54 protein-coding genes, 3 rRNA genes and 1 riboswitch (1 of these 58 only partly in view) are annotated in these 57671 nt (G+C 46.8%); of the genes, 9 read left to right on the forward strand and 48 right to left on the reverse strand.

What is annotated here, in order from left to right; genetic code table 11:
* Positions 1-292: 292 nt before the first annotated feature.
* The 13 genes from C0638_RS07490 to pth all read right to left on the reverse strand — a co-directional run bounded on the left by C0638_RS07490 (position 293) and on the right by pth (position 13011).
* Positions 293-808, reverse strand: a complete 516-nt coding sequence (locus tag C0638_RS07490; RefSeq protein ID WP_013368688.1) for a S1 domain-containing RNA-binding protein — start codon at positions 806-808, stop codon at positions 293-295.
* A 123-nt stretch (positions 809-931) separates the two neighbouring features.
* A complete protein-coding gene (locus C0638_RS07495; protein ID WP_013368687.1) occupies positions 932-1261 on the reverse strand; it encodes an FtsB family cell division protein in 330 nt (109 codons plus the stop codon).
* 4 nt (positions 1262-1265) lie between these two features.
* Complete coding sequence (gene yabQ, locus C0638_RS07500; protein WP_040102444.1) at positions 1266-1844, reverse strand: spore cortex biosynthesis protein YabQ; 579 nt, start codon at positions 1842-1844, stop codon at positions 1266-1268.
* A complete protein-coding gene (gene yabP, locus C0638_RS07505; RefSeq protein ID WP_013368685.1) occupies positions 1841-2125 on the reverse strand; it encodes a sporulation protein YabP in 285 nt (94 codons plus the stop codon). Before yabP ends, yabQ begins: the two co-directional genes overlap by 4 nt.
* A 186-nt stretch (positions 2126-2311) precedes the next feature.
* Entirely contained in the window at positions 2312-2590 is a 279-nt protein-coding gene (locus C0638_RS07510; RefSeq protein WP_014599342.1) for an RNA-binding S4 domain-containing protein, read from the reverse strand.
* Complete coding sequence (locus C0638_RS07515) at positions 2590-2862, reverse strand: HU family DNA-binding protein (protein WP_007428028.1); 273 nt, start codon at positions 2860-2862, stop codon at positions 2590-2592. Before C0638_RS07515 ends, C0638_RS07510 begins: the two co-directional genes overlap by 1 nt.
* Before the next feature lie 335 nt (positions 2863-3197).
* Positions 3198-4697: a bifunctional methyltransferase/pyrophosphohydrolase YabN gene (gene mazG / locus C0638_RS07520; protein WP_102163412.1), complete on the reverse strand. Its 1500-nt coding sequence runs from the start codon at positions 4695-4697 to the stop codon at positions 3198-3200.
* A 163-nt stretch (positions 4698-4860) separates the two neighbouring features.
* Complete coding sequence (locus tag C0638_RS07525; RefSeq protein WP_058710673.1) at positions 4861-6519, reverse strand: putative polysaccharide biosynthesis protein; 1659 nt, start codon at positions 6517-6519, stop codon at positions 4861-4863.
* A 140-nt stretch (positions 6520-6659) separates the two neighbouring features.
* Positions 6660-7202 carry a stage V sporulation protein T gene (gene spoVT, locus C0638_RS07530; protein WP_013368681.1) on the reverse strand — a complete coding sequence of 181 codons (543 nt, stop codon included), beginning with the start codon at positions 7200-7202 and terminating at the stop codon, positions 6660-6662.
* Between the two features lie 167 nt (positions 7203-7369).
* Positions 7370-8488 (reverse strand): peptidylprolyl isomerase, encoded by a 1119-nt coding sequence (locus C0638_RS07535; RefSeq protein ID WP_017427061.1) that lies wholly within the window; start codon positions 8486-8488, stop codon positions 7370-7372.
* The gene (gene mfd / locus C0638_RS07540; RefSeq protein ID WP_013368679.1) at positions 8472-11999 is read right to left on the reverse strand and encodes a transcription-repair coupling factor; all 3528 of its coding nucleotides are present in this window, start codon (positions 11997-11999) and stop codon (positions 8472-8474) included. Before mfd ends, C0638_RS07535 begins: the two co-directional genes overlap by 17 nt.
* 134 nt (positions 12000-12133) lie before the next feature.
* Positions 12134-12364, reverse strand: coding sequence for an anti-sigma-F factor Fin (locus C0638_RS07545; RefSeq protein ID WP_014599341.1), 231 nt, complete (start codon positions 12362-12364; stop codon positions 12134-12136).
* Between the two features lie 86 nt (positions 12365-12450).
* Positions 12451-13011 carry an aminoacyl-tRNA hydrolase gene (pth, locus tag C0638_RS07550; protein ID WP_016818918.1) on the reverse strand — a complete coding sequence of 187 codons (561 nt, stop codon included), beginning with the start codon at positions 13009-13011 and terminating at the stop codon, positions 12451-12453.
* A 75-nt stretch (positions 13012-13086) separates the two neighbouring features.
* Between pth and C0638_RS26030 the strand changes: the two genes are divergently transcribed.
* Positions 13087-13287 carry a hypothetical protein gene (locus C0638_RS26030; protein WP_013368676.1) on the forward strand — a complete coding sequence of 67 codons (201 nt, stop codon included), beginning with the start codon at positions 13087-13089 and terminating at the stop codon, positions 13285-13287.
* A gap of 68 nt (positions 13288-13355) precedes the next feature.
* Here C0638_RS26030 and C0638_RS07560 read toward each other — a convergent pair whose 3' ends face one another.
* The 13 genes from C0638_RS07560 to C0638_RS07620 all read right to left on the reverse strand — a co-directional run bounded on the left by C0638_RS07560 (position 13356) and on the right by C0638_RS07620 (position 25941).
* A complete protein-coding gene (locus tag C0638_RS07560; RefSeq protein ID WP_013308125.1) occupies positions 13356-14309 on the reverse strand; it encodes a ribose-phosphate diphosphokinase in 954 nt (317 codons plus the stop codon).
* 59 nt (positions 14310-14368) lie between these two features.
* On the reverse strand, positions 14369-15766 hold the full coding sequence (gene glmU, locus C0638_RS07565; RefSeq protein WP_081317932.1) for a bifunctional UDP-N-acetylglucosamine diphosphorylase/glucosamine-1-phosphate N-acetyltransferase GlmU: 1398 nt from the start codon (positions 15764-15766) through the stop codon (positions 14369-14371).
* A gap of 345 nt (positions 15767-16111) precedes the next feature.
* Complete coding sequence (gene spoVG / locus C0638_RS07570) at positions 16112-16399, reverse strand: septation regulator SpoVG (protein ID WP_102163856.1); 288 nt, start codon at positions 16397-16399, stop codon at positions 16112-16114.
* Between the two features lie 163 nt (positions 16400-16562).
* Entirely contained in the window at positions 16563-17402 is an 840-nt protein-coding gene (gene purR / locus C0638_RS07575; RefSeq protein ID WP_013368673.1) for a pur operon repressor, read from the reverse strand.
* 181 nt (positions 17403-17583) lie between these two features.
* Positions 17584-18438 (reverse strand): 4-(cytidine 5'-diphospho)-2-C-methyl-D-erythritol kinase, encoded by an 855-nt coding sequence (gene ispE, locus C0638_RS07580; protein WP_025676573.1) that lies wholly within the window; start codon positions 18436-18438, stop codon positions 17584-17586.
* Between the two features lie 144 nt (positions 18439-18582).
* Positions 18583-18762: a small, acid-soluble spore protein, alpha/beta type gene (locus tag C0638_RS07585; RefSeq protein WP_007428013.1), complete on the reverse strand. Its 180-nt coding sequence runs from the start codon at positions 18760-18762 to the stop codon at positions 18583-18585.
* Positions 18763-18927: 165 nt separating this feature from the next.
* Positions 18928-19209 (reverse strand): biofilm formation stimulator Veg, encoded by a 282-nt coding sequence (gene veg / locus C0638_RS07590; RefSeq protein ID WP_013308120.1) that lies wholly within the window; start codon positions 19207-19209, stop codon positions 18928-18930.
* A 199-nt stretch (positions 19210-19408) separates the two neighbouring features.
* Positions 19409-20305 (reverse strand): sporulation peptidase YabG, encoded by an 897-nt coding sequence (yabG, locus tag C0638_RS07595; protein WP_014599339.1) that lies wholly within the window; start codon positions 20303-20305, stop codon positions 19409-19411.
* 55 nt (positions 20306-20360) lie between these two features.
* Positions 20361-21245, reverse strand: a complete 885-nt coding sequence (gene rsmA / locus C0638_RS07600; protein WP_013368670.1) for a 16S rRNA (adenine(1518)-N(6)/adenine(1519)-N(6))-dimethyltransferase RsmA — start codon at positions 21243-21245, stop codon at positions 20361-20363.
* A gap of 7 nt (positions 21246-21252) precedes the next feature.
* Positions 21253-21798 carry a ribonuclease M5 gene (gene rnmV, locus C0638_RS07605; protein WP_013368669.1) on the reverse strand — a complete coding sequence of 182 codons (546 nt, stop codon included), beginning with the start codon at positions 21796-21798 and terminating at the stop codon, positions 21253-21255.
* 145 nt (positions 21799-21943) lie between these two features.
* Positions 21944-23092, reverse strand: a complete 1149-nt coding sequence (locus C0638_RS07610; protein WP_058710674.1) for a resuscitation-promoting factor — start codon at positions 23090-23092, stop codon at positions 21944-21946.
* Between the two features lie 271 nt (positions 23093-23363).
* Positions 23364-23644, reverse strand: a riboswitch (cyclic di-AMP (ydaO/yuaA leader).
* A gap of 200 nt (positions 23645-23844) precedes the next feature.
* Positions 23845-24615 (reverse strand): TatD family hydrolase, encoded by a 771-nt coding sequence (locus tag C0638_RS07615; RefSeq protein ID WP_082689622.1) that lies wholly within the window; start codon positions 24613-24615, stop codon positions 23845-23847.
* A 42-nt stretch (positions 24616-24657) separates the two neighbouring features.
* Positions 24658-25941 (reverse strand): HD domain-containing protein, encoded by a 1284-nt coding sequence (locus tag C0638_RS07620; RefSeq protein ID WP_025676582.1) that lies wholly within the window; start codon positions 25939-25941, stop codon positions 24658-24660.
* A gap of 331 nt (positions 25942-26272) precedes the next feature.
* Between C0638_RS07620 and C0638_RS07625 the strand changes: the two genes are divergently transcribed.
* A complete protein-coding gene (locus C0638_RS07625; RefSeq protein ID WP_007428005.1) occupies positions 26273-26527 on the forward strand; it encodes an AbrB/MazE/SpoVT family DNA-binding domain-containing protein in 255 nt (84 codons plus the stop codon).
* A gap of 122 nt (positions 26528-26649) precedes the next feature.
* Here C0638_RS07625 and rsmI read toward each other — a convergent pair whose 3' ends face one another.
* The 10 genes from rsmI to C0638_RS07675 all read right to left on the reverse strand — a co-directional run bounded on the left by rsmI (position 26650) and on the right by C0638_RS07675 (position 34665).
* Positions 26650-27531 (reverse strand): 16S rRNA (cytidine(1402)-2'-O)-methyltransferase, encoded by an 882-nt coding sequence (gene rsmI, locus C0638_RS07630; RefSeq protein WP_025676583.1) that lies wholly within the window; start codon positions 27529-27531, stop codon positions 26650-26652.
* Positions 27528-28286 carry a tRNA1(Val) (adenine(37)-N6)-methyltransferase gene (locus tag C0638_RS07635; protein ID WP_058710676.1) on the reverse strand — a complete coding sequence of 253 codons (759 nt, stop codon included), beginning with the start codon at positions 28284-28286 and terminating at the stop codon, positions 27528-27530. Before C0638_RS07635 ends, rsmI begins: the two co-directional genes overlap by 4 nt.
* A gap of 88 nt (positions 28287-28374) precedes the next feature.
* Positions 28375-28749: a DNA replication initiation control protein YabA gene (yabA, locus tag C0638_RS07640; protein ID WP_013368663.1), complete on the reverse strand. Its 375-nt coding sequence runs from the start codon at positions 28747-28749 to the stop codon at positions 28375-28377.
* A 27-nt stretch (positions 28750-28776) separates the two neighbouring features.
* On the reverse strand, positions 28777-29577 hold the full coding sequence (locus tag C0638_RS07645) for a PSP1 domain-containing protein (RefSeq protein WP_013368662.1): 801 nt from the start codon (positions 29575-29577) through the stop codon (positions 28777-28779).
* Between the two features lie 138 nt (positions 29578-29715).
* Positions 29716-30711: a DNA polymerase III subunit delta' gene (gene holB / locus C0638_RS07650; RefSeq protein ID WP_025676587.1), complete on the reverse strand. Its 996-nt coding sequence runs from the start codon at positions 30709-30711 to the stop codon at positions 29716-29718.
* A gap of 249 nt (positions 30712-30960) precedes the next feature.
* Positions 30961-31404 carry a YaaR family protein gene (locus tag C0638_RS07655; RefSeq protein ID WP_013368659.1) on the reverse strand — a complete coding sequence of 148 codons (444 nt, stop codon included), beginning with the start codon at positions 31402-31404 and terminating at the stop codon, positions 30961-30963.
* A 194-nt stretch (positions 31405-31598) separates the two neighbouring features.
* Entirely contained in the window at positions 31599-31928 is a 330-nt protein-coding gene (locus C0638_RS07660) for a cyclic-di-AMP receptor (protein ID WP_007427998.1), read from the reverse strand.
* Positions 31929-32001: 73 nt separating this feature from the next.
* Positions 32002-32649 (reverse strand): dTMP kinase, encoded by a 648-nt coding sequence (gene tmk / locus C0638_RS07665; protein WP_013368658.1) that lies wholly within the window; start codon positions 32647-32649, stop codon positions 32002-32004.
* 102 nt (positions 32650-32751) lie between these two features.
* On the reverse strand, positions 32752-34335 hold the full coding sequence (locus C0638_RS07670; protein ID WP_058710677.1) for an aminotransferase class I/II-fold pyridoxal phosphate-dependent enzyme: 1584 nt from the start codon (positions 34333-34335) through the stop codon (positions 32752-32754).
* A 144-nt stretch (positions 34336-34479) separates the two neighbouring features.
* Entirely contained in the window at positions 34480-34665 is a 186-nt protein-coding gene (locus tag C0638_RS07675) for a sigma factor G inhibitor Gin (RefSeq protein ID WP_013368656.1), read from the reverse strand.
* 402 nt (positions 34666-35067) lie between these two features.
* On the opposite strand from C0638_RS07675, the gene C0638_RS07680 reads away from it, so the two are divergent.
* Entirely contained in the window at positions 35068-35595 is a 528-nt protein-coding gene (locus tag C0638_RS07680) for a hypothetical protein (protein ID WP_013368654.1), read from the forward strand.
* A gap of 357 nt (positions 35596-35952) precedes the next feature.
* Here C0638_RS07680 and C0638_RS07685 read toward each other — a convergent pair whose 3' ends face one another.
* The 6 genes from C0638_RS07685 to gyrA all read right to left on the reverse strand — a co-directional run bounded on the left by C0638_RS07685 (position 35953) and on the right by gyrA (position 45748).
* On the reverse strand, positions 35953-36372 hold the full coding sequence (locus tag C0638_RS07685; protein ID WP_013368653.1) for a hypothetical protein: 420 nt from the start codon (positions 36370-36372) through the stop codon (positions 35953-35955).
* A gap of 232 nt (positions 36373-36604) precedes the next feature.
* A 5S ribosomal RNA gene (gene rrf, locus C0638_RS07690) occupies positions 36605-36721 on the reverse strand.
* 146 nt (positions 36722-36867) lie between these two features.
* Positions 36868-39793, reverse strand: a 23S ribosomal RNA gene (locus C0638_RS07695).
* A 218-nt stretch (positions 39794-40011) separates the two neighbouring features.
* Positions 40012-41565: ribosomal RNA gene (locus C0638_RS07700) — 16S ribosomal RNA — on the reverse strand.
* Together the 16S, 23S and 5S rRNA genes form the textbook arrangement of a ribosomal RNA operon.
* A 322-nt stretch (positions 41566-41887) precedes the next feature.
* Complete coding sequence (locus tag C0638_RS07705) at positions 41888-42976, reverse strand: HD-GYP domain-containing protein (RefSeq protein WP_058712144.1); 1089 nt, start codon at positions 42974-42976, stop codon at positions 41888-41890.
* A 207-nt stretch (positions 42977-43183) separates the two neighbouring features.
* Complete coding sequence (gene gyrA, locus C0638_RS07710; RefSeq protein ID WP_040102452.1) at positions 43184-45748, reverse strand: DNA gyrase subunit A; 2565 nt, start codon at positions 45746-45748, stop codon at positions 43184-43186.
* A gap of 466 nt (positions 45749-46214) precedes the next feature.
* Here gyrA and C0638_RS07715 point away from each other — a divergent pair, with 466 nt between their 5' ends.
* Positions 46215-47042: a YheC/YheD family protein gene (locus C0638_RS07715; protein WP_013368649.1), complete on the forward strand. Its 828-nt coding sequence runs from the start codon at positions 46215-46217 to the stop codon at positions 47040-47042.
* A 142-nt stretch (positions 47043-47184) separates the two neighbouring features.
* On the opposite strand, the gene gyrB is transcribed toward C0638_RS07715, so the two are convergent.
* The 6 genes from gyrB to dnaA form a co-directional block, all read right to left on the reverse strand.
* A complete protein-coding gene (gene gyrB, locus C0638_RS07720) occupies positions 47185-49095 on the reverse strand; it encodes a DNA topoisomerase (ATP-hydrolyzing) subunit B (RefSeq protein WP_013368648.1) in 1911 nt (636 codons plus the stop codon).
* Positions 49096-49126: 31 nt separating this feature from the next.
* Positions 49127-49378 carry an extracellular matrix regulator RemB gene (gene remB / locus C0638_RS07725; protein ID WP_007433255.1) on the reverse strand — a complete coding sequence of 84 codons (252 nt, stop codon included), beginning with the start codon at positions 49376-49378 and terminating at the stop codon, positions 49127-49129.
* Positions 49379-49394: 16 nt separating this feature from the next.
* Complete coding sequence (gene recF, locus C0638_RS07730) at positions 49395-50510, reverse strand: DNA replication/repair protein RecF (protein WP_058712145.1); 1116 nt, start codon at positions 50508-50510, stop codon at positions 49395-49397.
* Positions 50511-50564: 54 nt separating this feature from the next.
* On the reverse strand, positions 50565-50783 hold the full coding sequence (gene yaaA, locus C0638_RS07735; protein ID WP_016822440.1) for a S4 domain-containing protein YaaA: 219 nt from the start codon (positions 50781-50783) through the stop codon (positions 50565-50567).
* 37 nt (positions 50784-50820) lie between these two features.
* Positions 50821-51963 (reverse strand): DNA polymerase III subunit beta, encoded by a 1143-nt coding sequence (gene dnaN / locus C0638_RS07740; RefSeq protein ID WP_058712146.1) that lies wholly within the window; start codon positions 51961-51963, stop codon positions 50821-50823.
* Between the two features lie 186 nt (positions 51964-52149).
* Positions 52150-53496, reverse strand: coding sequence for a chromosomal replication initiator protein DnaA (gene dnaA, locus C0638_RS07745; RefSeq protein WP_013368644.1), 1347 nt, complete (start codon positions 53494-53496; stop codon positions 52150-52152).
* Between the two features lie 1089 nt (positions 53497-54585).
* On the opposite strand from dnaA, the gene rpmH reads away from it, so the two are divergent.
* The 5 genes from rpmH to mnmE form a co-directional block, all read left to right on the forward strand.
* Positions 54586-54720 carry a 50S ribosomal protein L34 gene (gene rpmH, locus C0638_RS07750; protein WP_007433250.1) on the forward strand — a complete coding sequence of 45 codons (135 nt, stop codon included), beginning with the start codon at positions 54586-54588 and terminating at the stop codon, positions 54718-54720.
* 260 nt (positions 54721-54980) lie between these two features.
* Positions 54981-55331, forward strand: coding sequence for a ribonuclease P protein component (gene rnpA, locus C0638_RS07755; RefSeq protein WP_013373922.1), 351 nt, complete (start codon positions 54981-54983; stop codon positions 55329-55331).
* A gap of 71 nt (positions 55332-55402) precedes the next feature.
* Entirely contained in the window at positions 55403-56269 is an 867-nt protein-coding gene (locus C0638_RS07760; protein WP_058712147.1) for a YidC/Oxa1 family membrane protein insertase, read from the forward strand.
* Positions 56266-57024, forward strand: coding sequence for an RNA-binding cell elongation regulator Jag/EloR (gene jag / locus C0638_RS07765; protein WP_013373920.1), 759 nt, complete (start codon positions 56266-56268; stop codon positions 57022-57024). The genes C0638_RS07760 and jag overlap by 4 nt, the downstream gene beginning before the upstream one ends.
* A 127-nt stretch (positions 57025-57151) precedes the next feature.
* A protein-coding gene (gene mnmE / locus C0638_RS07770) for a tRNA uridine-5-carboxymethylaminomethyl(34) synthesis GTPase MnmE (protein ID WP_013373919.1) crosses the window boundary here: on the forward strand, positions 57152-57671 show its beginning. 857 nt of this gene lie beyond the right edge of the window; 520 of the gene's 1377 nt are visible here — the first part of the coding sequence; it begins with the start codon at positions 57152-57154; the stop codon falls past the right edge of the window.

Raw genomic sequence — 57671 nt, forward strand, 5'->3', positions numbered from 1 at the left:
CAGTCATCCTGATACCAAATCTAGCGATTTGCACAGAAGATAGACGGAAAACCGTTGGAGTTTGTCGGACGATTATGTCCACACGACAAAAAAAACATCCAACATTTCAGTAGATGCTTCTTCTCTTCTTCATAAAACTACTAATCTTAAAAATGTGCCCGTACAACTCCACCAAACATATTGCCCGTAGCCACGACTTGTCGCATCTCTTGTCGGTAGAACGCAAAAAAACCGTAGCAGTCTTTCGACTGTACGGTTTTCCGTGTATGGTTGATACGGTTGTCAAAGTGAATTAAACACGCTTCGCGCCGCGTCCTCCGCGTTTACCTTCGGTGTTCTTTTTCAGCGACGAAATGCGTTCCTCACTATCTTTCAGGAAGCGTGACATTTTATCCTCAAATGAAGGTTTACCCGGTGCAGGCTTGAAAGAACGGCCTCCACGATCGCGGTTGAAACCACCACCGCGTCCCTGACTTGGACCTGAACCTCCGCCGCCAAAACGGTCTCCTCCGCCTGGTCCTCCTGTACGCTCCGGTCTTGGAGCTCTTGGGGGACGGGCTTCACTTGCCGGCTTATCAATCGTTTGCTTAATGGAAAGTCCGATTTTGCCATCTTTGTCAACATTAATGACTTTCACCGTCACAACATCATTAATCTTCAGGTGGTCGTTAACATCCTTAACATAATTATCGGCGATTTCCGAGATGTGAACGAGACCCGTGACACCTCCAGACAAATCCACAAATGCTCCAAAATGCGTGATGCCTGTCACTTTGCCCTCTAACTTGGTGCCCACTTCAATTGCCATAGAATAAAATGATCCTCCCTTAAAATATACAACCGATTTTTTTGCAAAAAAATCCCGCTGTGGTGATTTGATTATACAAAATGGCGGAACCAAGGTCAACTAAGCATTGGCCCGATAATGATTCTATTTTTGATCTCCGATAATTGGCGTCTCTTCCGGTTTGTAAAGACCGTACTTGCTTCTAGCAATTTCTCCAATGTACTCAGGGTCCTTGAGACGATTCACTTCGGTTTGAAGCTGTTGTTCCGTTTGTGTAGCAGCTTGCTTCTGTTTTTCCTTCTGGGTGAGCTGTTCACTTCGATCGGCCATGATCATGCCTTGAGAAAAAAAGGTGAATATGGCCCAACTACCAAAGGCGGCAAGCGATAGCAACCAAATCATGATTCGCCTGCGCCCGCCCGCATTGGACTTGGACGTAGGAGATGAATGGCGATCTACAGACGAATTACGCATGATACTACCCCCTTCCAAACCATCTTTTTGCTGTATTTTTCAGTCTGATACCCAGCTTTACGAGCGGATCTGGCGTCTTCCAACGCGCTATAAGCGGACGGATCAACCAAAGAATCGGCTTCCAAACCGGCATCAGGATGTATATCAGCATCCTTCCTAGGAACACAATAAGTGCCCATGTCCATCCGACCAGCTTGCGTAACAGCCGATACAGCGCTAACACCGGAAGAACAATCAGGATGCGCAGTATGCTGTTCACGATCAACGTCAGTCTGCGAACGATCTCTATTAACATTACCACAAAACGTTGGGTTGTAACACTAAAGGCCCAAAAATAGAGCCAAACCCCCAAAAGTAGTCCTAAAAAGACATAAAACCGCAGCTCACCGCGATTACTCGCGTACAGCACACGGAAAATAAACAAAGCCGAGGCCACCCAATACAGCACGTCCAACAAATGAACACTCCAACGGGCAAAATGAAAGCGGATTGACAGCACCCGGTAGCTGTCAAATACCACTCCCATGGTTATGCCCGACAATAGCATCCACGTCAATGTCAGCCATTGTGTGTAAGGGTTCATTTGAAGAGCTTGCCGAATAGGCTTTTTCCGTTTTTGGCCGGGGCCCCAGGCTCCAGGTAGACGAGGGAAGTAATCAGACCTTCAATGGACAGTAGCCCCTCTTCCAGACTGAGGTTTTTGATATGTAAATGTTGTCCGCGAATGGTGAGATGGCCCAGCTCGGTCTGAAGCAAAAACTCTTCACTGTCAAAGCTCTCCACATTGCTGACGCCTGAAATGTCGAGCTGCTTGCGGCTTTGCATGCGCAGATCATGGTGCTTGGACTTCCCTTGTTCAATCATGGCATGTACCCCTCCTTCTGTTCTTAGCTTATGAAGGGGTGGGCATGATTTAGAACCGCTTTGGCTATTCACGAGCATATATTAGACAATTAGACAAAAGCTCCTCATATAAAAAAAAAAGCATTCCTTCATACAATATGAAGGAATGCTTCTATGTACAACGTTATGAGAAAATCAGATGTCTGCTTACCAGTTCAAACCGTTGTCCCTGGCAATAGGCTCTTCCTTTACCAAAGTGTACATACTTGCAGCCTCGTCCTTGCGTGTAGTGTCGGCGAGCCGTTCCACTCGCACGGTCACCAGCTTCTGGCCAAATTGGACGGTAATTTCATCGCCTACTTTGACCGCACTGCTCGGCTTGGCTTCGCGTCCATTCACCACGACTCTCCCTTGTTCAGAGACGTCCTTAGCTACTGTACGACGCTTAATCAGCCGCGAGACTTTCAAGAATTTATCAAGACGCATTAGTTAACGGCTTCTTTAAGCTTATTACCAGCCTTAAAAGCAGGAACGGTCGATTCTGGAATTTCAATCGTGTTGCCGGTTTGTGGATTGCGACCTGTACGGCTGGAACGTTTGCGCGTTTCGAAAGTACCAAAGCCGATTAGTTGTACTTTGTCACCACTAGCAAGTGCATCTGTAATTTCACCAAGAACGCCATTCAATACAGCTTCAACGTCACGTTTGCTCAAACCGCTTTTGCTGGAAATATTGTTGATCAGATCTGTCTTGTTCATAAGATAAAAGCCTCCTAAATGTCAAAAAATAATCATCACGCTACATGTCCTTAAATGGAGCATACGTGAGGTCCAACTGTGGCCGAAGCCCTTCCTGAATACCACTGTAACATGTTCAACTATTAGCTACAGTTATTTTCAGAATTACTACAAGTTATTCTGGCTTGTCCTTAAAAATCCTGCAATGACAGGCGTTTTTTTATTCGACCCCAGTTAAGCCAACATCCTACTACAAAACTCTGCCCATTGGCAAGTCTGCTCAAGCCGGGCGTATTTTCAACCCTGCATATGACTCATTTTACTGTCCAATACAGCCAAAGATCAAATCTATGGAATCAATCTCTGTCAAGAAGCTTTTTCGCTTCCTGCCAGTAGGTCTCCATTTCATCTACACTGCTGTCCTCAGGGCGACGCCCCTGCTCGCGTAGTTTCTGCTCAATATACTGGAAGCGGCTTACAAATTTGCGATTAGTGGCTGACAGCGCCTCCTCCGGATCTACATCCATGAACCGGGCCGCATTCACGGCAACAAATAGAACATCCCCCAACTCCAGCAACTGAGCTTCCATGGAATGCCCTTCACGAACCGCTTCCTTCAACTCAGCCACTTCTTCGTCCAATTTATCAAATACGCCTTCAATGCTATCCCAGTTAAAGCCTACTTTAGCTGCCTTCTTCTGGAGCTTATACGATTTCATAAGAGCAGGCAGATCACGGGGAACCCCATCCAGTACGGAAGGATTGGCTGCCGCCGTACCTTTTAGCCGTTTTTCCTCTGCCTTCATCTGTTCCCAATTTTGCAGCGCCTCTTCCGCATCATTGGCTTGATTGTCACCGAATACATGCGGATGACGGAAAATAAGCTTATCGTTCAGTCCCTGGATCACATCATACACATTGAAGGTTCCGACTTCCTCCTCCATTTGGGCATGCAGCAAAATTTGCAACAACAGATCGCCAAGCTCTTCCTTCATATGCTCAGGATCATCCTCATCTATGGTTTCAATGACCTCATACGTTTCCTCGATCAGATTTTTGCGGATCGATTGATGTGTCTGTTCACGATCCCATGGACAGCCTTCCGGACTGCGCAAAATATCGACAATCTCATGTAGACGGTCAAAAGAACGCCGTTTCAGGGCCTCATCTTCACTACGAGGTATGTATACCAAGGATAGGTTCCCATAGCCCTCTACTCGATCCAGCTCGTACAGCGGCACCTTGTGGACTGCTTCCTCACCTTCTACCCCAAGCGCGTGGCCGACATACACCTCATAATCGTCAGGATACCGCTCCATCAAACATAGCTTCACATCGGAAGCCGTAAAGGTGTCATATACCTGTCCGATCAGCGTATGCAACTGAGGCTGGAGCCAGCTGGCATCCAGTGTACCTGCATCTAGCAGCTGAAAACCCTCAATCGGATCAAAACCAAGACGCACAAAAGCCTCATCCAGAAAACTTTCTCCACCCAAGATGTTTAGTTCAATCCCTTGCGCAGGACAACGCTCCTTGAGCAACTGCACCGCTGCTTCCGCCACCATCGGGTGACCGGGAACTGCATAGACGATTTCGCTCCCGTCTGCCGCCTTAGCAGCCTTTTCCATCAGTTGACTGGTAATTTCCTCATATACCTCTGGAAAAGAATCCTTTGTCTCATATACCGCATCAAACGACTCAAAAGCCACCTCAAACTCATCCAGCACTCGAACCGCCGGATGTTCCTTGGTTCGCAGATAGAGCGCTGAAGCGCCCCGCATTTTGTTCAATATCCCTATCGTAAGCTGATCGGGATCTCCCGAGCCCAGACCTACGATCGTTAATGTTACGCTCATATTCAATCCTCCGTTCCGCAAAAGCAGGATGCATGCTCCAAAAAAACACCCGGCATAGCCCAGCTTCCGCTTCCTTTGCTTTGGCATTTACTATACCACAAAGTGGTATAGGCTCATAAAATGGCTTGTGCAGCTTTCACGCGGCAAGCCGTATAACCCCGGGCTAAGCCAGTACACGCAGTCTGCGCAGCACAGCTGCCAGCGGGCGTCCGAGCTTGGGCACTGCCACAAGCTCGGCTTCCGTGATCAACCTCAGGCGTGCAAGGCCGATCACGAACACCACGGAGCCTGCCGCTACACCCAGCAGGCTCTCCGCCGCTGCCGTGGCACGACCTCCGGCCGCCCAGCCCAGGGCACCCAGCACAGCACTGGTGCCCCACATCGCCGCCCCGGCTGCACCAGCCAAGGCGACAAGCAATGCCGCCGGTTTGAGCACACTGGCGGACCAGCTCCCGCGCAGCCCCACCAAGCGGGCCAGCAGCGCGATGTTGATCACAGCCGCCAGCAGATAGGCGACAGCCCCCGCAATGGCGGCGCCTGCCGTGCCGAGCTGCGGCACGAGCAGCCAGTTTAGCAGCGCCTTGGCCGCAGCGGCCGCGAGCATAGCCAGGGCTGGCGCACGAACCGCGCCAAGCCCTTGCAACAGCGCAGCCGAGATGATGCTGAGCGTGCCGCCTACGGCGGTCAGCGCCATCCAGCGCATAACCGTGCTGCCAGTGTCGTCTGCATACAGCATCACATTGACGGGCACGGCCAGCACGATCAGACCTGTCGCAGCGGCTAGTCCCAGCAGCCAAAACCAGCGCAGCGATTGCTCGCACTGACGACGTGCCAGCTCCGTACCTCCGGTCACCCGTGCCTCAGCCAGCGAGGGTATGAACAATGCCGACAATGTGGTGGCAAACATCATGACCAGCTGTACTAGCGGAAGCCCCCGGTTATACACGCCGAAGGCCACCATAACCGCCGTATCATCCAAGCCCTCCTGCTTTAACAGGCGAGGGACGGTAAATGTATCTACCAGGTTTATTAACGGAACGGCTAGCGCTCCAAGGCAAACAGGCAGAGCATAACGTAGCAGGGCCTTTAGCAAAGCACCACTGCTTTCCGCTGGGTGAAGCTCACCAGTCTGTGCCTGCACTGTTGTCACGACCGTCTCTTGCCGCCTAAGTCTCTTTCTGTGACCTCGCCAATACAGCAGCATGATCACCAGGCCCGCTGCTCCGCCTGCTGCTGAACCAAACACTGCTCCGGCGGCAATCATATCCGCCCCTGCTCCTTGTGACAGCATGAACAGCAACAATATGATCATCACGCTTACCCTTATCGCCTGCTCCGTCACTTGGGAGACAGCCGTCGGAATCATATTTTGCAAGCCTTGAAAATAGCCCCTCAATCCCGCCATAATCGGCACGAACAAGAAGGCAATCGCCGCCGCCCTCACCGATGGAATGACGTGAGCATTGTCGATCCACTGGCCGATTAGTGGCGCACACGTATACATCAGCAGCCCCAGAGTCAATCCGAATATGCCTAGTACAAGCGAAGATATTCGGGCAACACGTTGCCCCGCTGCCTGGTTTCCCACAGCCTCATACTCAGCTACAAATTTGGATACAGCCGCCGGGAATCCAGCAGCTGCAATGGTAATGAACAGCGTATAAAAAGGATAAACCGTATTATAAATGCCAAACACGCCGTCGCCGCCAATATTTTGCAGCGGGATTTTTTGCAATGTGCCGATCAGCTTGCTTGCTACAGCTGCCAGTGTTAAGATGACAGCGCCTCGTAGCAGCCGCGAAGCGGCGCGATTTTCCTGCATTCTCCGTCTCCACTCCCACCTGGAATTAGCATTTTTACGAGTCCTATTATACCGTCTCTTCTTCCGGAAAGAAAAAAATCCCTGTACAACGTTGAACGGCTTTAGCCATTCTGTACGTCACACAGGGGTGAAACGGGGTGTTACTGTTCCATTTGTTTGCCCAGGAAGCCAGCGGCTGTTTCAGCCATCTTGACCTCCATTTCGGACATTTTTACATTTTCATCCTTGTTCAACAATATAACAGAACCAATGGGATCACCACCCGAAACAATGGGAGCCGTCACAAAGGACGAGAGTGTTTCTTCGTGGTCTCGCGTCAGCTCGTAAGAGCCGCTGGCTGTCTCCAGCACAGTCTTGCGATTATCCATGCTACCTTCAATAATGCTACCGATTTGCTTGTCCAGAAACTCTTTTTTCGAGCCTCCAGCCACCGTAATAATGGTGTCACGATCGGTAATCATCGTAATATGGCCAGTACTTTCAAACAGGGACTCAGCATACTCTTTGGCGAAATCACCAAGTTCACCAATAGGTGAATACTTTTTCAAAATGACTTCTCCGTCACGATCCACAAAAATCTCAAGCGGATCTCCTTCACGAATTCTCAAGGTGCGGCGAATCTCCTTTGGAATAACTACCCGCCCAAGATCATCAATACGGCGAACTATACCAGTAGCTTTCATTTCACATGTTGCCCCACTTTCTCAAGAAGAATTTAGTAAACTACTGACGGTATCGAAAGACGCTTCCACTCCCCCAGAAGCGGTCACGAAGAACGTCGCGTTCATGGTGTTTATGGTGATATCTGACCATAGTATTCATCTGTTCCCAATTCCTTATGCATGTTCAGTTATTTACCTTCGTTTGCAGCTCCATCTTTAGCTGTTCCAGCTTTGCTATCGCCCGTACCGCTTGTTGTTCCGCTCGGCGTAGTTGTGCTGCCCGCACCGGACGTTGCACCACTTTTCTCTTGCGTAGCAGGTGCCTTAGGCAGATTGATTTTCAAATCAAGCTTCGTCAAATCATTTTCGGTAAAGTTTTGGATACTTTCCCCAGCTAGTTTATTTTTCAGGGCAGCCTTTTCGTTGTCCTTCAATTTATCAAATGTCGGCTCATTGCGGGACTCCACTTTGATCACGTGATATCCGTATTCTGTTTCCACGGGTTCACCAATTTTGTTAATTGGTTGAGTCTCGGCAGCCTCTTTAAAAGCAGGTACCCATTGCGCTACAGATGCATTCTCATACAGCCCGCCATTAGATGCGGAACCTGGGTCTTCCGAATACTTCTTAGCAATCGTTGCAAAATCCGCTCCACCATCCAATTTTGCCTTTACCTCTTTGGCCAGCTTGAGAGTAGCCTCTTTTGTACGCTGTTTCTTTGTTTTTGGATCTTCAAAATTAATCAATACATGACGTACAGTTGCTGTCGTGAACTGATCTTTATTTTTTTCAAATTCCTGTTTCAGCTGATCATCCGTTACTTTATTGGTTTCGCTGTTGATTACCGTCATTACACGCGTGAAGTAATCTTTCACACCTTGTTCGGTCAGCTTCTGATCACTTAGAAATGTCTTAAACTTATCTTCTCCGACCGACTTTTTATACTGCTCCAACTGCTCGTTTCCTTGTTTGGCGCCCTCTTCCTTGGCTTTGTCGTCCGCTTTGGCTGCCAAAAGCTTGTACACTACTTCCTGCTTTACAATTTGCTCACGTACCTGATCAGAAGCTAAAGCAGCCTCATACTCTGGGTACAGAAATTTCATCATGCTGATTTCTTGGTTGAACTCATTTTCGGTAATCGTTCCACCCTTATAGGTCACGACAACCTTGCTGTTGTCTTTCGGCTCATCCTTGACCTTATTCTCATCCGCTTGCTTCGTACATGCTGCGAGCACCGATATAGCTAGCAACGCTGCCATGCCCAAGGAGAGCATTCTCCAAGGTTTTCTTTTATTTAGTTGTGACATTTTGCAGTTCCTCCTTCAATGTGAATGCTTCTTTCAATGCACTCAAAAATTGCTCCAGCAGTTCTAGCAGTTGTGCATCATTTAGACCTTTACCCTTTATGCGTACGCTCATAGAAGTACCCTGTTCAAATTGTACACGTCTTTCAAAGCGATTGCCAATCTCGGCAAGTTTGGCAGTCTGCAGCGCCTGCTGGCGCCCCTCGTGAAATTTCAACACCATATTGTCATCCCGTTGAACAATGGACTCGATGCCATACATCCGTCCATACACCTTGAGACGGGCCACGGCCAGCAAATGACGCACTGCCTCTGGCAGATCGCCAAACCGGTCGACCAGTTCGTCCTCCAGCTCGGAAGCCTCGTCAAAGGTACTGACTGCCGCAACCTTTTTATAAATCTCAATCTTCTGAATGCTGTCATAAATATAGTCTCCCGGCAGGTAAGCATCGACGCTCAAATCAATCGATGTACTCCAATTCCGGTTGGATTGATCCTCTTCTCCAAGCACACTGACTTTACGTTTATTGATTTCCTCAGCCAGCATTTGTGAGTAAAGATCAAAACCGACGGATGCGATGAATCCGTGCTGCTCGGCGCCAAGTAAGTTACCCGCTCCGCGGATGGACAAATCACGCATTGCAATCTTGAACCCGGAGCCCAACTCCGTAAATTCTTTGATAGACTGAAGTCGCTTCTCCGCTACCTCTGTAAGCACCTTATCTCGCTGGTACGTGAAATAAGCATAGGCAATCCGGTTGGAACGACCTACACGCCCACGCAGCTGATAAAGCTGGGAGAGCCCCATTTTATCGGCATCATGCACAATGAGTGTATTCACATTGGGAATATCCACACCGGTTTCGATAATGCTCGTGCTAACCAGTACATCATATTCACCATCCAGGAAATCCAAAATGGTTTTCTCCAGTTCCGTTTCAGACATCTGTCCGTGGCCTACGCCCACCTTGGCGTCTGGGACAAGTGCATTGATCTCGGCAGCCATCTCCTGAATACCCTGCACGCGATTATACAGGTAATAAACCTGCCCTCCGCGTGCCATCTCGCGTTCAATGGCCTCACGAACTAGAGTCTGGCTATGCTCAACGACATAAGTTTGCACTGGAAAACGATTTTCCGGTGGCGTCTCAATGACTGACAAATCACGTACACCCAGCATGGACATATGCAGCGTACGCGGAATAGGTGTAGCCGTTAGCGTCAACACATCTACATTCGTTTTCAGTTTTTTCAGCTTTTCTTTGTGCGTGACACCAAAACGTTGCTCCTCATCGACAATAAGCAGCCCCAGATCTTTAAACACCAGATCCTGTGAAAGTAGACGGTGAGTACCAATGACAATATCAACCGTACCTTGTCGAACTCCCTTGGTCGTCTCATTCTGCTCTTTGCGCGAGCGGAAACGGCTCAATACCTGAATATTGAACGGATACCCAGAAAAGCGCTCACGGAATGTCTCATAGTGCTGTTGCGCCAAAATCGTCGTCGGTACCAGCACAGCCACTTGTTTGCCCTCAATAGCAGACTTAAAAGCAGCACGAATAGCCACCTCAGTCTTGCCGTAGCCTACGTCACCGCACAGCAAACGATCCATTGGACGACTCTGCTCCATGTCCTTCTTAATTTCTTCAATAGCCCGAACCTGGTCACGTGTCTCATCATACGGGAACATATCCTCAAATTCCTGTTGCTCCGGCGAATCCTTTTCAAAAGCAAAGCCTGGTGCTGACTGTCTTTCCGCATATAGCTTGATCAGGTCATCTGCGATGTCCTGAACCGAGCTGCGCACCTTACTTTTAACACGTGTCCACTCATTGCCGCCCAGTTTGTAAATTTTGGGCTCCTTGTCCTCTGAGCCCACATACTTCTGAATCAGATCAATTTGTTCAATCGGTACAGACAGCTTATCTCCGCCTGCATAGAGGATATGCATGTAATCCTTATGGATACCGCCAACCTCCAGCGTACCGATTCCCATATACTTCCCGATTCCGTGATTTTGGTGTACGACATAGTCGCCCACCTTCAGCTCGCTATAGCTCTTAATCCGCTCTGCATTGTCTACATGTCGGCCCTGCTTACGTGCTTTCCGCTGCTTCTGGGAGAACATCTCACCCTCGGTAATCACCGCCAGATGAATAGACGGCATCTCAAAACCGCTTTGCAGATTACCAATCGCCATAGTCGGCTCATCAATACCGTAGTCTTGAAGCACTCGCCGCATCCGATCCAGACGTTCATCTCCACTCGCCAGCATCATAACCTGTGTGCCTGCCTTGCGCCAACGATCCATCTCTGCCTTGAGTACATTCATTTGACCGTGGAAATCCTGCATGCCCCGGCAAATGAAGTTCAAAATATTTTGCGGCTGCGTATGCGGAACCTGGCGAAGGAAGATCGACAGGAACAGGGTTTGAAATCTCCGATTATACAGCAGATTATCCGAGTTATCCGATAGCTCCAGTTGTGGTAGAGTTTTACCGTTTTGAAGCAAATGCAGATTCCACTCAGACTCATCCCGCTCTAGCTGCCTGGCTGTTTCTAGCATCCGTGCTGGTTCATCAATGATCAGAATCGTATCTGCCGGCATATAATCAGCCAAGGTTTTACGTTCAGGATATAGCAGGGAGATATATTTATAGATTTCGTCAAAATACACATGCTCCCGCAACAGCTCAATTTCACGATGAATTTCCTCTTTCAGATGCTGCTTAGCCTGACGATCTGTCATTTTGTCCAGCTGTTCCTCCAACAACATAGCAGCGGCATCGGCAGCTTGGTCCATACGCTGGTGGCTTGCAATAACTTCCTTACATGGCGTTACAGTAACTTCCTGTACCTTTTCCACCGAACGCTGATCTTGCGGATCAAACATACGGATGGAGTCAATTTCATCGTCAAACAACTCCACACGATAGCCCCAACGGGTTGTCATTGGGTAAAAGTCGATAATTCCCCCGCGTACACTCATCTCCCCGCGGGATTCAACACGTTCTACACGCTGGTATCCCATCTCAACCATATGCAGCAAAAATGCTTCCAGCTGAATCGTTTCTCCCTCTTTCAGCTCAACACGAGCCTCACGCCATGTTTCCGGGATTGGTAGTAGACGCCGGACCCCAGAAAACGGCACGACAACAACCCCACGAAAACCCTGGGCGCATCGTATCAATACATCAATTCGTTGGGATAATGTCTCTGGACTGGATATGGCAGCTTCAGCAGCTACCAACTCGTTGGCTGGATACAATAAAACCTGATCAGGAGAAAGCGCTTCCTGCAAATCATCTGCTATTTTTTGAGCGGCAAACATATTGTGCGTCATGACCATCAACGGTCGTCCAGTATCTTCAGCAAGTGCGGCCATCAGTACCTGTCTTGAAGAGCCTGACAAGCCTGATATCAGCTGTTCCTTCATGCCTGAGGATATACCTGCCGCAATGGATGCATAATCAGCATCCTTCGTAAAAGCCTGAATAAGTGCTTGTAACAAAAAAGGCACCCCTTTATGCTTATAAATAGTTACATGTAAACCGAAAAAGAAGCCTCAGCAATGCTGCCAAGGCTCCATAAGCGGAACTACCGCTTCACCTCTCAAGCTGGTACATCAGACCAGTTGAATACCTGTTATTGGAGCGGGTTTACGAGCAGACTCAGCTCCGGATTATTCTCCAGTGCCTGACTGCAATGCTCGCAAATGACTTTAACAGTCACTTCACCACCCGAATTATACGCTATTATATCTCTACGTTCAGCAGGGGTCAAGGAATGGAAGCCTAACCTTTCTTCGGTTATTACAGCGGAGTCAATTCGCCCTAAGAAAGTTCGACAATGTCTGCATACATAATTAACAACCATGTAATGTATATGCCTCCTGAAAGTTTTCTATACCTTTCAGTATGTCCAACAATCTTCCATTTAAGCCCGTCTACCTGCGTCAGAGCTTACTTGTTGAATTCAGCCATCGTCCGCTCAAACGGATGATTCAAGCTGTATTCTAAAGCGTTGCACGTATCTTCTATCATTCCGGTCAATAGTTCCTTTTCCTTCTTTGGAAAGGTGCCCAGAACATAATCGACAATAGCATGTCCAGGCTCTGGACGGGAAATGCCCATACGAATCCGGTTGAAGGACTGCGTCCCTGTATGCTGAATGATCGATTTAATGCCATTATGACCGCCTGCGCTACCTTGATAACGCAGTCTTATTTTACCGACCTCTGTATCCAGATCATCGTACACGACAATCAGATCTTCCATATCTGCCTTATAGTAGTCCATATATGCACGTAGAGACTCGCCTGAGAGATTCATATATGTCATAGGCTTAATCAGTACCGTTTTCACGCCACCAATGTGCCCCTCACCAATCAACGCCTTACATTTGCTTTGGGTAATCTGGATATTATGGCGTGAGGCAAGTGCATCTAAGGCCATAAATCCGACATTATGTCTCGTTTTCTCGTATTGGGGACCGGGGTTGCCCAATCCTACAATCCACTTCATTAACCTTGACACCCTCTTTCGAAGTCTTGATTTTTTGGTAAAATAGTTGTAGTGAACAGGAAGGTGCGTGCCGATATGCTCAATCAAGGTGATATCCTCTTATATGACAGCCATTTTCTATATCATTTAAAACATTCCGTTCCTGTCCAAATTTATGACGGGAATGTACATGTTCAAATTGGCATCGTTGCGCGTTTTAATGAGCATTTCGTCGAAATCGAGGACACACTATACAATCGTCAACGCTTCACATTCATATCTCGGCCAGGCTTTTAGCCTGACATGCTGATAGGGGTTACCTTTTCCATATGGAAAAAGCAACCCCTTTTTTAATGAGCCAGTGCTTATTCGATTTCAAACAGTTTGCTGATCGACAATTCTTCATGCACACGGATGATGGCTTCTCCCATTAATGGAGCCACAGACAGTACCTTCAGCTTGCTTGTCGGATTTGGGTGAACGATCGGGATTGTATCCGTCACAACCACCTCTTTTAATGGCGAATTCTCCAGTCTTTCCATCGCAGGACCAGACAGCACGGCATGTGTGCAACATGCATACACATCTTTTACGCCGCCTTCTTTAAGCGCATTTGCACCCAATACAATCGTTCCGGCTGTATCAATGATATCATCAATTAAAATAGCCGTCTTACCCTCAATGTTCCCGATGATATTCATCACTTCACTGACATTTGGCTCTGGACGACGCTTATCAATAATAGCGAGCGGCGCACTCAGGAAGTCCGCCAGCTTGCGCGCGCGAACAACCCCACCATGGTCGGGTGAAACAACAATCGGGTTCTCAATTTGTTTGGAACGGAAATATTGGGCCAGAATTGGCGCTCCCAGCATATGATCCACTGGAATATCAAAGAATCCCTGAATCTGCATCGCATGCAAATCCATACTGATTACGCGGTGAGCTCCCGCTTTTTCAATCAAGTTAGCGACAAGTTTCGCTGTAATCGGATCACGTGAACGAGCCTTACGATCCTGACGAGCATAACCGTAATATGGCATAACAACATTGATACTTTTGGCAGAAGCACGTTTAAGTGCATCAATCATAACCAATAACTCCATCAAGTTGTCGTTAACTGGCAGACAAGTGGACTGTACAATATACACATGGCAGCCGCGAACACTTTCCGACAGCTTAACCTGAATTTCACCGTCACTAAACGATGTGGTATGGGATTCCCCCATTGGGATTCCGATGTAGTCCGCAATCTGGTGGGCTAACTTCGGATTGGAGTTACAAGTAAATATTTTGAGTTTGGAATCGCAATAAGTCATTAATAGAAACCCTCCGTGCTGGTTCATTCATTACAGATTCAACAGCTTGCTGATTAAGGTCATTCCGATCTTTTTTTCTTTGCTTTGGCACGCGCGCGGATTTTGTCCGCATATCCGGCTTTGTTCTCTTGACGTGGTCTGGCAATGGCCAGATCGTTATCAGGGACAGCATGTGTTACAGTGGAGCCTGCGACAACATAGGCACCTTTTCCAATCTTAATTGGGGCAATCAGATTCACATTGCTGCCAACAAAGGCATCATCTTCAATTTCTGTAATGGATTTATTATATCCATCATAATTGACCGTTATTGCCCCGCAGCCAATATTTACGTTTGTACCCACCTTGGCATCACCGACATAGCTCAAATGAGACACCTTGGAATGATCTCCAATAGTCGCATTTTTCACCTCTACAAAATCACCAATCTTCACATGTTCGCCAAGCTTCGCGCCTGGACGCAGATAAGCAAACGGCCCTACAGATGTACTGCTTCCCACTTCCGCTTCGTTCAACACCGAATGTTTCACTGTTGCCCCTGAGTGGATAACCGTATTCTGGATCTCTGCCTGCGGACCAATCACACAATCTTCTCCGATTTGTGTTTGACCATGCAGCCATGTATTTGGGTACAATACTGTATCGGAACCAATGACAACATCGCTCCCGATGTAGGTAGAAGACGGATCAATGACGGTGACACCATTCAGCATATGTTTGCGAACAATACGCTCGCGCATATAACCTTCAGCAACCGACAAAGCAACTCTGTCGTTTACACCGATAGATTCCGACACGTCATTGGTCAAATACGCCTCAACCTGCTCACCTTCGCCATGCAAAATACCAATGACATCGGTCAGGTAGTATTCCTGCTGTGCATTGGTGTTCGTTACCTTGTCCAGCGCTGCAAATAACTTGGCATTGTCAAAGCAATACGTGCCTGTGTTAATCTCACAGACAGCATCTTCCTCAGGTGAACAATCCTTCTGTTCCACGATCTTAAGCACGGCCCCGGAAGTATCACGGATAACTCGTCCATATCCTTTCGGGTTGTCCAACTCAGCGGTCAGAATTGTTGCTGCCGCTCCGCGGCTTTCGTGCAGTTGCACCAAACCTTCCAGCGTTTCCGCTGTGATCAACGGAGTATCTCCACAAATGACAATTGTGGTGCCCTGTTCCTGGCCGAGCAGGTCCTTGGCTTGCTTGACAGCATGACCCGTTCCCAGCTGCTCTGCCTGAAGCGCATATTCTGCCGACGGTCCCAAATAAGACTGTACCGCCTCTGCTCCGTGACCCACGACGACTACACTTCGGGACACACCGATTTCACGAACCGTGTCGAGCACATGTCCGACCATCGGTTTTCCGCACACCGGATGCAGAACTTTATATAATTTGGATTTCATACGTTTTCCCTGCCCTGCGGCAAGAATGACTGCCAACCTTTCCAACAAGTCCAACCTCCTATCCTGAAAATAACAGTTACCCCTTGGCTAAAACGTTAATTCCCAGATCAGATTTTGCTTAACTTTTCACAATCCTCCTGAAAAATAACGGCGAACCTTTGGTTAATGGCTATTTTTTCAGGCCAGCTTGTGCTGGACGTTCATCCCCGGGACGCATCGCTGCCTAGTCCCTGTCTTATGAAAAAGCCGCTTCGGCAGCCCGGATGGCTCCAAGTTGCCTTAAAACTGACTGTTAACTCACTAAAGAATATATCTCATTCCAGACAAAAAGAAAAGAGAGCCACAGTTAGTGGCTCTCTTTTTCTTTTATACCCCAATCCTGCTTTAGGCGAATTAAGCGCCTTCTTCAATAGCAACTTCTTCATCAACAGCTGCACGTTCGTACTCAGTCAATACAGCAGCTTGAATCTTTTCACGGGTTCCTGAAGATATCGGGTGAGCGATATCGCGAAACTCTCCGTCAGGGGTTCGTTTGCTTGGCATAGCTACGAACATCCCGTTATTACCGTCGATAACTCGGATGTCATGGACAACAAACTCGTTATCAATTGTAATGGATGCAATCGCCTTCATTCTTCCTTCTGAGTTCACTCGGCGGAGTCTAGCATCCGTAATCTGCATGTGTGTTTCACCACCTTTTTCCAAATAGGACTTGGTGTATACATTCCACACAGCATTTCGAATTCCTTCTTTTTTTGGACAATTCGTATCCTAAATTCAGGTAATTTTTTTGAAAAGATTTCTTTTCGACATATTTAGGTATTTTATGATGAATTGTGACAATTTACTGCCCCGTTAACTCATCAAAATAATTCCCTAGCTTGACTGTTATTTGCTTGCTTCGAGAATCGACTGCAGTCAGATTTGCCAGTGAAATATAATCGTGCAACAGGCGCTCTTCATTCTCCACCTCGCCCGACTCTACCAGCACACCGACACCAGCTACCTCAGCATCAAACTCTGCTAACAAGTCGACCATTCCTTGTATCGTGCCGCCAGCCTTCATAAAGTCATCTACAATGAGCACACGCGATTTCTCACGCATTGCACGTCTGGATAAAGACATCGTATGAAGGCTCTTTTGTGATCCAGAAACATAATTTATACTTACAGCTGAGCCTTCTGTCACCTGATGGTCCCGCCGTACAAGCACGACTGGCAAATTAAGCTGTGCTCCGGTTGCATATGCGAGCGGAATGCCCTTCGTCTCCACGGTCATAACCACATCAATCTGACGATCGGCAAAAGCGGTCGCAAATATTTTACCCGCTTCGTTCATCATCGCTGGTTGGCCCAGCAAATCGGACAGATACAGGTACCCTCCCGGTAATATGCGATCAGGCTGCTCCAGCTGCGCGCACAAGTCGTTCGCAAACGCAAGCGCATGTTGCTTGGAGAGCCTAGGGATCAGCTTGACGCCCCCTGCCGCTCCCGCCAGTGTCAGAAGCTCGCCAGTACCCTCGTCCTCAAATACTTCTTTGATAATAGCCAGATCCTCGCTTATCGACGACTTAGCTGCCCCGTATCGATCTGCAAAATGAGTAAGAGGCACCAATGTATGCGGCCGTGACAATAAAAATTGCGTCATTTCCACCAATCGTGAGCTTCTTTTAAGTTTTTTCACAACAATTCCTCGCGATCTATTCTCCTGCCGCCCGCTTCGTACAATAAAGCACCGGCGGACTGGCCGGTTGCTGGCGGAATGTAAGTGATGTAGTAAAATCCGAATATTTAATAGTAAATATATCATCTTCGTACGTATTTGTACAACAATTGCCACTATAATATGAAAAAAATATCTAAAATCAGGTCAAAAGTCGTACTGCGTAAACATCTTTGCAAAAGCCTCTTAGTCCGTTATAGATCCGTGGCACTTTGGCTTCCTTCGATACCAGTCCGAACACTGTAGGTCCGCTACCTGACATCAGCACCCCATCAGCTCCTAAACGGATCATGGAGTTTTTAAGATGCTCCACTTCTGGATACAGCTTTAATGTAACATCCTCCAGTACATTCCCCAGGGCATTGCATACATCGGTAAAAGAAGCATTACGAATCGCCTGCTCCATCTGCCGGGCAGACGGGTGGTGCGTAATCTGATCCGCTTTGACACGACCATACACTTCAGCTGTCGATACATTAATCGGCGGCTTGGCGAGGATCACCCAGCATTGTGGCGGATTCGGCAGTGGTTTAAGCAGTTCTCCACGTCCGCTCGCTAAAGCTGTGCCCCCTGTAATACAGAAAGGTACGTCTGAACCCAATTCAGCACCCAGTACCCTTAATTCCGCATCCGAGATACCAAGTTTCCACAGCTTGTTCAGCCCACGCAATGCTGCGGCAGCATCGCTGCTTCCGCCTGCTAATCCTGCAGCCACCGGGATATGCTTATCCAGATGGATATGGACGCCTGTAGACACGTTATAACGTTCTTTGATCAGACGCGCAGCCTGAAAAGCCAAGTTCTTTTCATCTAACGGTATGTACCCGGCTTGGCTTGAAATAATAATGGTATCACGCGGTAACTCGGACATCGTCAATCGGTCGGATAGATCGACCATAGTCATAATCATTTCGACCTCGTGATAACCATCGTCCCGCTTACGTAGAACATCAAGCATTAAATTAATTTTCGCCGGTGCTTTTTCATATATTTTCAAGGCGTTCACCCACCTTCAACTTTTCCCTCAAGACAGCTTAACATATTATATCAGACTCAGCCTGTCAAGTCATGAGGTTCAAAAAAGCGGAGATGCCCCGGTATGACCCCGGATATCCCCGCTTTTTATCAGCACCACCGATGGCTACGATTTGCGAGAAGCCGCCTGCTCTGCAAGCTGAATGGCCCGCTTGACCATATTGCCCGCATCCTTGGCTTTAATGCCTCCCCAGCCTTCTTCCTTAACCGTGTCGTAAAACCCAAGATCTTTGGCCAGTTCATACTTCAGCTCTTCCGACATAACACTCCGTCTTCTTCGGCTCATGCATACGCCCCCTTCGGCAATGGAATAAGGAAGATCATTCCCGACTTAGTATGTGCAGAGATATCATGCTTCATCCTGCTCTGTAAATACAAAACGACCCCGTCACTAAAAATGACGAGGTCGCCGTTAAACCTGCAAAGCTGGTATAAATCACGTAAAAAAGAATTAAGGTGTTTCGAAATATTCGACTACACTTGTGTGGGAGTCGGGATCATATACACTGACCTCCACCGACTCGGTAAGAATGTCAGCATAGCTGTAGGAGACACGTTTAAACGTCTGTTGCTCCTGATCCAGCTTGACAATAAAAACAGAAGGGTACGTTTCTTCCAAGACACCAGTTCGTTCGACGGTCTTACGGCGTCCGCCGTTAGCCCGCAGCAAAATTTTTTGCCCTACATGTGCGTCGAGACTGCGTTTGATTTCCAACAGCGTATTTTTAGCCATTGCCTAACGACCACCTCTTTCCTTGTCCATTATAACGAATTTTAGAGGGATTGTCAAATCAAGCTAAATATTATAACAACACGAAAAATAAGTTGTCAATTTAATTTTTTGCGAACAGGAATAATATGCATAAAAAATGACAAAAAGCCTCTAAAAAGAGGCTTTTGTTCAGATATATCCTATCGGGCACATTTGAATTTCAGATCGCTGAAGGCGTTACTTTAAGCGTTGACAAATTTTCAAGCTTCGGCAAACCGATGCGGTAGCTTCCCCTTGTTTCAATTCCACCCACTCCGCGGCTGCCACTGATGGTCTGATGAAATAAGTCTCCCATATTGACTGTATCACGGATTGAAGTAAATGCGGCCTTGGCAGCCACGTAAACGGGGTCCAGAGCGTGAATCAGGATACGCCCTGGGGAGCTGGCAAAATTGGCTCCCGCACGTAGCAGCGCCTCAAAATGGGACTGGCATGCCCCCGCTACAATTGTCAGTGAATCCAGATGACGCTCATATTGTCTGGCTACCTGAATCGCTGCCACAAAATTTTGTGAATTCTTGTAGCTTTTCAAGCTGTACAAATCGTAAGGTTGCGGCTGCTTCAGCACACCATCATGTCCGGTGATGACTACAATATCAGGACGAATGCGGGGAAGCAGTCGATATAACGTATCCGCCATTGCCGATTCGTGAACGTGATGTCCCTCAGCGGGAACACGGAGCTGTTCATATAAACTGAGACATTTTCTTAAATAGCCGGGATCTCCATCCAGATGAAGAACCTTTCCTGGCATTTCAAAATACGTCGACTCTACCGGATCACTCCACTCTCCAATCAGAGCCGCCTGGCTACGGGCAGCTTGCTGCTGGCGTGCCCGTTGCAAAAGATTAAGAGACTCCCCGGCCTTAATGTGGGCCTGTTGAGTCTTACCGCTAATCTGGTCTGCAGGCACTCTGACCAGATCGTTCACCGGGGAATCGGCCAGTAGCCGAAATTCCGTCCCCTTAATGATCGCTTTATCCCGCTGGATGTCTTCAACGCGAAACGTGACATCACCGCCGTACGATTTCCGAACGACCAAGTCTCCTAAACTCATCACACTGTATCACCCCTCCTATATCGTATGGGTGAATGCACAGTTTGGTTCCAACTTAGGATATACCAGCCTCCAATAGCACGGCGCTCAGACGCGCAAATTCCTCGATACTCAGCGTTTCCCCTCGACGGGAGGGCTCAATATCAGCTTGTTGCAACAGCGGCTCCAGCGTGTCCCTGTTCTCTTTGGTGAAGAAGCGGCTTTTCAGGTTATTTGAAATGGTTTTACGACGTTGGGCAAAAGCGGCATGAACCACTTCAAAAAAGTGTTTCTCGTCCACCACTTCCACCGGAGGGACTTCTCGTACACGCAGCCGAATAACTGCCGAATCAACATTCGGCTGAGGAATAAATACTGTATTCGGCACCGTACAGACTAACTCAGGCTCGCTGTAATATTGCACGGCTATGCTTAAGCTGCCGTAATCCTTCGTACCAGGAGACGCAGCCATGCGCTCAGCTACCTCCTTTTGAATCATAACGACGATATTCTCCAAAGGAAGCTTGTCCTCCAGTAGACGCATCAGAATCGGTGTAGTGACGTAATACGGCAGATTAGCGACGACACTCACTTTGCTCACGTCTGCAAAGTCAGCTGCAAACACTTCACGCAAATCCAGCTTTAACACGTCTCCATGGCGAACCTTTACATGCTCGTAAGGGGCCAGCACTTCTTCAAGAATGGGCAACAGCCGCTGGTCAATCTCAACAGCGGTAACTGCCTTAGCGGATTGCGCCAACTTCTCGGTCAAAGCTCCAATGCCCGGACCGATCTCAAGTGCGCCCTTTGTATCATCCAATCCGGCAGCATTTACGATCTTGCTCAGAATATTTTGATCAATCAGAAAGTTTTGTCCCAGACTCTTTTTGAACGAAAAACCGTGCCTTTGAATAATTTCCTTCGTACGCCGCGGTGTTGCTATATCTTGAATCCCTGTCATACGGATATCACAATCCTTCACTTTCGATTTGTGCCAGCGCACTGGCAAATTCCTCACGACTGATCTGAAATACAGAGAGCCGCTTATGTAGCTGCTTTCCGTTACAATAGCCAATACCCAGTACATTCCCCAAGGCCATACGGCGTGCAGCAGCATTGGGGTGAGTAATAAGTCCAGCGTCAATCAGGTCCGCCATTTCAATCAGCGGTTCGGCGCCTTCCACTGTCGTATGTACCCGCGCGAGAGCGTGTCTGATGGCTTCCGGGGAGGCATTCTCCACGCCAATATCCCCTTTGCGTGTCGCCTCTGCCTCAGGTATAAAAGCCTGCTTGCAGCCGGGGACCTTGGAGGCGATAATTTTACGGATACGCTCCCCTGCATGATCGGGATCAGTTAAAATAATGACCCCCCGCCGTTCCTGCGCCAATGCAATTTTCCGCAGCGTCATTTTATTAATGGCTGAACCGCCAGTTTCTATCGTATCTGCTTCGACAGCACGGCGAATGGCTACCGTATCATCCCGGCCTTCCACCACGATCACTTCCTTGATCATCTTCGTTTCCCTCCACTGCTACACAGCAACATATATTATCTTTCCCTGCTTTTGAAAACAAAATAAGAAGAGGATATCCTCTTCTTAGCATGGCATAACTATGTTGTTAATACTATCGCATTGTCCTCAACATACACAACCTGTTTTAGTTGATTTCCGGCTTTACAGGTCCGATAACATATACGGTTTTACCGTGCTTACGACCAAATTGGTTAGCCCGGCTTAAACTCTCATAATACACATCGATTTTGTGGCCTTTAATCGCGCCACCGGTATCCTCCGCACGGCGGAAGCCTACCCCTTCAATATACACCCACCAGCCGATGGGAATTACATTCGGATCGACAGCGATGGTGCGTCCTTCCGTGACACGCGTGCCGGAGGCGGTACGTGTACCGATACCTGGCTCCTGGGCAGAGTACGCCGTCATGGAGACATTTTGTAAAACTTTTTTATAATTAAAATTAATACCTGCTTTACGGACAGCACTGCCCGAACTAACCTTTGTAGCCTTAACCGCATCTTTAGGGCCGATGGAAGCAGCTAGAACGACCGGTTTTTTCTTAGTCCCTACCGCAATTACCTTATCCACACGATTTTGTGCGACTTCCTTGTTGACCAGCTGTTTGGACACCAATTTTCCATCATGGTATACCTTTTGAACATGCTGGACTACCACACCCGATTTGCCACTTTGAATGACTCGATTATCGCCTTTATAGAGACTTGGATCTGCCGTTTTGATGACCTGATAAGGCACTTGTTTTTTCTGTTCGACCTGCTGTTTCTTTACACGGACGATTTTTATGTCCATGTTAGATGAAACAGAGGCATCCAACGCAGGGTAAACTTTATCCGTTGATGATAATTTATAGCCCGAAGTGCGAATGGCACCCTCTACTGTATTTTCTGTTGTGTACAGCTTTTTCGTCTCATTGCCTGAGGATACTTTAACCTGATTGGCACGTTTAATGACTACGCGATCCCCATCCTGTACTGCCCCGTTTAGCGGCATGGAAATTGTATCATGCGGCTGAAGTGAAATAGAATGCTCATTGAGCAAATCTTGGAGCTTGGATTCCCGGGTTTCTACCGCAGATGCCTTACCATCGATGACAAAAAAGACTTGTTTTTTAGATTGCGTGTACATCAGAATTGAAATCATAATCGTTAGTGCGATTAGAAAAATAGCAACCAAAGCAGCCTGGCGCACATTCTCTTGCTTCCAACGTAATACGTAAGACATGCTGGATGAGCGTGACTCATGGGTCTCCTCTTTTCGGAAAATGCCCATTTCCTCCGTCCTCCTTACATAGCCCGCCGTCTGGAGTAAGACATAGTTGATCGTTGACGTGACTATAACAGATTTTCTACAAGACAAGCCCGTACTGCGACTGTCCTGCACCATGTACCCGTCTTCGCGGCATGCTGTCCTCCCCTGTTTAACCACAGTATGATGACAGATTTTCTTTTATTCACAACAAAAAAAGCCAAAGAAAGAGACTAGAGAGCTCTTTCGTGGCTTCCGACATGTGTGAATATGCGGGAAAACTCATGCACGAGATGGCTTCTCTCTTGTTACGCTTACGGGGTTAGCTGTCGGGTTCGGACGTAGAGAGTCGCCCTAGCTTAGGTCAACCGCTCATGGCGGTCGCCTTCACATTCACCCCGAAGACCCAGAAAGAAATCGAAATACGGCTTCTCTACCTGTTCAATCCCATCCAGGAAATGAATTTCGGTCGAGCCGGCTACTGAAGAGATAATATCTCTTGCACATACGCCGGACGTACTGTAAGCCATATCGGTTCCCCCGTTCCCTGTAAAAGGGACTCAGCGAGACTGGTTCATGAAATGATTTGTTGATGTTTACACTCAACAACAATTCACTGAAAAGATGATATCCTGTTTCCATGCATGTTGTAAAGCAGGTTTCAAGTACATTTTTCAAAATATTCGGTTAAAAAATTGTAATATTCTCGAGTTTCCTGCAACAAAATCATAATTAGCTCCGTCTATCTCTTTATTTTGATTGATTTTTTCGCTTTTTCACTGAATGTCAAATCGTTCCAAGGCATTTTGGGTCGTAATGGATACCAATTCCTCCACCGTAATTCCCATAATTTGGGCGGCTGCCTCTGCTACCAATCTCACATGTGCCGACTCATTTCGCTTCCCACGAAACGGATGAGGCGTCAAGTAAGGCGCGTCCGTTTCAATAAGCAGACGGTCCAACGGTACCTGGGCCAGCACCTCTTTTGGCTGCTTGGCATTTTTGAACGTTATGGGCCCGCCGAAGGAAAGGTGGAAACCCATATCCAGCACCATTTTAGCTGTCTCCCAACTCCCAGAAAAGGAGTGCATGACTCCGCCAATCTCGCCCGCCTTTTCCTCACGTAAAATCCTCACAATATCTTCATGTGCATCCCGGTTATGGATAACAATTGGCATGTTGAGCTCACGTGCCAGGCCAATTTGATTTCGAAGTACCCGCTGCTGCACATCCTTTGGTGATGTATCCCAATAATAATCCAGACCGATCTCTCCGATCGCTACAACCTTTTTATGACTGCATAACGATGCAATCCATTCTAAATCACCCTCCTGCATTGTAATGGCATCCTGCGGATGCCATCCAACGGCTGCATAAATAAAATCATACGTCTCAGCCAGCTTCATGGTGGATGGAATGGTCTCACGATTAAATCCGATATTGATCATCCGTGTTACTCCTGATTCGACAGCACGTGCTATAACTTCTTCACGGTCTTCATCAAATTGTGGCGCATCTAGGTGAGTATGAGTGTCGAATAAATCCAAGGTTTTCATCTCCTTTTCTTACTTACATTTCTATATATTTGTCTATTGTTTGACAAAATAATTCCTTATTTCGGCAGGAAGCCTTTCTTTTACCCCGTTCAATTTATTCTGGGGAAAATACATGTGATATTTTCCTCGGTGAATGCCACTTATTGAGCGTACAATTTCTGAAACTTCGGATATTTCCCGCACCTCGCCCTGACGTCCAAGCAGTAAAATCTGGTTGTCCGTTGAACCGCCCTGCCGAAACACATCATAAGGAAGATCTGTCGGAAAATCAATTTCAAGATCATATTCAGGATGCAAGCCAGCCTTTTCCAAAGCCTCTCGAATATGGTCAACGGTATCTGTATCCATATTTTCAATCTCTACATATTTATACAATCTACGATCCATAAAACGGCTGCTCAAATCACTTAAAATTTCGTCCTTTTCTCGTTTCCATTGGCTAAATACCGTCTGAATCAAAGACTCATCCAGCATCAAATACTGCTCCACTGTTAGCTCTCCCTTTAATAGATCGGGCAGCGGATCCAACAGAAAACCAAACTCATATCCGTTTTTGAACAATTCCTTAGCTCTCTTGAAAATTTTACGTAACAGGATTTCTGAGCTGCGTGTTACAGGATGGAAATAAATTTGCCAGTACATCTGATAGCGTGACATTAGATAATCCTCTACTGCATGCATACCCGACTCTTTTACGACAATTCTCCCATTGTGGGGACGCAGCAAACGTAAAATACGATCCAAATCAATTGTTCCGTAGTTAACACCTGTTGAATGAGCATCCCGCAACAAATAATCCATACGGTCAGCATCCAGCGGGCTTGTTACCAAGTTGACAACAATCGGCTTATCATACGTTTTGGCTATAACCGCCGCGACCTTGTGGGGCAACATCTCATCAACTTGCCGTAGCACAGCGTTGATCTTCGTGTCCCCCAGTACAATGCGGCATGTCCAATCCTCATGGTTCATATGAAAGGCTTCTTCAATTGAATGAGAAAATGGACCGTGCCCCACATCGTGCAACAAAGCGGCACACAGAGCAATCAGTCTTTCTTCCTTGGGCCAGTCGGGAAAATCTCCACGTTCAAATTGAGAAATAATACGTCTCGTAATCTCATATACGCCCAGTGAATGTGAAAACCGGCTGTGCTCCGCTCCATGAAACGTAAGATAAGATGTGCCTAACTGCCGAATGCGTCGTAACCGTTGGAACTCCGGCGTATTGATCAATCGCCATATCACAGTATCCTGAACATGGATGTAATTATGTACCGGGTCCTTAAAAACTTTTTCTTCACTGAGTGGCTGGTGCAAGATATCAGCTCCTTTAATATTCGGAATAATGGATTAAAATACAATAAAATCCTAAACGCCCTCCCTTATTCGACATCGTTTGTCGTATTTTGTCGAATTATCACTTTTCGACATTTCCAAATCGACACACAAGACAAATCATTCGTAAAATAAGGTAATTCACATGAATAAAGCTCTTTGTTCTAAATACTTTTGCATAATTAGGCTGTTACTACTTTTTTAAGGTTGACTGTTTTGGGAATCGTTGGTATAGTAAATATCAGAAAAGAGAAAATTTTGTCGAATCATGACACTTATATTATTTTAAACGGCGAGAGGAGCCTGATTTATTATGATGAAATCCACTGGTATTGTAAGAAAAGTTGACGAGCTCGGACGTGTTGTTATTCCAATCGAATTGCGCCGTACCCTGGGAATCGGAGAGAAAGACGCTTTGGAAATTTACGTTGATGGCGAGCGCATCATGCTTAAAAAATACGAGCCTGCTTGTATCTTCTGCGGCAATGCTGAGAACGTAATTTACTTCAAAGGGAAAATTGTTTGCCAAGATTGCATTTCTGAAATCCCAACACCTGTGACAAACTGAGAATTTTAGTATATAATAGACTTATCAGAGAGTTAATTCTAACCTTTTTCATATATACTCCTTGTTGCCTTCCACGGTTTGAACCCAACCGTTGGAAGGCCCTTTTTTGTTTAGACACGTATTCATAAGAGTGCGTTGTACACGTCCCTCTTGGAAATTGAACGGTCTGTGGCTGTACGTTTCATGGCATCCTTGCGAGTAAGCCCCTCTGACTCGTAATGCGCGACATGAGACTCCAAAGATAAGTCCTGCCACCATGCCTGCCGCTCCTGTTCTTCTTCCTCTTCGTTTTTCCCCTCAACGATTAGACAGTATTCACCAAGCGGCGGATTTTCCTCTAATTTTGCAAGACACTGCTCCACCGTTCCACGCACCCATTCCTCATGCAGCTTGGTCAGCTCACGGGCAAGCACCACTTTGCGTGATCCTAATGTTTCCTTTAATACTGTCAATGTCCTTACAATACGGTGAGGCGATTCATAAAAAAGAATTGTGCCATGGGATACCCGAAATGATAGCAATAACTTCTCTAGATCCTTTTTCTCCCTTGGTGGGAAACCGGCGAAGGTAAACCTCTCTGTATCCAGTCCTGAGGCAATTAAAGCCGATAGTGCCGCATTTGCCCCTGGGATAGGAATAACACTGATTTCTGCTTCAAGTGCCAGCTTGACCAGATCCGAACCAGGATCAGAAATGGCCGGTAGACCTGCATCGCTAACCAGTGCCAAATTTTTTCCTTCTATTATATAACGTATCAGTTCAGGCCCACTGGCAGCCTTATTATGTTCATGATAACTGAAGAGCATTTCCGGCGTGATGTCGAAATGTGTGAGCAGTTTGCGTGTCTGTCGCGTATCCTCGGCAGCGATAATATTACATGACTTTAGGGTGTTAATTGCCCTAAAGGTCATATCATCCAGATTGCCAATCGGTGTGGCAACGAGATATAACTTTCCCCGTTCCTCTTCACGGTTACTAAAGCTTTTTTGTACAGCTGCTGTCACACTGAATCCTCCTTACTTACTTCTCCATAGATTTCTCTTATTTCCTGAGTATAGTTCCCATCTTCCTGATATACAATGAGTGGGGGTAATAGGCGAACCTCCGGTTTGCCGTCACGCATCGCTTCAATAAGTACCATATTCGCTTCCATATGAATCCGTGGGTGAACAAAACGTATCCGCTTGGGTTCCAGGCTATAACTGCGCATCAAGGATATAATCTCAGCCAGCCGCTGTGGGCGGTGAACCATTGATACTTTCCCCCCATTTCGGACAAGCCGAGAACATGCCTGAATGACTTCTTCCAGTGTACAGTTCACTTCATGACGCGCAATGGCCTGGTGAGGGTTCAGCTTGATATCGCTACCATTTAGCGGCATATAGGGAGGATTCACAGTAATTGCATCATACGCGCCATGTCCCGTGATTTGAACCAGTTCACGCAAGTCTCCTTCCCGAATCTCAATCGCATCTTCTAATCCATTCAAACTCACGCTCCGTCTAGCCATATCTGCCAGGCGTGGTTGAATCTCAATTCCTTCAATAGATGCTTTGGTGCGTGTCGTCAACAGTATGGGAACAACCCCATTGCCCGTACACAAATCGAGAATCTTCCCACGCTGAAGCGGAATACCTGCAAACCGTGCCAGCAAGACCGCATCCATCGAAAAGCTGAACACTTCATCACTTTGGATAATACGCAGATTATGTGAAAGCAGATCATCAATTCGTTCAGACTTCTTTTCATTTTCGTACATAATGCTCTCCCATCCTATAACCTAAATCGCTTTTTACTCATACTTCCTTACAAAAAAGCCGTAGGCATCTTGCTCCTACGGCTTGTTTTTATTTATTCAAAAATGACAGACAGAAGAGGCAATCGCCTTCTGTTCGCAAATGTCCGTAATACACGTTGCATATATGAAATCCTTCATGATACAGCCTTGCCAGATTGTCGTAGCCTTCGCCCACGACCTCACCCGTTTCCTCTTCATCCTTAACGACGATCGGAGGAGGAAGTTTCGGCTTGCTTGCCGTCTTTTCTTCTCCAGAGGTTTCACGTTTGAGCATCTTGCGCACCTGTTCGTTTTCAATCGTTAGTCGTTGATTTTCCTCCAGCAGCTCTTTTACTGCCAGTTTCAATTCACCCAGATCGCTATGCAACTGTCCCATTTGGGTTTCCATTTCGTGAATACGCGCAAAAACATTTAATTTATCCAAGTTTCCACCCCGAAGCAACCTAATGGTTTACTTGACGACTACATCGTCCATTGGAAGTTCCTTGACCTTACTGATCTCAAACAGTTGAACATGTACCGTACGATGGCCTGCATTGACACCTACCACTTTTCCTTCTCCCAGAGAAGTGATAACCATCTTACCTACCTGAGGTAGCTCTTCTCGCATGCTCTCGTAGTTATCATGTTCAAATTTGAGACAGCACATCAATCTTCCGCACAACCCGGAAATTTTCGTCGGATTCAGCGACAAGCTCTGATCCTTCGCCATCTTAATAGATACCGGGTCAAAATCCCCCAGCCATGAGGAACAACACAGAATACGTCCGCAAGGTCCGATTCCACCAAGCATTTTAGCCTCATCCCGTACTCCGATCTGCCGCAGCTCAATTCGTGTACGAAAAATGCTGGCCAAATCCTTTACAAGCTCTCGAAAATCAACTCGACCCTCAGCCGTAAAATAAAAAATGATCTTATTGCGGTCAAATGTAAATTCCACATCTACCAGCTTCATTTTAAGGTTATGGTCTTTAATTTTATTTAAACACGTACCGAATGCATCCTTGGCCGCCAATTTATTCTCTTCTACAACAAGAGCGTCATCATCTCCGGCAATACGAATGACTTTTTTTAAGGGTAGGACAACATCCGAATCATTTACTTCTTTTTTGCCCACCACAACCTTGCCATATTCAATCCCGCGTGCGGTCTCTACTATGACGCAGTTTTCTTTCTCCACTGGAAGGTCCAGCGGATCAAAATAATAAGTCTTGCCCGCCTTCTTGAAACGGACACCCACTACACTATACAAAAATTAACCCCCTTGTATGCCACTAAACCTCATTTGTAGCCGACATTGTACGAATGGCCGCAATTGAAGTCTCACTGTCGCACAAACCGGGAACCTGGCGTCGCGGATTGTGCAGAGTGGAACAAGCGCGCCTTCCTGTTAGCCGGTGATAGAACCGCTTGTATCGGACAACCCAATCAGAAGCTGCTCCACGCATAATTGTCCGTTGACGTGAAAACGGAGCTTCTTCCTGCAATTCGCGGCCAAATCCATATAAGAGACCCATTGTTCCGTGCTGCGGGTGATTGCCAATTTGGAGACGGACTCCAAATGATCTATGAAAACAATGCTTTCGTGCCTTCCGTAACGGAAATGAAGCATATCTTTGAACCACAAATGAAACAGATGAAACAGAATATCCAGGTGTTCAGAAAGTCCAGTTTTAAAAATCTTCTGTTGAGCCAGAATAATCGACGAACTCCCCCGGCTCATGGACTCCTTCACTAATTGTAACACTACGTTTCTAATTTCTGCAAACCAATTCTGCTGGAGAATTTCTCTACATGATTCCAGTCCGGAAGCCATATGAACCACTGACCGGACAAGTCCTGCCGTATAGCCTTCCCCAATTAACGCCTGCATCATCATTTCCGGCTGTAAAGCGTGGAAAGGTACCTGCTGTGTCCGCGATTGAATCGTAGGCAGCAACGCCTGTCCATTTTCAGAAATGAGTATACCGACCACAGGAATCTGAGGCTCCTCCAAAAATTTAAGCAGGCTGTTAGCAGCTTGCACTGTCATGGTATCCGCCTGCCGAATGATATATACCTTAGGGTTGGAGCTTTCAGATTTGTATGAAAATATTCGTTGAAGCCCACGAATCTGATCAATTTTAATCGTTGCCCCATCAGGCTCTACAATGTGCAAGTCCGGGTGATTCCCGTGCTCTACCTTGCGGCATGACAAGCACTCCCCACATGCATCATCCGTCTGTTTCTCACAGAATAAAGCCTTGGCAAAGGTCTGTGCCATGTTCATCTGTCCGCTTCCCTGCGGTCCGCTAAAAACATAAGCATGGCTGACTGTGTGATTCCGCAATGCACTCTGCAGCATTTTTTTGGCTACATCCTGCCCCAATATATGTTGGAAAGACATATTTCCTCACTTTCTCCACTGAAAACAACGATGAACCGTCAGCTAATCGTTGTTTCCCCGGGCGAGTTTGTTGCTGGTCCGATGATCTCACCCTCAAATCATGGTTCTTCAGTATAACTGTACTGCTGTTTGCATACTACGTTTGCCCACATGTACATAGTCAAAAATAATCTGCCAGCATGATCAGCAAGCAGATTATTTCATCGTGGCAACAGCCCGTCTGTATTCATTTATAACATAAGACTGCATTTAAAATGAAAGATTAATCAACAAGCCCCTAATCTCACCGACTCCTTGCAAAAGCTCTATCTTCCCTTGCTCGGTATCAAGCAGCTCATCTGCCATTTTGAGCAATAGCTCATCCACTTCATCAATCAGCTTATAACGCTTGCTGCGTCCCCGACGATCCCATCCCTTTGTGTCCTTCATAGACACGCCTCGCCGAACTGTATCTTCCAAAAACCGTTTGACCAGCATCTTATAGGCCTTCAACTCACGAATCGTCATTGAGCGAGCAAGACGATCTCCCTGCATTTGAATTTCCTTAAAGCGCCGGTTCAATTCCTCCTTCGAAGCCTGCTCCCCATTTTGCTGCATAACATCGGAGAAGCTTTTCGGTTGAATTGGCTTGGCACTCGTTTCGTTTGTAGACAATGTACTGTGTAAAGGGCGGTAGCCCGGATTTATTTTCATATAAACCTGCTTTCTCCCCGGATGCTTCCCTTTTCCCTCAAGGCAGTTCAACAGAGAACTCAGGAGTCTCTTCGGCTTTCCGGGGGCTGCGCTGTAGCGCTGCCGTTTTAGTGGATCTGCTCCTCATTCCCATCATGAGCGAGAAACAGGCATTTCCACTATCATATCGGCAAAATAGGTTCTATTGTGTAGATTCAGAAATGCTCGAAACGGTCTACAGGCATCACGAAAACTGTCGCTCCACCCACCTGCACTTCAACAGGCAACGGCAGATAAGAGTCCGTCGTCCCACTCATAGGGGTAACGGGTGTGACCAGCTGTTCACGTACCTTGCAACTGCTGCGAATGACATTCATCAACGAGTCTACCTGATTGTCATCAACACCAATCATAAATGTCGTATTGCCTGCACGCAGAAATCCTCCTGTACTGGCCAATTTGGTAGCACGGAAGTTAGCCTTCACCAGTCCGCTGGATAATCTATTACTGTCCTTATCCTGTACAATCGCAATAATCAGCTTCATCCTGTATTCCTCCTTCAAGTCATACTAGGGACACCTTGTCCCTAGCTCAATTTTACCGTATATCCTTCGACAATTATACGCTAAAATTCTGAATAAACCGCTTTTTCAGCAAATCCTTCAATACTTGCTCTACCTGCTCTGGTGCGGGAGATGCGTCCACAATCGTAATTCGTTCCGGAAATTTGCGAGCCAGCTCCAGATAAGCCTCTCGTACCTTATGATGAAACGATATGCTCTCCATATCGAGGCGATCCATTTCCTCTCCCCGTGACGCATTAATTCTTGCCAACCCCAATTCGGGCTCAATATCCAGATAGAACGTGGCATCTGGCTCCCAATCATCTACCGCAAAGCGATTAATCGAAGCTACCTCTTCAATTCCGATTCCTCTTGCAAACCCTTGATAGACCAGGCTACTGTCCACAAAACGGTCACACAATACGATAGCTCCTTGTTCAATAGCCGGCTTTACCTTCTCCACCAAATGTTGGCGCCGCGCCGCCGCATATAAAAGTGCCTCTGTTCGGGCATCCATACTGGTATGAGCAGGATCCAGAATGATAGAACGAATCTTTTCAGAAATTTCGATGCCGCCCGGTTCCCTCGTCGTGACGACTGGATGGCCTTCTTCCTCCATATACTTTGCCAGTCGTTGGATCATGGTTGTTTTACCGGAGCCGTCTCCCCCCTCCAGCGTAATAAAAATGCCTTTGCGATTCATGTTATTCCCTGCTTTCCTGCCTGAAAAATAAAAGTCACCCACAGGCTGCGTATGCTTCTTTTATCCAGTCTTCTGTATTTGTTAATTCTCTAGTATTAATCTTTATTGTAAACGGAATACCCGAATCGTAAGCATACTTTCATCTGCTACCCCTTGCCATTTAGCTCCCAGCTCACGTAGACGAACCATCCGCAGAGCAATCGCTTCTGTGATCATTTCCCCTGCATATAGCAGTGGAATGCCTGGAGGATACGGAATAATCATTTCAGCAGCTGTCCTACCAGCTGATTCCTCTACAGGCACGCTCTCCATCTGATCCGGATCAATCGGTTGAAGCCCAAACTGCACCGGACTAGAGTAAGCCTTCATTCCATCATTGTTCCACGTGGAAAAATCTAATTCTAGCCTCTGCTGCTCTTTCCCCGCTAACTCCGGCTCCTCCGCCGTCCCCTTAAATCTTATATCATTATTTATATGCACAAGAGCCTGCAACAGGTGACTCACATCCCTAGCTATAGAGCCTAACGTAAACAATAAAACCACATGTTTCTCGTCACTCATCTCTGGAATACATCCGTAAGTCTCCAACTCACGTTTTAATCCAAACCCATCTAGTACACCCCATGTATCATACAGCACCATTTTAAAAGGGTCCTGAGTTGAGTAACCATTTGTCCTCTCCTCAGCCCTTTCCAGGGCCTCAGAGATCCCCTTCTGAGCGTCACACTCTTCACTTGCCTGCTGTGTAGGCTCTACCAAGCGAAAGCGTGGGAGCTGCGCCAGGCCCTTTCTAAAAGCGTCTGCTGCCGCTAAGCCCTCTGTAAAGGCATCCGTGCCATAAGCATCAATATACCATCTTGCCAAATCCAGCGAGGCCATTAATGGATACGAAGGGCTGGAACTTTGCACCATAGCCAGCCGCTGACGGAGCAGTTCCCGGTGAATTCTCCGTCCTTGCACATGTAGCATGGCGCCCATAGTCATAGCTGGAAGCATTTTATGTGTCGATTGGACGACTACATCAGCCCCACAGGAAAGAGCAGAGACTGGCAAACGAGGATGCAGCCCATTATGAGCACCATGTGCTTCATCTACCATCAACGGCACATCGGCTGCATGACAAGCTTTAGCTGTAGCAGTCAGATCATGCCCCATCCCATAATAGTTAGGCAGCGTAAGTAACACTCCTTTAGCCGAAGGATAGTCCTTGAGTGCAGCCTTTATCGTGTCTGTCGATGGAGCAACCGCCAGCCCGCTTAGTGTATCTATTTCTGGATCTAGGAATACGGCCTTGGCCCCTGATAGCATGAGACCATTCAGTACAGATTTGTGTACATTTCGCTGTACCAATAGTACATCTCCTGGCTTCGTGCATACGGTCAAAATCATAGCCAAATTACCGACTGTGCTGCCTCCAATAAGCCAAAAGCTCTCTTCTGCACCAAAGCACTTCGCAGCCAGCTCCTGACCTTCACGGATTACGTCTTCTGGGTGATGCAAATCGTCCAGTCCGGTAATTTCCGTCGCATCAATAGACATCACCTCTTGCAACAGAGACGCCATTTCTTCATGCCTATAGACTTGTCCATTTTTATGACCGGGTACATGGAAAGAAGCATTTCCCTGAGAACTGTAACGTATTAGAGCTTCCACTAATGGTGCATGAACCGCCTTTTTCCCCATCATTCTGCAATCCTTCCAAACAAAGCTTTATATCTACCCTATTTTATCGTAAAATCAAGCGGAATCCTACTTTTACTCACAGAAAAAAAGGCCCGTATCGACAGACCTTGGAATGCCCATCCTTCAAACACTAGCTAGCGAAGGATATTATGCATTTTTCTGTACCCAAATTTGCTTTAGTTGATCAATAAAAAAATGATATTTGGCGTCAGTTGCATCCGTGTGCACCATTTCCGCTTCACACGTATCACAGATAAACTCGGAAACGATAAAAATGCCTTCATGTTTGTGTTGTCCGCATATGATGCAGCGGTGGTCACCTTGATCATGCATATCCATCCCACCTTGTTTCTTTTACTATTAGTATGGGTCACTTTCTACTATTTTAAACCTTTTCATAGCCCAGTTCGACGATATACTCTATATATATTCCCCTTGGGCTATTATGGTGTTTGTACCCCGTATGTTTAAAAAAACAGCCGCATATGCCGATATAATAAGAAAAGCTTCTATGCATGGATGCCCTTTCATCGAAGCCTTTGTACACTTCATCAGTGAGAGCTTTTCCTGTAATTATAGAATAGGTTAGCTAACGCTAGATGTCGTCGTTCTATACTCTTACAAAAAAAATAATTGATGCTTATTAAAGCGGCATGAGCGAAGTACCGTCCCTTTTTTCCGGCTGTGGACGGGAAGCCACTTGTGATGCAGTAGATTAATGAAAGGACTGTTCGCATGACAGAGGAAACCGGAACCAAAGCTACCTACTATCACTACAAGCTCATCAAAAAAATCAATATACCGCGTCAGCTGATATGGAGTCACCTCACACTGCCTGTTATTATGCTTCTCTTTCTGCTTCTTGCCTTTTCCTGGACCAGTGTATTTTTGTTTGCTCTTGCCTTTTTCCTAACCTTATGGGTACACTTCGTAATCTCGCGATCTGTCCTATACATAGGTGGTGGGACAGCATTCCGCAAACGCTGGGCATTCCAGCGCAGGTTGCCTTGGCTAGGCTATATGACAGACCAGTACATAGGCTATAGGATTTTTCGTCGTGTGCACATACATACACTCTGGATTGGTATCTGCTTGTCTGCCGTATTCATTCTCTGGTCTCCACCAGCCTTTACCGTATCCTTACTCTTCTGGCACCTATGGCTCATTGCACCGCGTTTATACGTCTTGAGTCGGCTTACAGGGGAGAGAAAAGACGGCATGTTGAAGTTCACCGATGAAGAAGCCTCCTACTATCAACAGTAAATCAATTCACTTCCTATCTGTACAGATCAAAACTTCAACTAATGTATCTCCAACGCTTCAGCCTAAGAATAATAAAAAGGAGCAACCCGCCCCGGGTTGCTCCTTTTTTGTAATTTAACAATTATAATCCCTTTATTCTCTCACTAAATAGACTTTATCCACATTATATATGTCGTCAAAATAGTAAATCAATCTATACACAAATATATAAAAGGAAGCCACTCTCTACACAACGGCAGTTTCAAGTGCTTCCCCATCTTATCATTCATCATTATACGCACAGCAACCAATACGCTATGAGTTAACTATGACCCCACAATACATCTTGTGTTGCATACTTGATTGAAAATCGCACTCTTAATTAAGGTCTACACTTTTACTCTTCACGGTAGCTTTTCTGTCTTTTGGAACCAATACGGTAAAAGAACCATCATGCACAGACAAATGCACCATGTGTTTATTTTTCTGGAACACCTTCTGATTCGAGGTAGATAAATTCGGTTCCTCAGTCCAGCCCCAAGCTGCAATCTCCTCCAGATAAGGAGCAGGTAGACTATCGCTTTCCTTCAACGCTGGCAGTGCATAGCGTACATAGTCCATATCCGAATTGCTGCTGGCCCGATCAGTTTTACTAGCTTCTTTGGGAACCGGAAACGTCTTCTCGTTAGCAGCGCCCTCAAACGATGTCCAAGAAGGCTCCTCTTCCACGCACCCGGTAAGAATCGCGACAGCGACACTGAATAGCACCAATAGAGCAAGCCATTTATTTCGCCGCATGATCTTCCCTCCTTACCAGCCTGATTGACTATACAAAATCCTATAATGGAGTTTGCATAATTCTGCAATATAGCAGCGTATGTGTATGGGATTCAATACCTATATTATACAGGGTTTGCTCTTACATTCCGTAACAAAAATGTTACCTTCCTTTTGTAAGGATATTTCCAAATTACATCTATATGCAAAAAAAGAACCATAATCTTAATAAGATCATGGTTCTCTACTTGTTGCTTGGCAACGTCCTATTCTCCCAGGACCCTGCGGTCCAAGTACCATCGGCGCTGGAGGGCTTAACGGTCGTGTTCGGGATGGGTACGTGTGGAACCCCTCCGCTATCGCCACCAAACATGAATTTACACCGTAAATTCTTTTTCAGGAATCAGCATCGCCAAATGCTGTGTGTTTGTTCGTGTAACTTCAGCTACTTGAGCTGATGATATACTGAACTTACACCCTGAAAACTGGATCCGAAACTTCATTGCGCTTTATCTTTAGGATAAGCCCTCGACCGATTAGTATTGGTCAGCTCCATGCATTACTGCACTTCCACCCCCAACCTATCTACCTCGTCGTCTTCAAGGGGTCTTACTAATTGGGAAATCTCATCTTGAGGGGGGCTTCACGCTTAGATGCTTTCAGCGCTTATCCCTTCCGTACATAGCTACCCAGCGGTGCTCCTGGCGGAACAACTGGTACACCAGCGGTACGTCCATCCCGGTCCTCTCGTACTAAGGACAGCTCCTCTCAAATTTCCTACGCCCACGACAGATAGGGACCGAACTGTCTCACGACGTTCTGAACCCAGCTCGCGTACCGCTTTAATGGGCGAACAGCCCAACCCTTGGGACCTACTTCAGCCCCAGGATGCGATGAGCCGACATCGAGGTGCCAAACCTCCCCGTCGATGTGGACTCTTGGGGGAGATAAGCCTGTTATCCCCAGGGTAGCTTTTATCCGTTGAGCGATGGCCCTTCCATGCGGTACCACCGGATCACTAAGCCCGACTTTCGTCCCTGCTCGACTTGTAGGTCTCGCAGTCAAGCTCCCTTCTGCCTTTGCACTCTTCGAATGATTTCCAACCATTCTGAGGGAACCTTGGGGCGCCTCCGTTACTCTTTAGGAGGCGACCGCCCCAGTCAAACTGCCCACCTGACACTGTCCTCGCACCGGATTACGGTACCAAGTTAGAACCTAGATACGATCAGGGTGGTATCCCAAGGATGCCTCCCTTCAAGCTGGCGCTCAAAGTTCTACGGCTCCCACCTATCCTGTACAGATCGTACCCAAATTCAATATCAAGCTGCAGTAAAGCTCCATGGGGTCTTTCCGTCTTGTCGCGGGTAACCTGCATCTTCACAGGTATTAAAATTTCACCGGATCTCTCGTTGAGACAGCGCCCAAGTCGTTACGCCATTCGTGCGGGTCAGAATTTACCTGACAAGGAATTTCGCTACCTTAGGACCGTTATAGTTACGGCCGCCGTTTACTGGGGCTTCGGTTCATAGCTTCGCCCGAAGGCTTACCACTCCCCTTAACCTTCCAGCACCGGGCAGGCGTCAGCCCGTATACTTCGCCTTGCGGCTTCGCACAGACCTGTGTTTTTGCTAAACAGTCGCTTGGGCCTTTTCACTGCGGCCCCCTCGGGCTATTCACCCTACCGAGGCACCCCTTCTCCCGAAGTTACGGGGTCATTTTGCCGAGTTCCTTAACGAGAGTTCTTCCGCGCGCCTTAGAATTCTCTTCTCGCCTACCTGTGTCGGTTTGCGGTACGGGCACCTTCTCCTGGCTAGAGGCTTTTCTTGGCAGTCTGAGATCATGACCTTCGCTACTATAATTTTCGCTCCCCATCACAGCCCAGCCTTAACGATGTGCGGATTTGCCTACACATCAGCCTCACTGCTTAGACGGACATCCATCAGTCCGCGTCACTACCCTACTGCGTCACCCCATCGCTCATCACGGATTACGGTGGTACAGGAATTTCGACCTGTTGTCCTTCGACTACGCCTATCGGCCTCGCCTTAGGTCCCGACTTACCCTGAGCGGACGAACCTTCCTCAGGAACCCTTAGGCTTTCGGCGGATCTGATTCTCACAGATCTTTTCGTTACTCATACCGGCATTCTCACTTGAATGCAGTCCAGCGCTCCTTCCGGTACACCTTCAACCCGCATTCAACGCTCCCCTACCCCTGATGCAAGCATCAAGCCATAGCTTCGGTGGTGTGTTTAGCCCCGTTACATTTTCGGCGCAGAGTCACTCGACCAGTGAGCTATTACGCACTCTTTCAATGGTGGCTGCTTCTAAGCCAACATCCTGGTTGTCTGTGCAACTCCACATCCTTTCCCACTTAACACACACTTGGGGACCTTAGCTGATGGTCTGGGCTGTTTCCCTTTCGACAATGGATCTTAGCACTCACTGTCTGACTCCCGGAACTAAATCTATGGCATTCGGAGTTTGACTGAGCTTGGTAACCCTTGCGGGCCCCGCACCCAATCAGTGCTCTACCTCCACGATTCTTTTTTCCGAGGCTAGCCCTAAAGCTATTTCGGGGAGAACCAGCTATCTCCGGGTTCGATTGGAATTTCTCCGCTACCCCCACCTCATCCCCGCATTTTTCAACATGCGTGGGTTCGGGCCTCCAGTGCGTGTTACCGCACCTTCACCCTGGACAGGGGTAGATCACCCGGTTTCGGGTCTACGTCCACGTACTCAGTCGCCCTATTCAGACTCGCTTTCGCTGCGGCTTCAGCTCTTCACCTTAACCTTGCACGGGAACGTAACTCGCCGGTTCATTCTACAAAAGGCACGCCATCACCCCTAAATTGGGCTCTGACTTCTTGTAAGCACACGGTTTCAGGATCTATTTCACTCCCCTTCCGGGGTGCTTTTCACCTTTCCCTCACGGTACTGCTTCACTATCGGTCGCCAGGGAGTATTTAGCCTTGGCAGATGGTCCTGCCGGATTCATACGGGGTTTCACGTGCCCCGCACTACTCGGGATCCGTCTCGGAGGGAACAAGTTTTGAACTACAGGGCTTTTACCTTCTCTGGCGGGCCTTTCCAGACCTCTTCATCTAACCGGTTCCTTTGTAACTCCATGTGAGACGTCCCACAACCCCAAGGAGCAAGCTCCTTGGTTTGGGCTAATCCGCGTTCGCTCGCCGCTACTGACGGAATCACTATTGTTTTCTCTTCCTCAGGGTACTTAGATGTTTCAGTTCCCCTGGTCTGCCTCTCACTCACCTATGAATTCAGTGAGTAGTGACTGTCGATGAAGACAGCCGGGTTTCCCCATTCGGACATCCCCGGATCAAAGCTTGCTTACAGCTCCCCGAGGCTTTATCGTTGTTCGCCACGTCCTTCATCGGCTCCTGGCGCCTAGGCATCCTCCGTGTGCTCTTTGTAGCTTAACCTAGTATCTACATTGTAAATACGATATGCTACCTTTATTTCACTTGTTTACACAAGATCAGCTTAAAGGAATATTCTAAAACGCAATTTCGTTTCGGTATCCAGTTTTCAAGGTACAATTCGAGAGTTTGAACTCTCAAAACTGAGCAACGAGTGAGTAGTTTTTGAAGCTTACGCTTCATATTTGAATGTTTCCATTGCAGGAAACGATTCTCCATAGAAAGGAGGTGATCCAGCCGCACCTTCCGATACGGCTACCTTGTTACGACTTCACCCCAATCATCTACCCCACCTTCGGCAGCTGGCTCCTTGCGGTTACCTCACCGACTTCGGGTGTTGTAAACTCTCGTGGTGTGACGGGCGGTGTGTACAAGACCCGGGAACGTATTCACCGCGGCATGCTGATCCGCGATTACTAGCAATTCCGACTTCATGTAGGCGAGTTGCAGCCTACAATCCGAACTGAGACCGGCTTTTCTAGGATTGGCTCCACCTCGCGGCTTCGCTTCCCGTTGTACCGGCCATTGTAGTACGTGTGTAGCCCAGGTCATAAGGGGCATGATGATTTGACGTCATCCCCACCTTCCTCCGGTTTGTCACCGGCAGTCTGCTTAGAGTGCCCAGCTTGACCTGCTGGCAACTAAGCATAAGGGTTGCGCTCGTTGCGGGACTTAACCCAACATCTCACGACACGAGCTGACGACAACCATGCACCACCTGTCTCCTCTGTCCCGAAGGAAAGGCCTATCTCTAGACCGGTCAGAGGGATGTCAAGACCTGGTAAGGTTCTTCGCGTTGCTTCGAATTAAACCACATACTCCACTGCTTGTGCGGGTCCCCGTCAATTCCTTTGAGTTTCAGTCTTGCGACCGTACTCCCCAGGCGGAATGCTTAATGTGTTAACTTCGGCACCAAGGGTATCGAAACCCCTAACACCTAGCATTCATCGTTTACGGCGTGGACTACCAGGGTATCTAATCCTGTTTGCTCCCCACGCTTTCGCGCCTCAGCGTCAGTTACAGCCCAGAGAGTCGCCTTCGCCACTGGTGTTCCTCCACATCTCTACGCATTTCACCGCTACACGTGGAATTCCACTCTCCTCTTCTGCACTCAAGCTCTCCAGTTTCCAGTGCGACCCGAAGTTGAGCCTCGGGATTAAACACCAGACTTAAAGAGCCGCCTGCGCGCGCTTTACGCCCAATAATTCCGGACAACGCTTGCCCCCTACGTATTACCGCGGCTGCTGGCACGTAGTTAGCCGGGGCTTTCTTCTCAGGTACCGTCACTCTTGTAGCAGTTACTCTACAAGACGTTCTTCCCTGGCAACAGAGCTTTACGATCCGAAAACCTTCATCACTCACGCGGCGTTGCTCCGTCAGGCTTTCGCCCATTGCGGAAGATTCCCTACTGCTGCCTCCCGTAGGAGTCTGGGCCGTGTCTCAGTCCCAGTGTGGCCGATCACCCTCTCAGGTCGGCTACGCATCGTCGCCTTGGTAGGCCTTTACCCCACCAACTAGCTAATGCGCCGCAGGCCCATCCACAAGTGACAGATTGCTCCGTCTTTCCTCCTTCTCCCATGCAGGAAAAGGATGTATCGGGTATTAGCTACCGTTTCCGGTAGTTATCCCTGTCTTGTGGGCAGGTTGCCTACGTGTTACTCACCCGTCCGCCGCTAGGTTATTTAGAAGCAAGCTTCTAAATAACCCCGCTCGACTTGCATGTATTAGGCACGCCGCCAGCGTTCGTCCTGAGCCAGGATCAAACTCTCCATTAAAGACCAACCGAAGTTGGTTTATCGAAAGAGCGATTAGCTCATGTTGAAACTGACGAGATAAAATATCTCATTGTTGATTTTGCGAACAAAATCAGTTTACTCACTCGTTGTTCAGTTTTCAAAGATCAAACATTCTTTGTTCGCTTTAGGTTTTCTTCCGTTCCCCTCAGCAACTTTTATAGTATATCATGTTATTCAGGTTTGTGTCAACACTTTTTTTCAAGAGTGTTTTCTGCTTCTTTTATTTCAACACTTGAAGCGACAAGAAAGAATATATCATAAATCCACTATATTGTGCAACTGTTTTTTTAAAAAAACTCAGTTACGTAACAATACACTCGATATAAATCTCTCTTTGAAGCATCAGGTTAATGATCTCGCCATCTACTTGAATCAACGGACGAGTCGGGTGGTCTCGATCAGCAAATATAATTTCCCCTGTACGGTTATCATTGAGACGCACCTTGGTCCCATTATTAAATTGGGTTAGCTTTTGAATGAAGACTTGCACGACACTTGGGTCCAGCTTTCCAAATGATTCTGATTTGATTTGCTCTAGAACCAGATACGGTGATTGAGCAGGTCGGTATGTTTTCTCCAGAGTCATGGCATGGAATACATCAGCCACCCCTACGATTTTAGCGTATATGTGGATTTGCTCCCCTTTAAGACGCAATGGATATCCAGTACCGTCCACTTTCTCGTGATGTTGAAGAGCTGCCAAACGCACACCTTCGTTAATAGCCTTCACATTTTTAAGCAATTGGTATCCTAGTGATGTATGGCGGCGTACTTCTTCTTGCTCTTCCTGCGTTAGTTGGGAAGGCTTGTACAGAATGGACGGGTCCATCTTAGCATTTCCTATATCATGAAGCAATCCGGCAAAAGCCACCTGCATCCAATCCTTTTGAGGCAACCCAATCCATTGTGCAATGGAGTAAGAGGTAAGGGAGGTTAGCACGGCATTGTGAAAAATATAGTCCACTTCGATCATAGCAGGCGGAGTATAGGTCATTACATTATAGCGTTGGATATGCGCCAGCAAGGACTCTAGTTGTCCCCGCAACTCATATATAGATAAATTAGAGACGAGCACTGATTGAAACGCATTCTTAACAAGCATCACCATTTTGTCATACTCATCCTGGAATTGTTCAGATTCATCTCGCCCATCTAACGAAGCTCCCTGCGATTCAGATGTCCCAGATCGAACAGTGGTAGGCTCGCTACCGGATTTTGCAATATCATCCGTCCCTACCTCTACTTGTTGAATCAGGAACGCCTCTAAAATCTCTAAGTCACGTGGTAGCAGAATTCGCCCTTTCGGTAGTAGCAAGCTGCCCATTTCAGTAAAAACGTCGCTTTGCAATTTAAGTCCTGCTTTTAATTCGGATACGGGTACAGTTGTCATGGTCAACCTCTCTGTTCTCACAACAGCTGCTCCAGCTGCCAGTTATGATGTCATTATATTACTTGGAAATGATCCTGTACATTCATTTTATGCCATTTAAAAACGTACTGGTCTGAATTGGTCAGCCTGAACAAGAAAAAAAGACTCTCTTGACCAAATAGCCAGAGAGTCTCTTCAATCTACATTTGTTGTTTCTATATTCAGGGCTTATTCGTCCTCAGAAGATTCTGAATCGTTACCTTCCGTATCTTCTGTATTCACTTCAAGAGTTGGTTCAGCAGATGATAGAGTTGGCTCCTCACCAGTTCCTCCATCCTCTAATAAATCCTCAAGCAGTTCATCTTGCTCCTCATTCTTGTTCGCACGACAAACCGTTGCAACCGAATCATCATCGCGAATATTAATCAGCCTTACCCCTTGCGTATTCCGACCCATCGTGGAGATTTCCCCCATGCTAGTCCGGATCAAGGTGCCACTAGCTGTAATAATCATCAAGTCCTCCTCGGCTTTTACAACCTTGAGGCCGACAACTGGACCATTTTTATCGGTAACGTTAATCGTCTTGATCCCCTTGCCCCCACGGCTCTGGATACGATAATCCACAGCAGGGGTACGTTTGCCATAACCCTTGGCTGTTACGATCAGAATATCCAGGTCGGTATTGACGATATCCATGCCGATTACAGCATCACTTTCATCAAGACTAATCCCTTTAACTCCTGTAGCACTACGTCCCATAGATCGTACATCACTTTCAGGGAAACGGATAGACATACCTTGTGCTGTGCCGATAATCATTTCCTGCTGTCCATCAGTCAGCTTCACTTCGATCAGGGCGTCATCTTCGCGCAAGTTAATGGCAATCAGGCCGCCTTTGCGGATATTCGCATAGTCATCAAGAGGTGTTTTCTTAATAATCCCATGTTGGGTCGCAAAGAATAGATAACTGTCCTCCACAAATTCCTCAATTGGAATTACCGCATTGATCGACTCACCCTGTTCAATCTGAATCAGGTTAATAATCGGTGTCCCCCGAGCTGTCCGGCTTAAGTCTGGAATCTCATAAGCCTTAATCCGGTATACCTTGCCCTTGTCCGTAAAGAATAACAAATGATGATGTGAATTCGTAATGAACAGATGCTCTACGAAGTCCTCATCTTTGGTATCCATACCTACTACACCACGACCACCGCGTTTTTGACTGCGATACGTAGTAACAGGAAGGCGTTTGATATATCCAGTATGGGTTACAGTAATAATAACGTCTTCACGCGGAATGAGATCCTCATCAAGAATACTTTCTTCACCCACTGTAATTTCAGTGCGACGATCATCGGCGAAGCGTCCTTTCAGCTCATTCAGCTCTTCGCTAATGATGTTGAGTACCAGATGCTCATTCGCCAAAATTTCACGGTATTCCATTATCTTTTGAATTAGCTCGTTATATTCGTTCTCGATCTTCTCACGTTCCAAACCGGTTAAGCGTTGCAGACGCATATCGAGAATAGCCTGAGCCTGCTCAAGAGTCAGCGAGAAACGCTCAATCAGTCCTTCACGGGCTGCTTCTGCAGTTTGGGAAGAACGAATCAAGGAAATAACTTCGTCCAGATGGTCAAGAGCAATACGCAAGCCTTCCAGAATGTGTGCTCTAGCTTCGGCTTTTTTCAGATCGAATTCTGTCCGACGACGAATAACCTCAACCTGATGCTTGAGATAATAATACAAGACATCTTTCAGGTTCAAAATCTTCGGTTCATTGTTTACAATCGCAAGCATATTGATACCAAAATTGGACTGCATGGCTGTATGTTTAAACAAATTATTCAGAACGACGTTCGGGTTCACATCTCTACGCAACTCGATAACGATACGCATACCCGTACGGTCGGATTCATCTCGAAGATCCGTAATGCCTTCAATACGCTTGTCACGCACTAATTCAGCAATTTTCTCGACCAGACGAGCCTTGTTCACTTGGTAAGGCAGTTCATGCACGATAATCCGTGCTTTATTGCCAATCTCTTCTATGGTGGTCTTCGCACGCATGGTCACAGATCCGCGGCCAGTCTGATACGCCTGGCGAATGCCTGAGCGACCTAAGATATAACCTGCTGTCGGGAAATCCGGCCCTTGAATGTAATCCATAAGTTCCATCGGCGTAATGTCAGGGTTTTCGATCAGCGCTTGTACACCATCGATAACCTCTCCCAAGTTATGCGGAGGAATATTGGTTGCCATACCAACTGCAATCCCGCCGACACCGTTAACCAGCAAGTTAGGATAACGTGCAGGCAATACGACAGGCTCGTTCTCTTCACCATCGTAGTTAGGCATAAAATCAACGGTCTCTTTGTTCAAATCACGGAGCATTTCCATGGCTATCTTGGACAGCCGTGCTTCAGTGTAACGCATTGCTGCTGCCATATCTCCATCCACGGAGCCAAAGTTACCGTGTCCATCCACCAACATATAACGCAAGGAAAAATCCTGCGCCATCCGCACCATCGTATCATACACAGCCGTATCACCATGAGGGTGGTACTTACCGATAACTTCACCGACGATTCTTGCCGATTTTTTATAAGGCTTATCTGGCGACATGCCTAGCTCGGACATCGCGTACAGAATACGACGGTGTACCGGCTTCAGTCCGTCCCGCACATCAGGCAAGGCACGGCTAACAATAATACTCATGGCATAATCCATAAAGGATTCGCGCATTTCCACTCCGATATCCCTATTGATGATTTGCGAGTTATTTTGATCCGCCATGCTGGTCCTCCTTCTCATCCTTCAATACAGCGCTCTCTATGTGAAAAGCCTAACAAGACACTGCCTATATACTCCGCTCCTTGCGCAGGATTTTGGCTGAAATCCTCATCTGTATAATTATATTACTTTCACAAAAAGAGCACAATTAAACGCATTTGTCCTCTTTACAGCGTAAAACCCTCGTCATTCCCCTTCTGCCTGTAGCAGATTGCTATTTTCTTGTACAACTTACAAGCCCTGATTATAACAAATTCCCCTGAACTGGGGATTAGCCCCCACCCTAAGGGCCTTTTCCACATACAATACGTATACGGTCAGGGTTCTACTTAGCAAAATTCCGAAAAACGCCGTATTTCTCTATTATATCATTGTTTTACGCGCTTGTCCTTTAGTTTCCCTTGTTTTGTTAAAGGGTGTGTATTCCAGGTACATGACTCATATTTCGAAAAGAAAGGGATGAGAATACTTGTCAATTCAGCGAGTATCCAGTAAGTGGGCCAAAACAAATGCCATTCTTCCCCATCCGACATTGGCCGCTTATATACCGGAAACACGTTTGTACACGTTTGAGCACCTGAATGAAATGTTGGCGGTGTATGGAACTGTCTATATTAAGCCGGATAATGGTACTTATGGTAAAGGGGTTATGCGCGCAGAAAGGCAGACAGAGCAGCTTCCGCCGACAGAAGAAGGAATCATCGAGGAGAGAACTTGGTATGTGCTTCGCTATGAAGTAGATATCCTCACCTTTGAAAGTCTGGATGAGTTGCATAGGGTGGTTTCTTCTCGTATAAAGAAACGTCCATATCTAATACAGCGCGGAATTCCTCTTCTTCAGCATGAAGCCCGTCCCTTCGATCTGAGGGTATTAACCCAGATGAACTTGAGGCATCAATGGGAAACAACGCTTATTGTAGGACGTGTAGCTGCTCCTGACAAAGTCGTCACCAATCATCACAGCGGTGGGACAACGCGCTTTTTCAATGAATTGGTGGCTCCATACATGGATGTAAAGGAAGCCGTTCGACTGGAGCAAAAATTATCGAAAATGGGCGAGCGAGTAGCTTGGCAGCTACAAAAAAGATACCCTCGTTTAAGGGAAATCGGGTTAGATGTAGGATTGGACCAGCAAAACTATCCGTGGATTTTGGAGGTCAATACAAGACCAGCCATCAAAGTGTTCGCTTCTCTCCCAAACAAAAGCCTCTATCATAAAATATTCAGATATGCAGTAGGCTACGGCCGGTATACGGCATCCACAGGTAAACCTGTACGCTCTAAGAAAAAGGCCTAAAACATTGAAATTAAATATTCAAATCCATCCGGGCTGGTTAATGACAAGAAAAGGGACGCCCCATTTGGGCGCCCCTTGTGCACTCTTTCCTATACAATCCTAATGAACAGATAACATAGCCATCAGGATGGAATAACACACATTAGAAATCTAGGTTTTTCACGTACTTCGCATGTTCTTGGATAAAGTCGCGGCGAGGTTCTACATTGTCACCCATTAAGGTATTGAACAGCGTATCAGCCAGCATCGCGTCACTGACAGTTACCTGCAGCATTGTACGGCTCTCTGGGTCCATCGTGGTTTCCCAAAGTTGGGTCGCATTCATCTCACCCAAACCTTTATAACGCTGTACATTGTACTTCGCATTTTCTCCAAATTCCTTAATGATCTCGTCACGTTCCGCCTCAGAGTTCGCATAACGAACAACTTTGTTACGCTCAACTTTGAATAGTGGTGGCTGAGCAATGTATATATAGCCCGCATCAATGATTTTGCGCATGTAGCGATAGAAGAACGTCAGCAACAATGTGCGAATATGAGCACCATCGACATCGGCATCTGTCATGATAATGACCTTGTGGTAACGGGCTTTGGTGATGTCAAAATCATCTCCGATCCCTGTACCCATTGCTGTTACCATCGAACGTATTTCATCACTGGACAAAATACGGTCCAAGCGTGCCTTTTCAACATTCAGGATTTTACCGCGAATTGGCAAAATCGCTTGAAAGTGACGATCACGCCCCTGCTTGGCCGATCCCCCTGCTGAGTCACCTTCGACGATGTACAATTCACTGATCGAAGCGTCCTTAGAGGAGCAATCCGCCAGCTTACCTGGGAGCGAACTAATTTCCAACGCACTTTTGCGACGTGTAAGTTCACGCGCTTTGCGCGCTGCTTCCCGGGCTCGAGCTGCTTGTAATGATTTATCAACCACACGGCGGGAGACGGACGGGTTCTCCTCCAGGAATTCCTGGAGTTTCTCTGCGAACAGAGACTCGACAATTCCTCGCACTTCACTGTTGCCGAGCTTTGTTTTAGTCTGACCCTCAAACTGTGGTTCTGGGATTTTGACGGAGATGATCGCTGTCAAACCTTCGCGTACATCGTCACCAGTCAAATTGGCGTTGTTATCCTTAATCAAGCCATTTTTGCGTGCATAATCGTTAATAATCCGGGTTAATGCACTCTTGAAACCTGATTCATGAGTTCCGCCCTCATGGGTGTTGATATTGTTGGCAAAAGAATAAATATTCTCGGTATAGCTGTCGTTATATTGCAATGCAACTTCGACCTGAATCATGTCACGAGAGCCTTCGACATAAATCGGCTGTTCATGCAGTGCTTCTCTTTTTTGATTCAGAAACTGCACATATTCACTGATTCCACCCTCATAGTGAAATGTATCGCTGGCGCCTGTCCGTTCATCGGTCAAGCTAATTGCAATGCCCTTGTTCAGGAAAGCCAGCTCACGAATCCGCGTCTGCAGCGTATCATAGTCATATACGGTCGTTTCGGTAAAGATTTGTTCGTCCGGATAGAAGGTTGTTTGGGTACCTGTCTCTTCTGTATCACCGATGACTCTGACATCATACTGTGGAGCACCACGATGGTATTCCTGCTCATATACATGTCCATCCCGTTTGACATGAACGATCATTTTGCTGGAGAGAGCGTTCACCACGGATACACCAACCCCGTGCAGACCACCAGACACCTTGTACCCTCCGCCTCCGAATTTACCACCTGCGTGAAGTACGGTCATTACGACTTCCAGCGCTGATTTTTTCATTTTGGCGTGTTCACTTACCGGAATACCGCGGCCGTTATCTGTAACGGTAATGCTATTATCTTTGTGAACGACAACTTGAATGCTGTTACAATAACCCGCCAGCGCTTCGTCAATACTGTTGTCCACAACTTCCCAGACCAGATGATGGAGCCCCTTGACGCTCGTGGAGCCAATATACATCCCGGGACGTTTCCGAACCGCTTCCAGGCCTTCGAGGACCTGAATCTCGCCCGCATCATAAGACGGTTGATTCATAGACATGCCTTTCACCTACTTCTATAGATTTCTATGGTTAAGCATTGGCAACAAACTGGTTTGCCCGCTTTTTGAGTGTTGTTGAGGAGATGGGGGAATAATACACCGTATTCTGAGTCACTACGATGGACTTGGCTTCCTCTTCGCCAATCATCTCGACATGCTTTTGCTGCTGAGCGTGGTTCACGTATTGTTTGGAGATTTTAGAGGATTTTTCAATCGAGATATCGAAAATAGCCACAAGCTCTGACGAGCGGATGATCTTTTCTCCACCCAGATGAATATACATACCGGTCACTCACTCCTTAGTGTTCCACATGCCCGTCGTGGACGTGATAAATATGGGCACCCTTAAGTCGTTCTGCGTTCAACGTCTCAATCCCGGTTGCCGTGATAAAGGTCTGTACCTTGCTTTGGAAAGTCTCGATCAGCTGAGTCTGACGATAGGGGTCCAGCTCGGACAATACATCATCCAGCAGCAGGATAGGATACTCCCCAATTTCCTCATGAATTAATTCTATTTCGGCCAGCTTCAAAGACAGGGCCGTCGTCCGCTGCTGCCCCTGAGAGCCATACGTATGCACTTCTCTGCCGTTAATGGCAAAGGCCAAATCATCACGATGAGGTCCCGCCAAAGTCATGCCACGGCGGATTTCCTGTTCCCTCATTTGGGATAACTTTATCATAAATCGCTCCAATAAGACAGCTTCATCTTCTTCCTCTGGCTCACCGAAGGAGGGAACATAGGCTAATTTTAACTCTTCTGTCCCACCTGCAATCCCTTCATGAATGGCTTGGGCCCACTTTTGTAGCTTTGTTGTAAATTGTTTCCGCTTTTTTACAATTTTAACACCATGCTCAACAAGTTGCTCATTCCATACCTCCAGCATTAGCTGCACGGACGCCATATCTTTACCCCAAGCTTGCTTGAGCAGGTTATTTCGCTGAACCAGCACTTTCTGATATTGCTGCAAATGATACAAATATCCTGGCGCAACCTGTCCAATTTCCATGTCAAGAAACCGGCGGCGAACCCCCGGTGTTCCTTTGACAATTTCCAGATCCTCGGGCGCAAACATGACCACGTTTAACGAACCGATAAAATCGCTCAGCTTTCGCTGCTCTAGCCCGTTGATCTTTGCTTTTTTGCCTTGTGTGGATAACGAGAGATCCAATCTGATTTTCCCGTATTTCTTATCCACATCGGCAGCTAGATGTGTGGAAGTAGCCCCGAAAGAAATTAATTCCTTGTCACGGGACGTTCGGTGACTTTTAGTTAAGGCTAATACAAAAATCGCCTCAACCAGATTCGTTTTGCCTTGCGCATTTTGTCCGATCAGCAAATTAACGGGCCCAAATTCATTCAGCTCCAGCTGTTCATAGTTCCGGTACTGCTGCAAAACAATATTGTTCACAAACACATAGGGTCCCCCTTGTTATTCCGCACCTAAAAGGAGTCCTTGCCGTTCAGGCGATCATGCTCCTGCCGTAACCTCGAAACGTCCAATGTCCTCTACTTCTACGGTATCGCCTGGGTACAATTTTCTTCCGCGACGTTCTTCTGGCTCACCATTAACGCGGACTTGCCCTTCCTGCAGTAGGGCTTTAGCCATGCCTCCTGTGGACACACAATCGGCTAATTTCAAAAATTGATCGAGCTTGATGTATTCGGTCTGTATAGATATTGGTTTCAAGGCCTGTTCATCCTTTCGCTTGTTCGGGTGGGTGACGCTAGTTGGTTGTGCGATATGGCAGGATGATATACAGCGCATTGCTGGAATCTGCCGGTTTTAAAATAATAGGGCTCATAATGCCGGTAAAAGCAATCGTCAGCTGCTCGCTGTCAATTACCTTCAGCACGTCGAGCATATATTTGGAGTTGAACGAGATTTTGAGTGGCTCTCCCTCAAATTTGGATACATTTACTTCCTCACGCACTTTACCAAGTTCAGATGAGCTGGAGGAAATCTCTAGATCACCGTTTTCCAACGATTGCATTTTTACAATATTCGTTTTTTCCTCACGGGACAGCAAATAAGCACGGTCAATAGACTCGCTCAAACTTTTTGTGTCCACAATCAGTTCTGTTTTGTAGGAAGTCGGAATAATTCTAGAAGTATCAGGATAGGTGCCGTCCAAGATGCGGGAGTAAAATAACACGCGATCCACCTTAAATAATACCTGATTGTCCGCTACGACGATATCCACAAGCATATTTTGATCCGGAATAATTCTGCTCAGCTCATTGAGCGTTTTGCCTGCAATGACAACATTGCTAAAACGCAAGCCTTCAGACGTGTCCAAATGAGCGCTACGGGTGGCAAGGCGGTGGCGGTCCGTTGCGACAAATTTCAATTCGCCCTCAGCCAGATTCCACAATACACCAGTCAAAATAGGTGTCGTTTCATGGGTAGAGATGGAGAATACCGTTTGTTTAATCATATTTTTAAGCAAATCACCTGGCACAGAGATCACTTGATTTTCTTCAATGTTGGGAAGCACCGGAAATTCTTCAGGGTCCAAACCAACGATCTGAATTTCAGTAGCACCGGATGAGATAAAGGTTTGGAATTGGTCTTTTACCTCCATACGGATCTCCTGAGACGGCAACTTTTTGATAATTTCGACAAAGAATTTAGCGGGTAGCACTACACTGCCGGGTTGTTCGATCTGAACGACCGTTTGGTCACCATCCTCCATCGGAATAAAGGATTGAATAGAGATATCTGTATCGCTGGCGGTCAGTGTGACTCCCTGGTGATTCACATCCAGCTTAATACCACTCAAAATTGGAATTGTCGTCCGACTGGATATCGCTTTGGATACATGTTGTATGGCCTCGTTCAAAACGTTTTTCAGAATGCTAATCTTCATAAGTTCCTCCTACGGGTTTTAATCCTTCAAGCACGCGTTGACGCGGGCCTTATATAGGTGATGTATATCTTTAAAATATATTAGTAATAGTAATAGGCGCACTGAATATGTGGATAACTATCTGTAACCCTAATAAAATCAAGCCTATCCACATGTGTATAAATTGTGTATAGGCTCTGAACTTGTTCAGGTTGGATTTTTGATTTTTTCTATTAGGTTGTTGATAACTTTAAATAGATCCTGATCCACTTGAATGGATTTGGAGATTTTTTCGTGCGCATGAATGACAGTCGTATGATCACGTCCGCCGAAAGCTTCGCCGATTTTCGGCAAAGAATAGTCGGTTAGCTCACGGGAAAGATACATGGCAATCTGCCGTGGAAAAGCCACAGCCTTCGTCCGCTTACGTGCTTTGAAATCTTCCAGTCGTAGATTATAAAATTCCCCGACTTGATGCTGTATATCCTGAATCGTGATCATTTTTGGACGGCTGGATGGGATAATATCCTTTAACGCCTCAGCCGCGAGATGGCTTGATACATCCTGATTGGTTAAGGAAGAATAAGCGACAACGCGAATGAGCGCTCCTTCCAGCTCACGGATGTTTGTATCAATTTGATTCGCGATATACATCATGGCCTCATTAGGAATATCCAGGTTTTCCGCCCGCGCCTTTTTCCGAAGAATAGCAATTCTCGTCTCCAGATCCGGCGGTTGAATATCCGTAATCAGTCCCCACTCGAAGCGAGAGCGCAGCCGTTCTTCCAGCGTTGGAATTTCTTTAGGCGGCCGATCGCTTGAGATTATAATCTGCTTGCGTTCCTCATGAAGCGCATTGAACGTATGGAAAAATTCCTCTTGCGTCGATTCCTTGCCCGCAATGAATTGAATATCATCAATGAGCAAAATATCAATGTTGCGATATTTATTCCGAAAACTTTCCCCACGGTTGTCGCGGATGGCATTAATGAATTCGTTCGTAAACTTCTCCGACGATAAATAAACGACCTTGCTGGTCGGATTGTGCTCCAAAATATAGTGTCCGATAGCATGCATCAGATGCGTTTTCCCCAGACCTACACCACCGTATAGAAACAGCGGATTGTAAGCTTTGGCCGGCGCCTCGGCGACGGCCAGCGATGCCGCATGGGCAAAACGGTTCCCCGATCCGATGACAAATGTATCGAATGTATATTTGGGATTCAGCATATGGGACACAGCTTCTTCTTGAACGACCGGCTGCTGCTGAGGTTGTTGCTGAAGGTCGACCTCGGCGGGCTTGTTCTCTTCAATAACGAACTTGACCTCTAAATGCTTGCCCAAAATCTCATAAACCGTTGCCCCGACTAACTTGGTATAGCGGCTTTCAAGCCATTCCACGGCAAAAGTTGTCGGTGCAGAAATCACAATGGAGTGGTCATTTAGTTTCGCTGCCTTGGTAGCCTTAAACCAAGTATCGTAACTCGGCTTACTCAGCTTGGTTTGTATAATGGATAGAATTTGCTGCCATAGTTCAGAGGTATGGCTGTCCACAGACGTCACTCCTTTTAAATCCTGACATTTTACCGAATTAAGCTGCAGAGAGCTACTCTCGGCGCTTCGGCAAAACGCCTAAAATCACAAAAATATTGTTTGAAGGCCATAAAAAGACATACCGCCGCCTAAATCATGCGGCAGTGTAGTGAGAGAACGCAGCACAAAATGCCCTGAAAAATAGTAATGGAAAATTCCACTGCTGATCAGCAGAAGAAGGGCGATATTTCTCAGGAGGGAATGTGCGGCACGATCCGTTCTCTTGATCCCGCAGGCCAAAACGGGACTGCAATATGTCGAAATCAAATGAAAAATGTAGAATATATCCCCAGAATCCCGAATCCGCACAAAAATAAAAAGATGGATAAATTGAACTTGTTCACAACTTTATCCACAGGGTGTTGATAATATGGAGGGTAAAACAACATATTCACATTCAAAAGTAATATCATCATAGCAAAAGAAGCCTTGTATTTCAATGACTCGTGGTTATTTATCCACAAATTCAATCTGTTGTGTACAATTTTTATTCACAACACAAGATATTGTTTATAATTTGTTCAGTTTTCGACAATAACTCTTTTTCACTCTAAAATGTTATGCACAGGTTATGACCATTTAAATCACAATTCCATTCTTTTTGTGGATCTGTGTATAACACCTGTTGCCTTTTGGTTACAGGGGCTTGTTTTTGTGTTGAAAATTTCCGGTAACGTTTCCGACATTGTTTTTGGCAAATCAGATGGTGGGGATCTGAAACGGCGTGGGTTCAAATGCGGAAATAAATAAATGAAAAAAAAGCAGTTAAAAGAGCAGTATATGTGAGGGACGAAATTCACAGTAAAATGTTGATGAATCTTGATCATGGAGAAGAAGCGAAAAATCAGGAATAAAGGGGAAGAAAAGAGTAGAGTGAATGATGGGGAAAGACGGAGAGGGTTTCTGAATGTGAAAAAGAGGGAGAGAATTCAGAAGTACATTGACTTTGGCCGCTATTTGTGGTTAAATGTACAAAGGTGTTTTTTGTGGAGATTGCTATGTTAGGTATATTCCATATAAAACGTATTCCTTGTAAGGAGGTGCAGCACAATGAGACCGACTTTCAGACCGAATGTCAGCAAACGTAAAAAAGTTCACGGCTTCCGTAAAAGAATGAGCACGAAGAATGGCCGTAAAGTTTTGGCAGCTCGTCGCCAAAAAGGTAGAAAAGTATTGAGTGCGTAATGCGTGCATAAAGACCACTACGGTGGTCTTTTTTTTCATAATTGAAGTATTTATGGATCGGATTGCTTCTTCTGATTGTAGAAAGGTAGTGTAAAAAGAGGGACAAGCCCTGCATCCTGCTCTATATTAGATGAAGTTTTTGAAAACGGATATAAAATAAGCGAGATTACCATGTTGGAATATTGTCCATACTTCTTACTATATAAGAGGTAAGGGTTGCTTACCGATATGTGTAAAAGAGATGAGCAAGGAGAAGCGCCGTGCAAAAAAAATTGCGTCTACGAAACCGGGCGGACTTTGGGCGCGTATACCGCCATGGCAAATCTTTTGCCAACCATCAGTTTGTGGTGTATTGGTTCCGCCGCAGAGAGGTAGAGCAGTTCCGCGTCGGAATTTCGGCTAGCAAGAAGATCGGCAATGCAGTTGTCCGCAACCGGATGCGCAGGATCGTTAAGGAAATCGTGCGCCATCATGAGCAGGAATTGGTGGAGCAGATTGACCTGATTTTTATCGTTCGTAAGGGTGCGGTTACAAAGTCGTATCAAGAGCTGGAGAAAAGCGTGCTGCACGTTTTGCGCAAAGCCTCGCTGCTCAAGTCTACGCGCCGATAATCAGTATCTTTGTCCTACAGGATATGGTATGATTTACGTTGGAATGGATTGGTTAAGAAAGGGGTTATGAAGTGTCGCGTTTGAAGACTCAACGGGGAAAATGGTTCCTCCTGATTGCCTTATTGGCACTTGTTGCTGTGCTGTCCGGATGTACCCAGGCGGCTCACAATTCTTACACGACGGCAGACTTGGCCAATGGATCTTGGTGGCAAAGATATGTCGTTTACTGGTTTTCGTATGCGCTGGATACATTTGCTCAATGGTTCTCTGGAGAATATGGCCTGGCCGTACTGATTCTGGTGATCATCGTGCGTACCATTATTTTGCCGCTTACACTCAAGCAAGTACGCAGTTCCAGAGCAATGCAGGCTATTCAGCCGCAATTAAAAGAAATTCAAGCGAAATACAAGGATACACCTGAGCGAGTCCAGCAAGAAACGATGAAATTGTTTCAAGAAAACAAGGTTAACCCAATGGCGGGCTGTCTGCCTTTGTTAGTACAGATGCCCATTTTTATCGCGCTTTATAATGCCATTTATTATAACTCGGCATTGCGGGATCATGACTTTTTGTGGCTCCAGTTAGGTAAACCGGATCACTTCTTTATCCTGCCTATTCTAGCAGCGATTACGACTTTTATCCAAACTTGGATGATGATGAAAATGAATCCGACACCGCAGCAAGGACCAATGCAATTTTTGCTGTATGTCTATCCGGTGCTGATTCTATTCATGTCGTATAACTTCCCGTCTGCTTTGCCGTTGTACTGGTTCTTCAGTAATATTTACACGATTGTTCAAAACTATTTCCTTTATCGGAATAATGATAAGGACGCAGCATTGGCTAATGTGAAAACAGCCAGTCTCACGAAAACAGGTTCCTCTAATGGTAAGAAAAAAGGTGGTAAAAACACGAAGGGGGCTAAAAAGTCGAGATGACCAAAGTCGTGACATCAGGAAAAACCGTTGAAGATGCTGTAAGACAAGGACTCTCCCAGCTGGGAGTAAGCCGTGAACGGGTAACCGTAAACGTGTTGGAACAGCCGTCAAAAGGATTCCTGGGGTGGCTAGGGGTCAAAAAGGCGAAGGTGGAGCTTACGCTGCTTTCTGAGCCGTCTCCTGAAACCACACACACGGCTGAACCTCATGTATCGGCTCAAGCACCTTCTGACGTGGGACAGGCTGTATCACAAGCTGGGTCTGTTGCGCAGGAAGCGCAGAGGAACATGGAAGCATCCAGGGGACATATAGATCCTTATGAAGAGGCGGTGCGTTTCATCCGTGAAACTGCTGCAGGCATGGGACTGGACGTCGAAGTCGATGTCCGTCATCGCAAGGATGAAAGTACTCTGGATATCTCCGGTCCATCGCTCGGTATGCTAATTGGCCGCAGAGGACAGACATTAGATGCCTTGCAGTACCTGACGAATATTGTTGCTAACCGTCATTCTGATAAATTTATCCGAATTGTGCTGGATGCCGAGCAATTTCGTGCACGTCGGCGGAAAACGCTGGAGGATTTGGCGGAACGATTAGCGAACCAAGCTGTTCGCTATGGCAAGGAAGTGGTACTGGAGCCAATGCCGTCCCAGGAGCGGAAGCTGATTCACGCCAAGCTCCAGCAGCATGCGCTGGTTAGAACATACAGCAAGGGGGACGAGCCTAATCGGCGCGTTGTCATTGCCAAGAAATAATCCGACGCAATGGCTCTCTGCAAGCTGCAGAAGCCATTGCTTTTTTTCTTATATTTCACACTGAACGGGTGCCGTCCTTAATGAAGGGCGGCAATGCCGTTTATACTTGATAGGAGGTAGAAACGATATGCTGAGCGATACCATAGCTGCCATTGCAACGGCTGTCGGCGAGGGCGGCATTGCAGTTGTGCGGGTCAGCGGTCCAGAAGCGGTCACGGAAGTGGAGGCTTTGTTCCGTAGTAAAACGCCCTTAAGTAAGGTTCCGACGCACACGGTACACTATGGACATATTATAGATCCTCAAAGCCAAGAGAAGGTGGAGGAAGTTTTAGTTACAGTGATGCGGGCACCACGCTCTTTTACAACAGAAGATGTGGTAGAGATCAGCACTCATGGCGGGGTGGTAGCCGTTAAACGAGTGATGGATTTGTTACTGCTGCAAAATATACGTCTGGCTGAGCCAGGTGAATTTACGAAACGTGCTTTTTTGAATGGTCGTATTGATCTGAGTCAAGCGGAGGGCGTCATTGACTTAATTCGCTCCAAATCCGATAAAGCCTTTTCGATGGCTTTGAAGCAGGTGGATGGGCAACTGTCCCAGAATATTCGTCGTTTGCGTCATGTTTTGGTCGAGACACTTGCTCATA

The organism is Paenibacillus sp. lzh-N1 (assembly GCF_002872435.1).
GTDB classification, from domain to species: domain Bacteria; phylum Bacillota; class Bacilli; order Paenibacillales; family Paenibacillaceae; genus Paenibacillus; species Paenibacillus polymyxa_C.

Coding starts and splice junctions, on each gene's coding strand:
- pth (WP_016818918.1), bottom strand. CDS start 13,011: ATGAAGTGGATTGTAGGATTGGGCAACCCCGGTCCCCAATACGAGAAA.
- C0638_RS07610 (WP_058710674.1), bottom strand. CDS start 23,092: ATGGGCATTTTCCGAAAAGAGGAGACCCATGAGTCACGCTCATCCAGC.
- C0638_RS07625 (WP_007428005.1), top strand. CDS start 26,273: ATGATGAAATCCACTGGTATTGTAAGAAAAGTTGACGAGCTCGGACGT.
- spoVG (WP_102163856.1), bottom strand. CDS start 16,399: ATGCAGATTACGGATGCTAGACTCCGCCGAGTGAACTCAGAAGGAAGA.
- yabG (WP_014599339.1), bottom strand. CDS start 20,305: ATGAGTTTAGGAGACTTGGTCGTTCGGAAATCGTACGGCGGTGATGTC.
- mazG (WP_102163412.1), bottom strand. CDS start 4,697: ATGAGCGTAACATTAACGATCGTAGGTCTGGGCTCGGGAGATCCCGAT.
- C0638_RS07705 (WP_058712144.1), bottom strand. CDS start 42,976: ATGACAACTGTACCCGTATCCGAATTAAAAGCAGGACTTAAATTGCAA.
- yabP (WP_013368685.1), bottom strand. CDS start 2,125: ATGATTGAACAAGGGAAGTCCAAGCACCATGATCTGCGCATGCAAAGC.
- C0638_RS26030 (WP_013368676.1), top strand. CDS start 13,087: ATGCTCAATCAAGGTGATATCCTCTTATATGACAGCCATTTTCTATAT.
- C0638_RS07495 (WP_013368687.1), bottom strand. CDS start 1,261: ATGCGTAATTCGTCTGTAGATCGCCATTCATCTCCTACGTCCAAGTCC.
- holB (WP_025676587.1), bottom strand. CDS start 30,711: ATGTCTTTCCAACATATATTGGGGCAGGATGTAGCCAAAAAAATGCTG.
- tmk (WP_013368658.1), bottom strand. CDS start 32,649: ATGAATCGCAAAGGCATTTTTATTACGCTGGAGGGGGGAGACGGCTCC.
- rnmV (WP_013368669.1), bottom strand. CDS start 21,798: ATGATCAAGGAAGTGATCGTGGTGGAAGGCCGGGATGATACGGTAGCC.
- rpmH (WP_007433250.1), top strand. CDS start 54,586: ATGAGACCGACTTTCAGACCGAATGTCAGCAAACGTAAAAAAGTTCAC.
- spoVT (WP_013368681.1), bottom strand. CDS start 7,202: ATGAAAGCTACTGGTATAGTTCGCCGTATTGATGATCTTGGGCGGGTA.
- veg (WP_013308120.1), bottom strand. CDS start 19,209: ATGGCTAAAAATACGCTGTTGGAAATCAAACGCAGTCTCGACGCACAT.
- gyrA (WP_040102452.1), bottom strand. CDS start 45,748: ATGGCGGATCAAAATAACTCGCAAATCATCAATAGGGATATCGGAGTG.
- C0638_RS07655 (WP_013368659.1), bottom strand. CDS start 31,404: ATGAAAATAAATCCGGGCTACCGCCCTTTACACAGTACATTGTCTACA.
- dnaN (WP_058712146.1), bottom strand. CDS start 51,963: ATGAAGATTAGCATTCTGAAAAACGTTTTGAACGAGGCCATACAACAT.
- C0638_RS07680 (WP_013368654.1), top strand. CDS start 35,068: ATGACAGAGGAAACCGGAACCAAAGCTACCTACTATCACTACAAGCTC.
- jag (WP_013373920.1), top strand. CDS start 56,266: ATGACCAAAGTCGTGACATCAGGAAAAACCGTTGAAGATGCTGTAAGA.
- C0638_RS07585 (WP_007428013.1), bottom strand. CDS start 18,762: ATGAGCCGAAGAAGACGGAGTGTTATGTCGGAAGAGCTGAAGTATGAA.
- C0638_RS07490 (WP_013368688.1), bottom strand. CDS start 808: ATGGCAATTGAAGTGGGCACCAAGTTAGAGGGCAAAGTGACAGGCATC.
- remB (WP_007433255.1), bottom strand. CDS start 49,378: ATGTATATTCATCTGGGTGGAGAAAAGATCATCCGCTCGTCAGAGCTT.
- C0638_RS07670 (WP_058710677.1), bottom strand. CDS start 34,335: ATGATGGGGAAAAAGGCGGTTCATGCACCATTAGTGGAAGCTCTAATA.
- C0638_RS07635 (WP_058710676.1), bottom strand. CDS start 28,286: ATGTACGAAAATGAAAAGAAGTCTGAACGAATTGATGATCTGCTTTCA.
- rsmA (WP_013368670.1), bottom strand. CDS start 21,245: ATGACAGGGATTCAAGATATAGCAACACCGCGGCGTACGAAGGAAATT.
- C0638_RS07685 (WP_013368653.1), bottom strand. CDS start 36,372: ATGCGGCGAAATAAATGGCTTGCTCTATTGGTGCTATTCAGTGTCGCT.
- C0638_RS07675 (WP_013368656.1), bottom strand. CDS start 34,665: ATGCATGATCAAGGTGACCACCGCTGCATCATATGCGGACAACACAAA.
- C0638_RS07515 (WP_007428028.1), bottom strand. CDS start 2,862: ATGAACAAGACAGATCTGATCAACAATATTTCCAGCAAAAGCGGTTTG.
- C0638_RS07535 (WP_017427061.1), bottom strand. CDS start 8,488: ATGTCACAACTAAATAAAAGAAAACCTTGGAGAATGCTCTCCTTGGGC.
- yabQ (WP_040102444.1), bottom strand. CDS start 1,844: ATGAACCCTTACACACAATGGCTGACATTGACGTGGATGCTATTGTCG.
- C0638_RS07660 (WP_007427998.1), bottom strand. CDS start 31,928: ATGAAGCTGATTATTGCGATTGTACAGGATAAGGACAGTAATAGATTA.
- C0638_RS07560 (WP_013308125.1), bottom strand. CDS start 14,309: ATGACTTATTGCGATTCCAAACTCAAAATATTTACTTGTAACTCCAAT.
- C0638_RS07525 (WP_058710673.1), bottom strand. CDS start 6,519: ATGCAGGAAAATCGCGCCGCTTCGCGGCTGCTACGAGGCGCTGTCATC.
- gyrB (WP_013368648.1), bottom strand. CDS start 49,095: ATGTCTATGAATCAACCGTCTTATGATGCGGGCGAGATTCAGGTCCTC.
- C0638_RS07545 (WP_014599341.1), bottom strand. CDS start 12,364: ATGGTTGTTAATTATGTATGCAGACATTGTCGAACTTTCTTAGGGCGA.
- C0638_RS07510 (WP_014599342.1), bottom strand. CDS start 2,590: ATGCGTCTTGATAAATTCTTGAAAGTCTCGCGGCTGATTAAGCGTCGT.